The 57,671-nt window shown below is 62.9% G+C and carries 48 protein-coding genes (1 of these 48 running past the window's edge); 34 read left to right on the top strand and 14 right to left on the bottom strand.

The window, feature by feature from the left end; genetic code table 11:
* Positions 1-177, bottom strand: a 177-nt coding sequence (locus tag DMP08_RS12640) for an IS1/IS1595 family N-terminal zinc-binding domain-containing protein (RefSeq protein ID WP_420541190.1), incomplete at its 3' end; no start/stop codon positions are given.
* A 696-nt stretch (positions 178-873) separates the two neighbouring features.
* Positions 874-3,102 carry an FAD-dependent oxidoreductase gene (locus tag DMP08_RS07150; RefSeq protein ID WP_123192247.1) on the bottom strand — a complete coding sequence of 743 codons (2,229 nt, stop codon included), beginning with the start codon at positions 3,100-3,102 and terminating at the stop codon, positions 874-876.
* Positions 3,103-3,406: 304 nt separating this feature from the next.
* Between DMP08_RS07150 and DMP08_RS07155 the strand changes: the two genes are divergently transcribed.
* From DMP08_RS07155 to thrS, 3 genes are all read left to right on the top strand, one after another.
* Complete coding sequence (locus DMP08_RS07155; RefSeq protein ID WP_161555435.1) at positions 3,407-4,879, top strand: response regulator transcription factor; 1,473 nt, start codon at positions 3,407-3,409, stop codon at positions 4,877-4,879.
* A gap of 824 nt (positions 4,880-5,703) precedes the next feature.
* Complete coding sequence (locus DMP08_RS07160) at positions 5,704-6,252, top strand: zinc ribbon domain-containing protein (RefSeq protein ID WP_114566982.1); 549 nt, start codon at positions 5,704-5,706, stop codon at positions 6,250-6,252.
* A 141-nt stretch (positions 6,253-6,393) separates the two neighbouring features.
* Complete coding sequence (thrS, locus tag DMP08_RS07165) at positions 6,394-8,307, top strand: threonine--tRNA ligase (protein ID WP_123192249.1); 1,914 nt, start codon at positions 6,394-6,396, stop codon at positions 8,305-8,307.
* A gap of 343 nt (positions 8,308-8,650) precedes the next feature.
* Here the strand turns inward: thrS and DMP08_RS07170 are convergent, their stop codons facing one another.
* Positions 8,651-9,478, bottom strand: a complete 828-nt coding sequence (locus DMP08_RS07170; protein WP_244596864.1) for a hypothetical protein — start codon at positions 9,476-9,478, stop codon at positions 8,651-8,653.
* A 189-nt stretch (positions 9,479-9,667) separates the two neighbouring features.
* Here DMP08_RS07170 and DMP08_RS07175 point away from each other — a divergent pair, with 189 nt between their 5' ends.
* The 3 genes from DMP08_RS07175 to panF all read left to right on the top strand — a co-directional run bounded on the left by DMP08_RS07175 (position 9,668) and on the right by panF (position 12,409).
* Entirely contained in the window at positions 9,668-10,252 is a 585-nt protein-coding gene (locus DMP08_RS07175; RefSeq protein ID WP_123192250.1) for a helix-turn-helix transcriptional regulator, read from the top strand.
* A 380-nt stretch (positions 10,253-10,632) separates the two neighbouring features.
* Positions 10,633-10,917 carry a YhdT family protein gene (locus DMP08_RS07180; protein ID WP_123192251.1) on the top strand — a complete coding sequence of 95 codons (285 nt, stop codon included), beginning with the start codon at positions 10,633-10,635 and terminating at the stop codon, positions 10,915-10,917.
* Entirely contained in the window at positions 10,910-12,409 is a 1,500-nt protein-coding gene (gene panF / locus DMP08_RS07185) for a sodium/pantothenate symporter (protein WP_123192252.1), read from the top strand. The genes DMP08_RS07180 and panF overlap by 8 nt, the downstream gene beginning before the upstream one ends.
* A gap of 24 nt (positions 12,410-12,433) precedes the next feature.
* Here the strand turns inward: panF and DMP08_RS07190 are convergent, their stop codons facing one another.
* A complete protein-coding gene (locus tag DMP08_RS07190) occupies positions 12,434-14,164 on the bottom strand; it encodes a cation:proton antiporter (protein ID WP_123192253.1) in 1,731 nt (576 codons plus the stop codon).
* Between the two features lie 121 nt (positions 14,165-14,285).
* On the opposite strand from DMP08_RS07190, the gene DMP08_RS07195 reads away from it, so the two are divergent.
* Complete coding sequence (locus DMP08_RS07195; protein ID WP_123192254.1) at positions 14,286-14,609, top strand: heavy metal-binding domain-containing protein; 324 nt, start codon at positions 14,286-14,288, stop codon at positions 14,607-14,609.
* A gap of 26 nt (positions 14,610-14,635) precedes the next feature.
* Entirely contained in the window at positions 14,636-15,493 is an 858-nt protein-coding gene (locus DMP08_RS07200) for an ion transporter (protein WP_123192255.1), read from the top strand.
* Positions 15,494-15,502: 9 nt separating this feature from the next.
* Here the strand turns inward: DMP08_RS07200 and DMP08_RS07205 are convergent, their stop codons facing one another.
* Positions 15,503-16,480 (bottom strand): patatin-like phospholipase family protein, encoded by a 978-nt coding sequence (locus DMP08_RS07205; RefSeq protein ID WP_123192256.1) that lies wholly within the window; start codon positions 16,478-16,480, stop codon positions 15,503-15,505.
* 225 nt (positions 16,481-16,705) lie between these two features.
* On the opposite strand from DMP08_RS07205, the gene trxA reads away from it, so the two are divergent.
* Positions 16,706-17,014 (top strand): thioredoxin, encoded by a 309-nt coding sequence (gene trxA / locus DMP08_RS07210; protein WP_123192257.1) that lies wholly within the window; start codon positions 16,706-16,708, stop codon positions 17,012-17,014.
* A 417-nt stretch (positions 17,015-17,431) separates the two neighbouring features.
* On the opposite strand, the gene DMP08_RS07215 is transcribed toward trxA, so the two are convergent.
* Positions 17,432-18,190: a MerR family transcriptional regulator gene (locus DMP08_RS07215; RefSeq protein WP_123192258.1), complete on the bottom strand. Its 759-nt coding sequence runs from the start codon at positions 18,188-18,190 to the stop codon at positions 17,432-17,434.
* Between the two features lie 142 nt (positions 18,191-18,332).
* On the opposite strand from DMP08_RS07215, the gene DMP08_RS07220 reads away from it, so the two are divergent.
* Complete coding sequence (locus DMP08_RS07220) at positions 18,333-19,685, top strand: MATE family efflux transporter (protein WP_123192259.1); 1,353 nt, start codon at positions 18,333-18,335, stop codon at positions 19,683-19,685.
* A gap of 24 nt (positions 19,686-19,709) precedes the next feature.
* Here DMP08_RS07220 and msrA read toward each other — a convergent pair whose 3' ends face one another.
* On the bottom strand, positions 19,710-20,843 hold the full coding sequence (gene msrA, locus DMP08_RS07225) for a peptide-methionine (S)-S-oxide reductase MsrA (protein WP_123192260.1): 1,134 nt from the start codon (positions 20,841-20,843) through the stop codon (positions 19,710-19,712).
* Positions 20,844-21,030: 187 nt separating this feature from the next.
* Between msrA and trxB the strand changes: the two genes are divergently transcribed.
* The 5 genes from trxB to DMP08_RS07250 all read left to right on the top strand — a co-directional run bounded on the left by trxB (position 21,031) and on the right by DMP08_RS07250 (position 26,032).
* Positions 21,031-22,002 carry a thioredoxin-disulfide reductase gene (gene trxB / locus DMP08_RS07230; protein ID WP_123192261.1) on the top strand — a complete coding sequence of 324 codons (972 nt, stop codon included), beginning with the start codon at positions 21,031-21,033 and terminating at the stop codon, positions 22,000-22,002.
* Between the two features lie 140 nt (positions 22,003-22,142).
* On the top strand, positions 22,143-23,216 hold the full coding sequence (gene prfA, locus DMP08_RS07235; protein ID WP_211328409.1) for a peptide chain release factor 1: 1,074 nt from the start codon (positions 22,143-22,145) through the stop codon (positions 23,214-23,216).
* Between the two features lies 1 nt (position 23,217).
* Entirely contained in the window at positions 23,218-24,213 is a 996-nt protein-coding gene (locus DMP08_RS07240; RefSeq protein WP_123192262.1) for a N5-glutamine methyltransferase family protein, read from the top strand.
* Positions 24,214-24,298: 85 nt separating this feature from the next.
* On the top strand, positions 24,299-25,132 hold the full coding sequence (locus tag DMP08_RS07245; RefSeq protein ID WP_123192263.1) for a purine-nucleoside phosphorylase: 834 nt from the start codon (positions 24,299-24,301) through the stop codon (positions 25,130-25,132).
* Between the two features lie 93 nt (positions 25,133-25,225).
* The gene (locus tag DMP08_RS07250; RefSeq protein WP_123192264.1) at positions 25,226-26,032 is read left to right on the top strand and encodes an MBL fold metallo-hydrolase; all 807 of its coding nucleotides are present in this window, start codon (positions 25,226-25,228) and stop codon (positions 26,030-26,032) included.
* 72 nt (positions 26,033-26,104) lie between these two features.
* Here DMP08_RS07250 and cysK read toward each other — a convergent pair whose 3' ends face one another.
* The 3 genes from cysK to DMP08_RS07265 all read right to left on the bottom strand — a co-directional run bounded on the left by cysK (position 26,105) and on the right by DMP08_RS07265 (position 29,302).
* Positions 26,105-27,037: a cysteine synthase A gene (cysK, locus tag DMP08_RS07255; protein ID WP_123192265.1), complete on the bottom strand. Its 933-nt coding sequence runs from the start codon at positions 27,035-27,037 to the stop codon at positions 26,105-26,107.
* A 79-nt stretch (positions 27,038-27,116) separates the two neighbouring features.
* On the bottom strand, positions 27,117-27,671 hold the full coding sequence (locus DMP08_RS07260) for a gamma carbonic anhydrase family protein (RefSeq protein WP_123192266.1): 555 nt from the start codon (positions 27,669-27,671) through the stop codon (positions 27,117-27,119).
* Between the two features lie 713 nt (positions 27,672-28,384).
* A complete protein-coding gene (locus tag DMP08_RS07265) occupies positions 28,385-29,302 on the bottom strand; it encodes a cysteine peptidase family C39 domain-containing protein (RefSeq protein ID WP_123192267.1) in 918 nt (305 codons plus the stop codon).
* A 657-nt stretch (positions 29,303-29,959) separates the two neighbouring features.
* Here DMP08_RS07265 and ilvD point away from each other — a divergent pair.
* The 6 genes from ilvD (at position 29,960) to DMP08_RS07295 (ending at position 37,481) form a co-directional block, all read left to right on the top strand.
* Complete coding sequence (ilvD, locus tag DMP08_RS07270) at positions 29,960-31,633, top strand: dihydroxy-acid dehydratase (RefSeq protein WP_123192268.1); 1,674 nt, start codon at positions 29,960-29,962, stop codon at positions 31,631-31,633.
* The gene (ilvB, locus tag DMP08_RS07275; protein WP_123192269.1) at positions 31,630-33,537 is read left to right on the top strand and encodes a biosynthetic-type acetolactate synthase large subunit; all 1,908 of its coding nucleotides are present in this window, start codon (positions 31,630-31,632) and stop codon (positions 33,535-33,537) included. Before ilvD ends, ilvB begins: the two co-directional genes overlap by 4 nt.
* Positions 33,534-34,019 carry an acetolactate synthase small subunit gene (gene ilvN / locus DMP08_RS07280; protein ID WP_123192270.1) on the top strand — a complete coding sequence of 162 codons (486 nt, stop codon included), beginning with the start codon at positions 33,534-33,536 and terminating at the stop codon, positions 34,017-34,019. The genes ilvB and ilvN overlap by 4 nt, the downstream gene beginning before the upstream one ends.
* A gap of 63 nt (positions 34,020-34,082) precedes the next feature.
* Entirely contained in the window at positions 34,083-35,078 is a 996-nt protein-coding gene (gene ilvC, locus DMP08_RS07285) for a ketol-acid reductoisomerase (protein ID WP_123192271.1), read from the top strand.
* Positions 35,079-35,609: 531 nt separating this feature from the next.
* Positions 35,610-36,908 (top strand): hypothetical protein, encoded by a 1,299-nt coding sequence (locus tag DMP08_RS07290; RefSeq protein ID WP_123192303.1) that lies wholly within the window; start codon positions 35,610-35,612, stop codon positions 36,906-36,908.
* Between the two features lie 99 nt (positions 36,909-37,007).
* Entirely contained in the window at positions 37,008-37,481 is a 474-nt protein-coding gene (locus DMP08_RS07295) for a hypothetical protein (RefSeq protein WP_123192272.1), read from the top strand.
* Between the two features lie 163 nt (positions 37,482-37,644).
* On the opposite strand, the gene DMP08_RS07300 is transcribed toward DMP08_RS07295, so the two are convergent.
* The gene (locus DMP08_RS07300; RefSeq protein WP_114566958.1) at positions 37,645-38,430 is read right to left on the bottom strand and encodes an enoyl-CoA hydratase/isomerase family protein; all 786 of its coding nucleotides are present in this window, start codon (positions 38,428-38,430) and stop codon (positions 37,645-37,647) included.
* Between the two features lie 514 nt (positions 38,431-38,944).
* Between DMP08_RS07300 and fixA the strand changes: the two genes are divergently transcribed.
* From fixA to DMP08_RS07335, 7 genes are all read left to right on the top strand, one after another.
* A complete protein-coding gene (gene fixA / locus DMP08_RS07305; protein WP_123192273.1) occupies positions 38,945-39,703 on the top strand; it encodes a putative electron transfer flavoprotein FixA in 759 nt (252 codons plus the stop codon).
* A gap of 48 nt (positions 39,704-39,751) precedes the next feature.
* Positions 39,752-40,636, top strand: a complete 885-nt coding sequence (locus tag DMP08_RS07310; protein WP_123192274.1) for an electron transfer flavoprotein subunit alpha/FixB family protein — start codon at positions 39,752-39,754, stop codon at positions 40,634-40,636.
* Positions 40,637-40,773: 137 nt separating this feature from the next.
* Entirely contained in the window at positions 40,774-42,075 is a 1,302-nt protein-coding gene (locus DMP08_RS07315; RefSeq protein WP_123192275.1) for an FAD-dependent oxidoreductase, read from the top strand.
* Positions 42,072-42,371: a ferredoxin family protein gene (locus DMP08_RS07320; protein ID WP_123192276.1), complete on the top strand. Its 300-nt coding sequence runs from the start codon at positions 42,072-42,074 to the stop codon at positions 42,369-42,371. Before DMP08_RS07315 ends, DMP08_RS07320 begins: the two co-directional genes overlap by 4 nt.
* 256 nt (positions 42,372-42,627) lie before the next feature.
* Positions 42,628-43,116, top strand: a complete 489-nt coding sequence (locus tag DMP08_RS07325; protein ID WP_123192277.1) for a DUF1269 domain-containing protein — start codon at positions 42,628-42,630, stop codon at positions 43,114-43,116.
* Positions 43,117-43,362: 246 nt separating this feature from the next.
* Positions 43,363-43,941, top strand: a complete 579-nt coding sequence (locus DMP08_RS07330) for a helix-turn-helix domain-containing protein (RefSeq protein WP_123192278.1) — start codon at positions 43,363-43,365, stop codon at positions 43,939-43,941.
* A gap of 50 nt (positions 43,942-43,991) precedes the next feature.
* Positions 43,992-45,683, top strand: coding sequence for an AMP-binding protein (locus DMP08_RS07335; protein WP_123192279.1), 1,692 nt, complete (start codon positions 43,992-43,994; stop codon positions 45,681-45,683).
* Here DMP08_RS07335 and DMP08_RS07340 read toward each other — a convergent pair.
* Both DMP08_RS07340 and DMP08_RS07345 read right to left on the bottom strand, forming a co-directional pair.
* Positions 45,656-46,657 carry an MBL fold metallo-hydrolase gene (locus DMP08_RS07340; protein WP_123192280.1) on the bottom strand — a complete coding sequence of 334 codons (1,002 nt, stop codon included), beginning with the start codon at positions 46,655-46,657 and terminating at the stop codon, positions 45,656-45,658. The genes DMP08_RS07335 and DMP08_RS07340 overlap by 28 nt on opposite strands.
* A gap of 183 nt (positions 46,658-46,840) precedes the next feature.
* Positions 46,841-48,409, bottom strand: a complete 1,569-nt coding sequence (locus tag DMP08_RS07345; RefSeq protein WP_123192281.1) for a PucR family transcriptional regulator — start codon at positions 48,407-48,409, stop codon at positions 46,841-46,843.
* A 332-nt stretch (positions 48,410-48,741) separates the two neighbouring features.
* Here DMP08_RS07345 and DMP08_RS07350 point away from each other — a divergent pair, with 332 nt between their 5' ends.
* From DMP08_RS07350 to DMP08_RS07365, 4 genes are all read left to right on the top strand, one after another.
* Entirely contained in the window at positions 48,742-51,156 is a 2,415-nt protein-coding gene (locus DMP08_RS07350) for a molybdopterin-dependent oxidoreductase (RefSeq protein WP_123192282.1), read from the top strand.
* Between the two features lie 8 nt (positions 51,157-51,164).
* Positions 51,165-51,785 (top strand): 4Fe-4S dicluster domain-containing protein, encoded by a 621-nt coding sequence (locus DMP08_RS07355; protein ID WP_123192283.1) that lies wholly within the window; start codon positions 51,165-51,167, stop codon positions 51,783-51,785.
* Positions 51,786-51,872: 87 nt separating this feature from the next.
* Positions 51,873-53,099, top strand: coding sequence for an NrfD/PsrC family molybdoenzyme membrane anchor subunit (gene nrfD, locus DMP08_RS07360; protein WP_123192284.1), 1,227 nt, complete (start codon positions 51,873-51,875; stop codon positions 53,097-53,099).
* Positions 53,100-53,101: 2 nt separating this feature from the next.
* The gene (locus DMP08_RS07365) at positions 53,102-53,803 is read left to right on the top strand and encodes a TorD/DmsD family molecular chaperone (RefSeq protein ID WP_123192285.1); all 702 of its coding nucleotides are present in this window, start codon (positions 53,102-53,104) and stop codon (positions 53,801-53,803) included.
* Here DMP08_RS07365 and DMP08_RS07370 read toward each other — a convergent pair.
* The gene (locus tag DMP08_RS07370; protein ID WP_123192286.1) at positions 53,800-54,909 is read right to left on the bottom strand and encodes a hypothetical protein; all 1,110 of its coding nucleotides are present in this window, start codon (positions 54,907-54,909) and stop codon (positions 53,800-53,802) included. The genes DMP08_RS07365 and DMP08_RS07370 overlap by 4 nt on opposite strands.
* A gap of 31 nt (positions 54,910-54,940) precedes the next feature.
* Between DMP08_RS07370 and DMP08_RS07375 the strand changes: the two genes are divergently transcribed.
* Positions 54,941-56,794, top strand: a complete 1,854-nt coding sequence (locus DMP08_RS07375) for a sensor histidine kinase (protein ID WP_123192287.1) — start codon at positions 54,941-54,943, stop codon at positions 56,792-56,794.
* 162 nt (positions 56,795-56,956) lie between these two features.
* Positions 56,957-57,671: the 5' portion of a LytR/AlgR family response regulator transcription factor gene (locus DMP08_RS07380; RefSeq protein ID WP_161555436.1), read on the top strand. The gene runs 35 nt beyond the window's last position; only the first 715 of its 750 coding nucleotides appear in the window; the start codon lies at positions 56,957-56,959; its stop codon lies beyond the right edge, outside the window.

Below are 57,671 nucleotides of genomic sequence, written 5' to 3' on the forward strand. Positions count from 1 at the left end.
GCGCCAAAACGTCGATCTACTCATCTTCAATTCTGCAACGGCATCTTTTGAGAAGAGCCACCTGAGAAATATCTCAAGCGTTTTGGCGGTGTTGTCTATCGTGCGAATCGAAGATGCCCCACAGCTGACACAGCGCCACCTCTGGGTTTTTGCAGACGTCTTTCCATTGCGCTTCATAATGGCGCCACACAACGCGCATTTTGGATTATTCACCCCTTGCTCCTGTTCTTTGGCAACTTTTCGCTTAAAAAAGTTTGCCTGAACAGGCGTGTCAAGGTGAAATCGGACACACTTTTTGAAACACCTAGAAGTTGGTGCGAAACAACTTCTAGGGTCTATTTTCTATTGATGAACTGGTAATACAGGGTAGAAATAGACACACTTTTTGAAACTTAACCCGCAGATGACGTGCGCCCAGCGCGGATCTTTCGCGATTTCTCGCGGTTTCGGCGCGAGCCTTGCATGGATCCAGCGCAGACCTTGCGCGGGTCTAGCGAGAATCTAGCACGGATCCAGCGCGCATCCAGCGCGCTTCTCGCTCGAATCCTGCGCCCGTTCGGCTCGAATTTGGCTCGTGCCCGGCATGAATCTTTTATTGAACTGAGCTTTTGGCAATTTCTTTCTCGTGTCGAAGCCTGTGGATCATAGGGTTGAAAAAGCGATCTTTGACGCTATTTTCTCGTTGGACAGGGACGAGATTCGTCTTGAAACGTCTAAAGAATTCGTTAAGGCCGAAGCTGCGGCGTTGCGTCGAGCGCAGGAGCTTTCCTTTGGCCGCAGGATTTTGGAACGACCGGTCGTCGGCCCGGAGGGGAGGGCTGACGACCGGAGGGAAGGAGCTGTACCTGATGCGGTCTGGATGAAAGGATCCTTTTAGACGGAGCGAGCGATATCGTTGCCAGCACGGATGGCGAGCGCTATGTTGAACGGCTTCTCGCAGTCGCCGATCGCGTAGGTTTCAGAAACCGAGAGCCCGTCAAGTAGAGACGTGTTCGGTGTCATCTCAGCGCCGTCGACGATGGAGTCGCAGTCAACGGTCACTTCGGTTCCCACTTCGGTCGCGATGACAACCTTGCCGTCTTTCGCTTCTTTGATCGAGGCGCCCGGCCATACTTTTACGCCCAGAGAGTACAGAGCCGTGGTCATAAAGCGTATGGCGTGCTGGGATTGCTGCATATCGAGGTCTGCATTGGCGTGCGGGGTAACGATGGCGACGCGCTTCTTGCGGACGGTCAGCCAAAGCGCGCAGTCGAAGGCTTGGGCGTTCGAGCCGTATATCACGACGTTCTCGCCTAGATCAGCCGTCATGAACGAGTCGAAGTCAACGACGGGTACGTTTCCGGCGATGTTGGTCTTTTCGCGCGTGCCGCCTACTGCCAGGATGACGACATCGGGAGCCATGGAGGAGATGAACGCTTGATCAACCTCTTTGCCGGTCGTCACGTTTACGCCGTTGATCTCAAGTTGTCGCTTGAGGTAAGCGGCAAGATCGTCGAGATTCTCGTGGGGACCCTTTACCATGCTTGCGAACGATAGAAGGCCTCCCAGCGAGTTGCTCTTTTCGTAGAGCGAAACTTCGTGCCCACGAGCTGCGGCAATGCGCGCGGCTTCCATGCCGGCGGGTCCGCCGCCGACTACCATTATCTTTTTTGGCGAAGATGCGGGATTGAGCTCGTACGTGGCGGGGCCGTTGTCGGTCATAACACGCTGCGTAAGGGCGTTTACGCGGCAGTAGCCCATCTTGCGGTTCAGCTCGTTACTTCCGATATGGCAATGCAAACAGCGCGTGCAGGGGGCGATTTCGTCGCTGCGGCCGTCGCGGAGCTTGGCAACGTACTCGTTGTCCACGGTCAGGGGGCGGGTCATCATGAAGAAGTCGACTTTGCCGTCGGCTAGAGCCTGCTCGAAGAAGTCGGGCGCGTGCGCCGGATCCATGTAAGTGACGGCGCCGCAGGGGATGCTGACCGCTTCTTTGTATCGCGCGGCAACGTCGAGCAGCATGCCCGCACCGCTGTGGTCGGCAATGAGCGAACCTTGAAAGTGCCGGCTGAAGTCCCACTGCGTACCGTAGCCCGTCGCGCCTTCGATGCCGTACAGAATAAAGTACAGATCGCTTGCGAATTGGCAGGGGTGGTTACCCAGCGGTCCAAGGCGCAGGTGCATGGAGTCGCAGCCAGCGGCTTCGAAGAGCTTTGCAAATTCGATGCCTTCTTCGATGGAGATCACGAGGTTGCTCGGCGCGGTCAGCGTGTTGTCAAGATCCATGAGCGTTGCGTTGTTGGTGAGGTTGTCGTTCTCCTCGACGCAGTCGATGAGCATTTGCACAACGAAGTCGTTGCCGCATGTTTGCTTGATCTTCTTGATGCATTCGGTGATGAAACGGGCGCGGTCCTCAAGGCTGCCGATGCCGTACTGATCCGTGCGGGTGTTATGGAAGCGCGAGAGGAAGTGCTCTCCAATGTTGAAGCCAGCTGCATTGATCTCGAGCGCTTTGAACCCCATTCCCTGAATGGTTTTGGCCAGATCCACGGCGACATCTTCGAAGGCGAGGATCTGATCTACGGTGAGTTCGGCTACGTCGGGCCCGAACTGGGCCCACTGCAAGCCGAGCGATGCGCCGTATCGGGCGCATTCGTCGACAAGGCGCTTGCAGAATTCTTCGGCGTTGGGCGCGGCGGTTTCGCCAGTGATCAGCGACACGAGTTCGCCTTCGACCCAGATGATCTCAACGCCGCCCTTTGCGAGATTCACGTAGTACTGGAGGAACTCATCGGTGAGTCCGCCCAGATACGTGGCCGATCCGGCGGGCGACTTGATCATGCGGTGGCTTGATTCCATGGAGCCGATCTTTACGGACGAGAAGAGCGTCGAGAAGTCGGTCGTGCTCTGCCGGTAGTCGTAGTCTTGCGGGTTGAGGCACGCGGATGGGATGAGTTCGGCGCTGCTGTCGCTTGGTGCACCTGCGGCCGCACCCGCCTTGCTTGCTGCTTTTTGCTCGCTGTCTGATTTAGGCGCGCAACCGACCAGCCCAGCGCCTGCGACGGCGATGCTTGCTGCTCCGATGCTTGCGAGAAAGCTTCGCCTTGATACTCCGGTTTCCATATTCTCTCCTCCAGTTGTAGTTCGGAAAGCGCCTCGCTTGCCTTGTGCCGCATGTTCGTGCGAGCGGCGATGACGCTATCGCTCGACGGCGATAGGTACAGGCTAGGGATCGGGGCGGAAAATCGCCTCACATACGCCATGTGAAATGGGGAAAAGCGAGCGGTGATTTGCCACATGGCGCGGGCTATTTTGAAAAGAGACGCTACAATGTGGCTCCAGAAGGACGAGAGCATGCGGGGGAGGTTCTGGCGTGTGGTGGCCTGGATCGCCTGTGAAGAATATGCTAAAGAGCGGAGGTGGCAGCGTGAAGGATCGCGCAATCAGATGTCTTGGCTTGTCCTCTGTTCTCCTTGTAGGAGTACTTACCATTTGGGGCGGGCTGCCGCTTGGCGCTTTGACGCAGCTGGAACTGTCGGAGATACTGAAGTATTGGTCCATTCCCTTGTCTATCGCGCTCGGTCTTACGTTGAACGCGATTCTCCTGAAGCGAATCAAGCCCTCGATGCGGTTCCTTGTTGCAGCTCTGGTGTCGGCGGGCATGTGCGTAGGCGGTGGTTACGCGCTGCTGCTTGTTGGGTCGGGCGCGCTCGACCGCGCGCTGATTGCGGGTTTGTCTTCCGCTCTCATCGGCGTCGGATACGGTTTGTTCTTGCTCGCATGGCAGCACGTGCTTTCGCAGCTTTCGTTTGATGAAATGACCAAGACCCTTTTGCTTTCTCTGGCCATGGGCTCGGCGGAGTATTTGCTTTTGTTCGCGGTTTTCGGCGGTCGTCTCTGGACCGCGTTTCCCGTTCTTGTTGTTGGGGCGGTTGCGCTTTGCGTGCTTGCCTTGCGCACGCCGGATCTTGCATCCGGTGATGCCGTTCGACGTGACGGACGCAGGGATGGACTGCGGAGCATAGCGAAGGATGTCGGCAGCCCTTTGGTTTGCGTGTGCGCCATTGCGTTTGCGGTTGCTCTGACAAGAACCATTACGCTCGACGGGATCGACAACTCCGATGTGATCAATATCGTTTCCAGCGGGTGCATTATCGTTGCGTCGCTTGCGTTGTACGCGGCATGGTTCGTGCCGGGAAGCGAGCGTTCTTTCTTTCGGAAGCTTGGCATCCTGGGGCTGTATCGCATGTTCTTTCCCGTTATCGTGACAGCGCTGCTGGCGCTTTCGATCGTGGGGGATTCCCTTGCGCTTGCGGTGGCGACTCTGGCTTACGTGCTGTTCTCGTTCGTTGCGGTGTTCATGATGTCGACGAGCGTTACTATCGCACAGCGTCAGGGGTTGTGGTCGCCGTACGTGTATGGTGCGTTCGCGGGTGCGACTTACTTTGCGTTCGCTGGAGCAACGGCGTTGGGGGCTTGGGTATACTACCCGCGAAGCTTCGGCGCAGCAACCTTGCCCGTTATCGTGCTTGTAGTGTTTTACATCCTGGCGATGTCCTATGCAGCGATTCAGGCGCGCAAGAGGGGCAAGGACGAACGTGGCGCCTCAACGGCTCCGGAAGGCGACGTCGCGGCGGCGTCCTCCGCAGCACCCACGGTGGTCGACGAAGTCGCGCAACGCTGCTCTTTGCTGGCCGAGGCTGCGGGGCTCACAAAGCGCGAGCGCGATATCCTCTTGGTGTTGGCGAAGGGAAGAGACGTTCCCAGCATCGCGAAGCAGTTGTTCATTTCTGAAAATACCGTCAGGTCTCATAGTAAGAGCATCTATCGAAAATTGAAAATCCACTCTAAGCAAGAACTGCTCGATCTTCTCGACGGCGTCTCCCTCGATCGGATGTAGCGCGCGGGGCTTCGTGAGGCGGGAGGGCAAGGTCGAGCTTTGAGGTCTACGGTGCGCATGCCGCCGCTGCGTGTTCGGCTGCTGCGGGCCGCTCGCGGTTTCTCCGGCTCGACGTATCCTAAGGCGCGCCTTGCGAGGCGATGCCGTGGATTCTCCCGCTTAACGCTTGAACCGGCGTTCGCTTTTCGCGTATACTACGTTGCGAGCCGCAGGGAGCGCTAACTCCCTGCGGCTCTCGGATCGCTTCGGCGGTTTGGCTTTTTTGTTTACGGCTCCCTGTCCTTTCGGATTGGGAGCCGCTCCACTATTACCGCAACAAGCACGATAACGCTGGAAAGCAGCTGCAGCGCAGCCGCGAACAAAGCCAAATCGGTCATGGCATCCACCTCCTCCCGTTCTCCCTTCGTCGGGGGCATGGGTGGAAAGGGGCGTGGAGCCTCGCCGCCTGGTGATCCGTCCCTTCATGATAGCGCCTCGACCTTGCGCGCAGATGACGTGCGTCCAGCGCGGATCTTTCGCGATTTTCCGCGGTTCCAGCGCGAGCCTTGCGCGCATCCAGTGCGAACCTAGCACGGACCTTGCACGGATCGAGCGCGCATCCAGTGCGGATCCAGTTCCCAGCCCAACCCTCGACCCCTCGACCCCTCGGCTTGCGGAAATTAACTCCACAACTGCTTGATTTTTGACATCTTTGCTATAATGACTGGTCGTGTGCATGTATCGGGCGTTTCGGGTGCTTGTACCGTGCGATGGACGTGCGCTTTCCGTGGGGGAACACGCGCACGATCGCTAGCGTTAAGCTGATACAAGAAAACGAGGTTGACATGAACGAGCTGCTGTCCCAGTTGTGGACGCCCGAGCTGCAGGCCGCTTTCACCGTGGTCGTGGTGCTGCTCGTCATCCTGTACGTGCTCTCTATCGTCTGGGTGGTTCGCGATGCGTACCTGCGCGGATCGTACTGGTACGTGTGGGCCATCGTGGCGCTCATCCCTCTGCTGGGCGTTATCGCGTACTGCCTGCTCCGCCCGCCCCTGTTGCAGATCGACCGCGACGAGCAGGAGCTCGAAATCGCTCTCAAGCAGCGCGAGCTCATGAAGTACGGCGAATGCGCGAACTGCGGCTATCCGGTAGAGGCCGACTTCGTGCTGTGCCCGAACTGCCACCAGCGTCTGAAAAACCTGTGCGGCACCTGCAACCACGCCCTCGACCCCACCTGGACTGTATGCCCTTACTGCGCCACGCCGGTGTCCGGCGGCCCGCGCGCTCGTCGCGCTCCGCAGCAGCGCCCTGCGCGAACGCAGCAGCCGCAGCAGGCGGCGCCCCAACAGTCGAGGCAGGCACGTCCCGCTCATCCCGAGCAGGGCATGCAGTAACATTCTTCGCGTTCATCGAAGCCGCCTCGAATCCGGGGCGGCTTCGTTGTTTCGTCCCAACGGCAGGGCGCGAAAGGCGTGCCCGCCGGGAACCGATCGTGCAGGTGCTTTGTGCGCACCCGGCACAGGAAAGGAACTGCTATGAACATCGTACTACCTGACGGCTCCGTTAAAGAGTTGGCCGAAGGCGCTACCGTCGCCGATGTGGCGGCGTCCATCGGCGCTGGCCTGGCGAAAGCCGCGCTCGGCGGCGTCGTCGACGGCAAGGCCGTCGATCTGAGCGCTCCCGTCGCCGATGGCGCGCAGGTGTCCATCGTGACCGCCAGAAGCCCCGAGGCCCTGGAGCTTCTGCGCCACTCGACCGCGCACGTCATGGCCGCCGCGCTCGTCGACCTGTACGGCGACGTGCAGTTCGGCGTAGGCCCGGCCATCGAAGACGGCTTCTACTACGACATCAAGCTCGACCGCGCGCTGTCGCCCGACGACTTCGCCGCCATCGAGGCGCGCATGGCCGAGATCGTGAAGGCCGATGAACCCTTCGAGCGCCGCGAGGTCGCGCGTGCCGAAGCCGAGGAGCTGTTCGCCGGCCAGGCGTTCAAGTTGGAACTCATCGCCGAGCTGCCCGAGGACGAGACCATCACCACCTACACCATCGGCAGCTTCACCGATCTATGTCGCGGCCCGCACCTGCCTTCCACGGGCAAGGTGGGAGCGTTCAAGCTGACCAAGCTGGCCGGCGCCTACTGGCGCGGCGACGCCGAGCGCGAAATGCTCACGCGTGTCTACGGCACCGCGTTCTTCAAGAAGGCCGAGCTTGAAGAGCATCTGCATAACCTGGAGGAAGCCGAGAAGCGCGACCATCGCAAACTGGGTCGCGAGCTGGGCATCTACACCATGGATTCCCTGGCGGGCGTGGGCTTGCCCATGTACCTGCCCAAGGGCGCGCGCGTTATCCGTACCATGCAGGAATGGCTGCGCCGCGATCTGTACGACCGCGGCTACGAAGAGGTCATCACCCCGCACGTGTACAACGCCGACGTGTGGAAGACCAGCGGCCATTACGGCTTCTACAAAGAGAACATGTACTTCTTCAACATCAACGAGGGAACCGAGGAAGACCCGCGTTTGACCGAGTACGCCGTGAAGCCCATGAACTGCCCGGGCCACGTCATGCTGTACAAAAACGAGCTTCATTCCTACCGCGACCTGCCCCTGCGCTACTTCGAGTTCGGCACCGTGTACCGGCACGAGATGAGCGGCGTGGTGCACGGCCTTCTGCGCGCCCGCGGCTTCACCCAGGACGACGCGCACGTGTTCTGCACGCGCGACCAGGTGGTGGACGAGGTGGTGGCCATCCTCGACATCGTGGACCACATCATGTCCACGTTCGGGTTCGCCTACGAGGCCGAGATCTCCACGCGTCCCGAAAAGAGCATCGGCACCGACGACATGTGGGAGCATGCCACCAATGCGCTTAAGGAAGCGTGCGCGCGCCATGGTTTGGCGTACGACATCAACGAGGGCGATGGCGCGTTCTACGGTCCCAAGATCGACATCAAGGTGAAAGACGCCATCGGCCGTACCTGGCAGTGCTCCACTGTGCAGGTGGACTTCAACATGCCCGAGCGCTTCGGCCTGACCTATCGCACCGAGGACAACACCGAAGAGCGTCCTTGGATGCTTCATCGTGCCATTTTCGGCTCCATCGAGCGCTTCCTGGGCATCCTGATCGAGCATTACGCCGGCGCGCTGCCGTTGTGGCTGGCGCCCGTGCAGGTGGTCGTGCTGCCCATCGCCGACCGTCATAAGGAGGCTGCGACCGATCTGGCCAAGAAGCTCAAGGCCGCAGGCGGCCGCGTGGAGGTGTACGACCAGAACGAGCCCATGCGCGTGAAGATCGCCAAGGCGCAAAGCCAGAAGATCCCGTACATGGTGGTCATGGGCGATAAGGAGGTCGAGGAGGGCACCGTGTCGGTCCGCGACCGTCACGAGGGCGACCTGGGCTCCTGGCCGGTCGAGCAGCTGGTCGAGAAGATTCGCGAAGCTGCGCTGTAAAGCTGCGTTGCACAGTAAGCTCGATGACGACCCCGGCCGACGACGCTGGGGTCGTTTTTTGTCGTTGCATGTTTAGTGTCGGACGCCCTGCGGTGAACCGGTGGGAAAAGAGGCATCGGTTGCTGGATCCCGGCCGCGATGTGGCGAAGGCGGACTTGTACGGGTGAGTGAGCTAGTGAGACACGGCAGGGAGGTTGGGGGCAGCCGTCGTGAAGCGGGCGATGCGGCGCTTGTTCTCGGAAAGGGGCGTTTTGTGTACCCGGGGATGACGCGGCGATGCCGACGACAAGCTTTCCCGTATCATCTCCATCGACTCGTTCGTCTTGTGCATGCTCGCCTGTAGCTACCCTAACCATAGGCGATAGATGGTGGGCGGGTCGTAGTCGGACAGCGCGAGGCAGAAGCGGGACGGGTTGATGTCGTCGTAGGCCGACCGATCGCAAAACGTGTTCGCGTACACGAGGTACGGTAGCGTGATGGCGCGCGTCTCGCCGGATTGAAGGACGTTCCAATCATCGGGGAGGGTGTTTTGGACGAGCCCGCGTTCTGAGGGGACGCCGTACAGCTCGCCGAGTAGGTAACCGCCCGAATCGCCGCCTCCGCCGTTGTCGAGCATGTCGTTCGCCCCGTTGAAGTCTTCGCTCCACAGCTGCATTACGGGAAGGCTTTGCTCGTGCTCCATGGTGTTCGTCAGAGTCAGGTCGATGAGCACGATCTTGCACTCGTGTTCGCGAGCCTGCGCGTATCCGGTTGTCTGAGCGTAGTGGGGATACCATTCGGCGAACGCGTCCAAGGTTACGGCCTTCATGCTTACGGGGACGATTTCGATGCCGTCCGAATCGTAGATGTAATTGAATTCGCTCAGGTAGCGCTCGCGCTCCTCATCAGACCACGAATTTCGCTCTTCCTCGCTCGCGTCGAACAATTTCCCTCGGGTCAGGTTCTCGGTTCGGAAGGTTTGTCCGAAGGACACGTCCACGATGCACTCGGCCTCGTAGCTGTTTGCACCGACGGTGCTGATCGACGCAGGGCGGAGTTCTCGATCCGTCGTTTGTGCTCGCGGCTCGGCGGGGATGAATTGGAGGGCCATCCAGACAAGCACGGCGGTGGCTGTCGCGATGCAGGCGGCGCCGAGGGCCGTCCGTACGATCCTGCTTCGTCCTGCGCTCATGGGACGCTCCTTCTCCGTAGTCCGTAGTCCGTAGTCCGTAGTCCGTAGTCCGACGCATCCAACCTAGCACGATCCGGCGTGAAGCGGCAATGATGAAGTTTTTCATCACTCGTTCTGCCTGGGCGCGCTGGGAGCTTGCGCTATGCTGGGGATATCCAAACGGCAGACCGGCAAGAAGGAGGGCGGCGCATGGTCTCGTGGTCGACGGTAGCGGTGCTTGCGTTGGTGTGCGTCGTATACGGCGCGTTCTGCACGGCGATGGCGCGGGCGTTCTTCCGCGCGCGGGCCGATCGGGCGGCGTACCGGACGGCGGGCGCGTGGGCGGCCTGCTTCGGCGCGACCGTCATCGGATCGCTCATGGCGCGCGATGCGCAGGGCGTCGAAGCGGCCGCTGCGTTCGCGGCCTGCGCGTGTCTCGCGTCCTTTCCGCTGTGCCTGGCGCTCGAGCGCCGCTGGCGCAACCGCGACATGGCCGCAGCCGTGGCCTACCTGCAGCTTCATCGGCCGGCTCTTCGGCCCGCGGAGCCGGCCGCCGTGTCGGGGTCGGAATGGGGCGCCGGTCTCGACGCCACCTGCGCGCGTCTCGCGCGCACCTACGACTTGACCCGCCGCGAGGAGGACGTGCTGCGCCTGCTCGCGGAGGGCCGCACGTTCGCTGAAACGGCCGACGAACTGGTGGTGTCGCTCAACACAGTAAAGAGCCATGCGCGGCGTATCTACGCGAAGATGGGAGTTGGTGGCAAAGCCGATCTTCTGGAGAAGGTGTCGTGCTGAGCGGGGGTGTTAAGATGGGCATAAAGGCGCCGACTGGTGTGGGGTTCGTATCTGTCGTTTGTCGTGCCTTGGTGTGGCTAGCGGGCGAGTGCGCTTCGGGTTCCTCTGTGCGACGTTTGTTTTGATGAAATCCTCCTGCGGGGAGGCTCCATCTTCGGCGCGCAAATTCCTTCCTGCGCTTGAATGCGGTGCGTTTCCTTCTTCTTATGGTTTTAAGCGTTGGGAATAGATCCCTCCTACTTTCAGTATCGTGTCCGTCCTGTTCGCTCGACGGGGCGGGCGATCGCATGCATGTGCCGTCTCCGGTTGGTGTACCATGCTATCAGCAAAATATCAGCAAAACGTTGCGGTGCGACGGACGCAACGAGGAAGGAGCGTGCATGGCGCAGACGCCGCTGAAGAGTTATCGCGACAAGATGAGGCAGGCCAATCGTGAGGCGAAAGCTACGCTGGCGGCCTTCGTGTTCATTGTGGCGGTATGGCTGGTCTGCGGATTCGGTCTATCTGGGAGCGACATAGAGGTGTTTCATACGCCGATTTGGATAATCGGAGGAACCTTGGGAACGTGGGTGGCGGCCATCGTCGCAGCCGTGGTGCTGGGCGGGCGCGTGTTCGTCGATTTCGACCTGGACGACGAAGGGGAAGGGGCGTCCGATCGTGGGTAGTTTGATCGCGCTTGCGCCCTTGGTGCTGTTTTTGCTGTTCGCGCTGGGCGCGAGCCTGCTCGTGCGCCGACGCGCGCAAGCCGCATCGACGGGCGGCGGTTTCGTGAAGGAGTACTTCATCGGCAACCGCGGCCTGGGCGGATTCGTGCTGGCGATGACCACCATCGCCACCTACGGGTCCGTAAGCTCGTTCGTAGGCGGTCCCGGTCAGGCGTGGTCCATCGGGTTCGGCTGGGTGTACATGGCCGTGGTGCAGGTGACGGCGCTCGTGCTTTTGTACGGGATCATGGGCAAGAAGATGGCGCTCGTCTCGCGCAAGCTGGACGCCGTCACCGTTGTCGACGTGATCCGCGCGCGGTACGGGTCCGACCTGCTCGCCAACCTGTCGGCGCTCATCATCGTGGTGTTCTTCGTCGCCACGATGGTCGCGCAGTTCGTGGGAGGGGCCAAGCTGTTCGAGGCGGTGACGGGCTATTCGTACACGACGGGCTTGTTCCTGTTCGGCGCGGCGGTCATTCTGTTCACCACGATCGGCGGGTTTCGCGGCGTAGCCGTGACCGATGCGCTGTGCGGCATCGCCATGCTGGTGGGCATGGGCGTGCTGGCGGTGGGAATCCTCGAGGCAGGCGGCGGCTACGAAGCCATCATGGTCTCCATTGCCGCAAACCATCCGGCCATGTTGGAGCCGTTTTCCGGCGGCAACATGCCGGCAGGGTTGTATCTGACCCAGTGGCTGCTCGTGGGCGTGTTCACGTTCGTGCTGCCGCAGTCGGTGGTTCGCACCATGGGCTACAAGGATACGAAGTCGTTGCATCGGGCCATGATCATGGGAACCGTCATCATCGGCGCCATGATGATCGGGGTCACATCGCTGGGCGTGCTGGCGGCCGGCGTTCTCACGGACGATCTTGTCGCGTACGGCGGCAGCGTGGACAACATCATCCCGCTGTCCATCGTGGGCACGTTGCCGCCCGTTTTGGCCGGCGTGGCCATCATCGGGCCTATCGCCGCATCGATCTCGACGGTTTCGTCGCTTTTGATCTCGTCCTCCTCGGCCATCGTGAAAGACGTGTATCTGCGGCATTGCGAGAAAACGGGAAAGCGCCCTGCAGACAGGCGCGTGGCGGTTTCGAGTCAAGCGGTGACGCTAGGCGTTGGCGTGCTCGCTTTCGCCTTGGCCGTCACGCCGCCCGATCTGATTTGGAAGATCAACATGTTCGCGTTCGGCGGTCTGGAAACGGCGTTTTTCTGGGTGCTCGTCTGCGGCCTGTTCTGGAAGCGCGCCAATAAGACGGGAGCGCTTCTGTCCATGGCGGGTGGGACGCTGGCGTACTGCACCTCGATGGCTTTGGGCTTCAAGGTTGCCGACCTGCATCAGATTGTCATCGGCATCGCGGTTGCGGGGGCATGCATGATCGTGGGCACCCTGGCAGCGCGACATGCGAAGTCCAGCAAGCTTGCGGTGTTCTTCCCGGACGAAGATGCCGACTAGCTGGTTGATAGGCGGGCCGGTCGGCTAGTGCTCGCGGCTTGCGGGCCGTCCCGCATCCTCGTCTTCGCGGCGCTCCAGATCCTCGATGATGCGAAGGGCTTCTTCCGGCGAGGCGCCCATGCGCTCGGCCGCGCGCCCGATCTCGTCAAGGCGGCGATGGTACTCGCGCACGGCACGCTGCGCCAGGCGTCTGCGACGCTCTTCGCGGCGACGGGCGCGGTAGTCTTCGGCTGTAAGGTTTTCGCCCTCGCGCGTTGCGGCGGGGGAGGGCGCGGGCTTCTCGGCTGCAACGGCGGCGGGAAGCTCCTCGCTGCTTGCCGCCGCGCGCTTCGCGGCGATCTCCTGGGCGGCAAGGTCGAGCGCTTCGTCGAGCAGGCGCTTTCTAGCCGAAGAGCGCTGCAGACGGAAGGCGAGGTCTTCCCAGCGCGCATCCTGTCCCTCGAGGCGGCGCTGCTTCGAGGCAAGACGCGCGGCGGCTTCTTGGCGCGCCAGCAAGCGTTCCAACTCCACATGCTCGCGCAGGATGCTGCCGATGTCGCGCGGGTTCTCGCGGATCTCCTTGACGGCTTCCAGGGGGCGCGCGTCGGCTACGCGGTACGTGATGGAGGCGAGCAGCGGCATGAGGAACACCGTTACGGCTCCTGCAGCCACCAGCACGCTGGCCGTCTCCTGCGTCATGGCCTGCGCGCTTACGGCCACCGACGTGACCGCGACGATGATGGGCAGCGCCGTGGTACAGTACAGCGCCACGGTCAGGCGGTTGTGAGAGGACACGTCGCGCGTGTCTTTGCCGGTGGATAGCGCAACGAATATGGGAACCGCGCGGATCAGCAGCAGCATGGCGATGAACCCGATTAGGAGCATCGGCTGCGCGAATACGGCCATCAGATCGATCTTGGCGCCGGAAACCACGAAGAACACGGGAATGAGGAATCCGTAGGCAACGCCGTCGAGCTTCGTTTCCAGGCTGTGGTCGCCCTCCGGAATGACGTAGCGAAGCACGAATCCCGCCGCGAACGCTCCCAGCACGATGTCCAGGTGAAACACCGCCGAAAGCGTGATGAGGCCGACCAACAGCAGCACGGTCACGCGCATCATGGTTTGCGAGGTGGTGTCGGCGTTGGCGGTCAGGAATCGAAACAGCCGATGCCCGGTTTTCTTCGCCTTCGCGGGAACCACGGCCACCGCTACGCACAGCGCGACGAAGCCGGCAAGGATCAGCACGGTTTTCCATTCGGCGCGCGACGAGAGAAGAAGCGCCATTGCCAGCACGGGGCACAGCTCTCCCCAGGTGCCGTACGTCAGGATGGACTCGCCTACGCGCGTGCCCGTCAGCTCGCGCTCTTTCAGGATGGGCATGAGCGTGCCCAACGCGGTCGTGGTCAGGGCGATGGCCATGGCAATAACCTCGAAGCGATTGCCGGAGAATCCGGGGATGAATCGCATGACCAAAAACGCGACGCCGAACGATACGAACCAGGTGATCAGCCCTCGCTTGCCTTGCGAACCCGTCAGGCTTTTGGGGTTGATCTCGTAGCCTGCCAACAGGAATAGAAACGCCAGCCCCAGATCGGCCAGCAGATCGACGGAGTCGGACAGCTGAACCACGCCCGCCATGTAGGGGCCCAGCAGCGCTCCGGCAATGAGCAGGAACACCGTTTCAGGGATCAGTTTGTTGGGGATGAGCTTGGCGGCGATGGGGCACGCCGCCGCGACGAGCGCGATGATGGACAAGGATATGAGATCGGTCGGCATGAGGACCCTTCCACGTTGTTCTCGTCAGTCCTGATGAAGTGCCATTGTATCGCAATGAGGCATCGGCAGACATGGTATGCTTCGAAGGCACACGTACTGCAGTTACGAGAAGGAGCGTTTCATGATCGTTACCACCACGCCCTCTGTCGATGGGTACCGCATCTCCGGTTATTACGGCGTCGTTTTCGGAGAGGTTATCACCGGCATCAACTTTCTGCGCGACTTCGGCGCGGGGATTCGCAATATCGTAGGCGGGCGCAGCGAAGGCTACGAGCAGGAGCTTACCCAGGCGCGCACCGAAGCGCTCCAGGAACTTGAGCAGCGCGCCGCGGTAATGGGCGCTCATGCGGTGGTCGGCGTCGATGTCGACTACGAGGTGCTCGGTCAGGGCAACATGCTGATGGTTACCGCTTCGGGCACCGCCGTCACGCTCGAGCAGGCGTAGCGTTTCTCTCGGACGAAACGGGGCGGATGGCGATGACGGGAGAAGAGAGGGCGCGGTTCGATCGCGCGTCGCGCTTCAAGCAGCAGGTTTACCTGGCGCTCGAGGACTTGTCGCGCGCGCACGGACTCGCGCGCGTCGTGGGCGCGGGACTCTTCGTCCTGATCGTGCTGAACGCGTTGCTGGTGTTCGTCGACTCGAACCCGGGGGTTCCCTATGCGCTCTCCCGGGTTTTCCTGGTGTTCGGCCTGGCATCGAGCGTATGTTTCGGCGTGGAGTACCTTGCGCGGCTATGGGTGGCCGACCTTGTGCACGCCGAGCTGCCGCCGCTGCGCGCCCGCGCCCGCTATGCGCTCTCGCCCATGGGCGTTATCGATTTGCTGGCGTTTCTGCCCGGTTTGCTGGTGTTTCTTGTTCCGGTATCGCCTTCGGCGCTTAACGCCGCGCGCATCGTGCGCTTGATCCGCCTCATAAAACTGTCCCGTTACATGAGGGGACTGCGTTCCATCGTGCGCGTTTTCCGCAAACGCCGATCGGAGATCGTCGCCTCGTTCATGGTGCTGGGCTTGCTCACCGTTACGGCAAGCGTGCTCATGTACCAAGTGGAGAACCCGGTGCAGCCCGACAAGTTCGACAGCGTGCTCACGGGCATGTACTGGGCCATGACCACCATTACGTCGACCGGGTACGGAGACCTGGTGCCCGTTACGGCGTTGGGACGCTTCGTCGGGTTTGCCACCATGGTGCTGTCCATTGGCGTGGTGGCCATTCCGGCGGGCATATTCTCGGCGGGGTTCGTTTCTGAGTTTCGGGCGCAGGATACCCGCAGCCACGATGCTGGCGAACGTCCGGAAAACCCCGATGATCGCGATGGCCGCGAAGGCTAACGGTGCGCGCTATCGTTCCAGATACGCTTGAAGCGCGGGCCAGCGCTTGGCCGCCTCGCCGTAACCTTGTTCGTACAAGGCCAACAGCTTTTCCGGATCTTTTTCCATGTTTCCTATGGTCACCGGCTCGGGAGGTTGTATGAGAAACAGTTTTCCCTCGTCTTGCAAGCGGGGGAGCGCGCGGTACATGCGATTGTAGTCGTAATGGCGATGCTGCAGGCGTTCGAGGAAGTACGGGTACAGCGCGTAGCGCTGGCGAAGGATAGCCATGAGCTTGTTCGGCGTTTTGACGAAGTCCGCGGCTTGCGTCAGGACCACGATGTGCTTTTTCGCGCCCGTGAGCATGGAGTACACGATGGGCACGCTGTCGCAGGTTCCGCCGTCGAGCAGCAGCTTTCCGTCGATGTCGACGATCTGGCTGACCAAGGGCATGGACGATGACGCGATAAGGTAGGGAAGGTCGGCTGCCGAGTCGGTGAACTCGTGGTAGTCTGCTTCGCCCGTCCTCAAGTTGCTGGAAACCGCCACCAACTGCATGGGCGATTGGTCGAAGGCAGGGTAGTTGAACGGTTCGAGCACGTTGGGAATCTCGTCGAACGTGAACGCGCGGCCGCAGGCGTTGCCGGTGCGCACGAAGCTTTTCATGGACAGGTAGCGCCAATCATCGCAGTACTTCATGTTGAGATAGCATGCCCGCCCGTTTTGGCCAGCCACGTAGTTGTACCCGCACAGCGCTCCCGCCGACACGCCGATCACGCGTTCGCAGAACAGCTTCTGGTCCATGAAGAAGTCCAGGACGCCGGCGGTGAACTGTCCGCGCATCGCGCCGCCTTCCAGCACGAGGTTGACTGGCGATGCCGCATGTCCGTCCCAAGCGGGAGGGTACAGGGACGAAGGTACGGTATCCGGGTTGGTCCCGGGCTCTTTGGACTTTGCTCGGGCGGCGTGCTGAACGAAGGGTTCGCGTGCGGAGGATTGGATGCTCATGCGGGTCCTTTCTCTGATCCGCATTATTATAGCGGGTTCGTTTCAAGGTTGCTGCGGCTCGATATGTCGGGTTTCTCTAGATTTATCCCCTATTTGGTAACATTTGATGCAGCGCGTGCGGCTTCCGGTTAAAATACACGCAAATGAACGAAGAGCCGATGCGTAAGCTCGGTTCGAGCGGCGTGGCTTCCTCGAAGGAGGCGTCGCCAAGTAAAGGAGGTTGTTATGAGCGAGGTTATCTCTTCTGCTGATTTCCAGTCCAAGGTGCTCGACGCGCAGGGGCCGGTGCTCGTGGACTTTTTCGCCACGTGGTGCGGACCGTGCAAGATGCTCGCCCCCACGCTCGACGAGGTGTCCGGCGAAGTGGCCGGCAAGGCGGCCGTTTACAAGGTGGACATCGACCAGAGCCCGGATGTGGCGCAGCGTTACGGCGTTATGAGCGTCCCGACGCTTGTCGTGTTCGAAAACGGCCAGGTCAAGCAGCAAGCTGTGGGCGTGCAGCCGAAGCAGAACATCCTGGCGATGCTGGGCTAAACCAGCATCCTAATGTGCTATCGCAAAGGGAGCCGCAGCATGCGGCTCCCTTTTTCGCGACGCGACGGGGTCGTTCCTCCGTGCACGATTCTTTCCCCAATGTTGCGCGCGAGTGCATGTTGAGGCCCGTCCGCCGGCGGCGAATGATCGCGACCAGGCAAAACGCGCGGTCTCGTCGATGCCCGCCTCTTCGTACGCCTCTCAGACGCAACATTGGGAAAAGAATCGTGCACAAACCAGGGCATCTGACGCTGCCGCGTGCAGACGTCCCCTTCCGCCTTCCGAAACGCCAGCGAGGCTTTTACGGTCTTGGAATGGGGAGCTGCACCGATGGCGGCTTGACGGCGCATCGGGCTACGGCGAGTTCGGCTCGACGGTTCGCCGTCGGCCGGCTTTGCCGCCTGCCCGCTTGTCGGGCTACGTCACGATCCAAGATCGGTAGTAATCCCAACGGGATCCGTCTTCGGGTTCGGTTGCGGTCACCAGGTACGTGCCCACCAAAGCGCGAGGACGCAGGCCGGAACGGGTCGCGGCGTCGAACAGCTCGGCTGCGTTGTTGCCGTCAAGCTCCGGCGTGGTTTTGAGCAGGCATTCCCGACAGGTGCGTTCGTTGTCGGAAGGCGTACGCACCCAAAGCGGGGAAGCGCTCCCTGCTTCGTCGGCCACGGCTTCATGCACGACGGAGGGGTCTTCGGCTCGTATCAGCACCGCGTAGCACCACGGCTCGTCTATGAGCGCGTTCCACGGTACGGACGTGTTGTAATCGATGCTGGTCAGACGTTCGATGGCGGGCGTTGCCGGGCGCATCCCGGAAACCCTCAACTCCTCGGCCACGGCGTTGAGCGAGCGTTGGCGGGCGAGGCGCGTCCGCATGGTCTCAAGTTCCGCGATGCGCTGCTCGATGCTGTCTTCAGTGCGTCCGAGCGCATCGTCAAGCGCGCTGATGGACATGGCCCGATAGCTTGCCAGGTCGCGCACCGGCACGCCCAGCTGGCGGTAAAAGGCGATCTCGCCTGCTTCGAGCACGTCGTGCAGCGCGTATCGCCGGTAGTCGTTGCGCTCGTCGCGGCTTGCGCGGACAAGTCCCTGGCTTTCCCAATAGCGCAGCGTGGAAGGGGCAACGCCCAGACAGCGCGCTGCGTCCTTGATGTCGTAGTAGCTCGGCGTTGCGTTCACGGTGCTTCTCCCATCCTGACCTGGCCCCTGTTTGTTTGGAGATTCCGAGAATCCTGCTCGGGCGGGTTTACCTTCAAGCAGCTTTAAGGTTTAGAGTACCATCCGGAACATTTCAGGGCAAGATCCGCAGCGGAGAGTGAACATGATTAAGAGAAGTATGGTGCGCGAGTACCTCAAGTACATTGTGCCCACGATGCTTACGTTCACGTTGGCAGGCGTGTACGGCATCGTTGACGGCATCTTCGTGGGCCATGCCGTGGGCGATGCCGGGTTGGCCGGCATCAACGTGGCGTTTCCCGTGGTCGCGTTCATCATGGCGGTGGGCACGGGCGTGGGCATGGGCGGCGGCGTCATTTCGTCCATCGCGCGCGGCGCGGGCGACGAGTCGAAGTCTCGCCGTGCGGTGGGAACGACGTTTCTCATGCTGGTGCTTGCCTCCGTGCCCATTATGGCGCTCCTGTTCGCGTTTTCCGGACCCCTTTGCGAACTGCTGGGCGGTCGTGGCGAAACCCTGAACCAGGCCATCGCCTACATCAACGTCATCGCTTGGGGCGTGCCCTTCCAGATCTTGGTAACGGGCTGCACGCCGCTTATCCGCAACCAGGGCAAAGTGGCTTTTGCCATGGTGGTGCAAGTGCTGGCCGGTCTTATGAACGTGGCGCTGGACTACGTGTTCGTCATTGCCTTGGGCATGGGGACGGCGGGCGCCGCCGAGGCCACGGTTTTGTCCCAAGTTGCCGCGTTCGTGCTGGTTGCTGGCTTCTTCCTGCGCAAAGAGAACCGCATAAGCCGCGCCGATCTGCGCATTGACGGCAGGATAGCCGCGCATGCCCTCAAGCTGGGATTGGCTCCGTTCGGCCTTACGCTTTTGCCCGAAGCCACGGTTGTGGCCATCAACGTGAACCTGGCAACCTACGGCGGCGAGACGGCGCTGGCGGCGTACGCGGTGGTGTCGTACACGGCTTGCGTGATCCAGATGCTCATCCAGGGCGTGGGCGACGGTTCGCAGCCGCTCATCTCGCGCTACTACGGGTCGGGCGACGCCGACGCCGTTCGGCGCTTTCGCAATACCAACTACCTCATTACCATCAGCTTGGGCGTGATCGGCTTGGCTGCCATGTACCTGCTGCGCCATCAGGTGCCGCTGCTGTTCGGCGCCTCGCCCGAAACCACGGGGCTCATTGCCTGGGCGCTGCCCGTGTTCTCGACGGCGTACGTGTTCTACGGATTCACGCATGCGTCCACGTCCTACTTCTATGCGGTGGACGATGCCAAAGCATCGAACGCTATCGTGTACGGTGAAGCCGCCCTTGTCGTTGCCGTGGTGTTCGGCATGGCGTGGGCGTTCGGGCTGGACGGTATCTGGATCTCGGTCACCATCGTGCAGATGATCCTGTCGGTTGCCGCCGGCGCGCTTTTGCGCTTTCGTCACCGCAGCCGCGAACGCGAGCGCAGCTGCAGCTTGGACGGGGATCCCAGCTGCAGTTCTTGCTAGCGCGCTTGGTCGAGGCCGGCGGTTTTAGACCAGCGGCCTGAGGTAGCCGTAGCCTTCCGCGTCCATGCGGTCGTAGGGGACGAAGCGAAGGGCTGCGCCGTTGATGCAGTAGCGAAGCCCGCCGCTTTGCGCGGGGCCGTCCGAGAACACGTGCCCAAGATGGGCGTCTCCGGCGTTGCTGCGCACCTCGGTGCGCAGGGTGCCCAGGCTGTGGTCAAGACGCTCGGTTACCACGCTGCGGGCGATAGGGCGCGAAAACGCCGGCCAACCGCAACCGGAGTCGAACTTGTCGGCAGACGAGAACAGCGGCTCGCCGCTGGTTACATCCACGTAGATTCCGCGTTTGAACAGACGGTCGTATGGGTGGGAGAACGGCCGTTCGGTGGCGTTGTGTCGGACGACGCGGTACTGGGATTCGTCGAGCGTTTGCTTGAGCAGGCCATCGTCGGGGGCGGCGTAGCCTTGCGCGCGGATGAGCTGTGCCGCCGTTTCGGGATCGTCCGGGTCGGCGCAGGGTGCGTCTTGCGGGTCGCAGCCGGTCGATGCGCTCAGGTCGTGGTCGAGCTTGCGCACGCCCAGGGTGTCCACGGCTTCGCACAGCCCGTCGTGCTCGATGCAGGGGCGCCCTTCCTGCAGACCGGTTCGCCGCGCGAACTCGTCGGCCGCTCCCAAGCGGATGTGGCAGTAGCCTCCAGGGTTCTTGGCCAGGTAGTCTTGATGGTAGTCTTCGGCAGGGTAGAAGCCGTCGAGCGGTTCCACTTCGGTGACGATCGGCTCAACGTGGGAGGCCCGTTGGCGCAGAACGGCGGCCTCTATGGCGGGCAGGTCGGCTTCGTCTTGCCAGTAGATGCCGCTTCGGTACTGAGTACCCCGGTCGTTGCCCTGCCGGTCGAGGATTGTGGGGTCTATTGCCTCGAAGAAGGCGTCCAGGAGCAGGTCGGTGGGCAGTATCGTGCGATCGTAGGTGACGGAAACGGCTTCCGCATGCCCGGTGTTCCATAGGCATACGTCGCGGTAGCTGGGGTTTTCGGTCGATCCGTTCGCGTAGCCCGCAACCGTGCGCCGCACGCCGGGCAGGCGCTTCAGGTAGGCCTCCAATCCCCAGAAACAGCCTCCGGCAAGGTAGAGAGTGTGCAGGTCTTCGCGTTGCTTGTCCATAGTGTGGCTCCTATCGCGCCGCCGTGCGCTCTTTGTCGCGCCCCATCCTAGCGCATCGTTGCCGTTGCGGCTGTTTTCCACGAACGCACAACGAAACCGTAACGCTGCCGTTGAGGAACGCCCTCGTAACGCACGTCGCTTCTACCGTATACTGATCGTTGAAAAAGACGATGTTTGGAGGCTTGATATGAACGAAGAGCGCCCCTTGAACGAAACCTCGCAGGAGTGCAAGGGCTCCCATCTTGAAGCTATGGACGTTGCCGTGATCGGAGCGGGGCCCGCCGGGCTGACCGCCGGTCTGTACGCGGCTCGCGCAGGACTTGACGTTGTGGTGTTCGAGCGCATTTCGCCGGGCGGGCAGCTTGCCCAAACCGAGCACATGGAAAACTATCCGGGATTTCCCGAGGGAGCGGACGGCTTCGAGCTGGCGTTTTCCATGAAGCAGCAGGCGGATCGCTTCGGCGTTCGCCATGTGGGCGAAGAGGTCGTGTCGGTCGACTTCGCGCAGGAGCCCAAGGTTCTGACCACCGCGTTCGGCGAATACCGCGCGAAGAGCGTCATCGTGGCCACCGGAGCCCGTCCGCGCAAGCTGGGGCTGGAGCTTGAAGACGAGCTGCAGGGTCGCGGCGTGTCGTATTGCGCCACGTGCGACGGCAACTTCTTCCGCGACAAGGAGGTCATGGTGGTGGGCGGCGGCAACACGGCCGTGGGCGACGCCATCTACCTGTCGCGCATCTGCAAGAAGGTGTACCTGGTGCATAGGCGGGACAAGCTGCGCGCTACGGCCATCTACCATAAGCGCTTGGAGGATCTGGAGAATCTGGAGTTCGTCTGGAGCGCCGCGCCGCGCAAGCTGATGGCCGACGAAGGCGCGCTTGCGGGCGTGCGCGTGGAGATGCTCAAGACGGGGGAGATTCGCGACATCCCCGTGAGCGGCCTGTTCGTGGCGGTGGGCACCGAACCCAACACGGAGTTCTTGAAGGGGGCCTTGCAGCTGGACGAAACCGGGTACGTGGTGGCCGACGAATCGGGCGCCACCGACGTGCCGGGCGTGTACGTAGCCGGCGACGTGCGCACGAAGTTTCTCCGTCAGGTGGTCACCGCCGTCGCCGACGGCGCGGTGTGCGCCGAAGAAGCTTCGGAGTACTTGGCGATCTAGTGCTGGTTGCTGCGAAGCGCTTTTCGATCTGCTATCATAAACCAGTTACGCAGTGGTGCCCGCTCCTGCACGGGGGCGGGCACTCGTCGCGCGCGGCGCGTGCGATCAGGTGAACCACGTTACGAAGGACAGCACACACCATGCAGGATACCGATATGCGCGAGAAGCTGGTCAAGATCATCGAGGCCTACGAGGACGTCCAGGTCAAGATGGGCGATCCGGCCGTTCTTGCTGATCAGAAGGAATACAACCGCCTGGCCAAGGAATACGCGAACCAGGGTCCCCTTGCAAAGAAGGCGCGCGAGTACGTGCAGGCGTCCGACGACTTGGCCGCAGCCAAGGAGATGCTTTCGGACCCCGACATGAAGGAGTTCGCGCAGGAGGAGATCGCCGAGATCGAAGCCAAGCTCCCTGCTCTTGAAGAGGACATCAAGTTCATGCTCATTCCGGCCGATCCGGCGGACGACAAGGACATCATCGTCGAGATCCGCGCGGCCGCGGGCGGCGACGAGGCCGCTATTTTCGCGGGCGACCTCTACAAGATGTACGAGCGCTTCGCGGCTGCGCAGGGCTGGAAGACCGAAACCATGGACGTGTCGGCTTCGGAGGCCGGCGGCTTCAAGGAGATCCAGTTCAAGGTCAAGGGCGACAAGGTGTACTCGGTCATGAAATTCGAGTCCGGCGTGCATCGCGTGCAGCGCGTTCCCAAGACCGAGAGCCAGGGTCGCATCCATACGTCCACGGCTACCGTGGCCGTTCTGCCCGAGGCCGACGAGGTCGAGGTCGACATCAACGAGAACGATCTTCGCATCGACGTGTATCGCGCCGGCGGCCCGGGCGGCCAGTGCGTGAACACCACCGACTCGGCCGTGCGCATCACGCACCTGCCGTCGGGCTTGGTGGTGCAGTCGCAGGATCAGAAGTCGCAGCTGCAGAACAAGATCGCCGCAATGGCCGTGCTGCGCGCGCGCCTGTACGAGAAGATGCTGGCCGAGCAGCAGGCCGCCGAAGGTGCCGAGCGCTTGGCTCAAATCGGCTCGGGCGATCGTTCCGAGAAGATCCGCACCTACAACGGGCCGCAGGACCGCGTGACCGATCACCGCATCGGCTTCAACGGCACGTACAACGGCGTGCTGCTCGGCGACGGCCTGGGCGACGTGATCACCGCGTTGCAGGCTGCCGATCGCGCGCAGAAGCTGGAAGCCGCGGTTTAGATTGAGCGACGTTTGGACCATCAAGGCCGCCCTTGATTGGACGGTCGGCTATCTGGAGCGCAAAGGCGACGAGAATCCGCGCATCTCCGCGCAATGGCTGCTGTCCGAGGCCACGGGTCTGAGCCGCATCGAGCTGTACGCGAACTTCGACCAGCCCTTGTCCCTGGACGAGCGCGACGTGCTGCGCGGTTTCGTGGCGCGTCGCGGCGCCGGAGAGCCCTTGCAGTACATCACCGGCGAGGTGGGGTTTCGCCATATCACCGTGCAGGTGCGCCCCGGGGTGCTCATCCCGCGTCCCGAAACCGAGGTGCTGGTGAGCGAGGCGCTGTCGCTCCTGCCGCCGGCGCCGAAGCGCGTCGCGGCCGATGCCTGGGCGGAAGAAGCGCTTGAAGGGGGCGCCGCCGTTCCGGATCCTGCCGACGATACTGCTTCCGAAGATGCGCCCGATGCGCAGGTTCCTGCTCCCGAGTTGCTGGTGGCCGATTTGTGCACGGGGTCGGGCTGCATCGCGTGCTCCATCGCGTTCGAGCATCCGCTTGCGCACGTGGTTGCCACGGACATCGTGCCTGAAGCCGTTGCGCTTGCCAGCGACAACGCGCGAGCGCTCGGTTTGGACGATCGGGTGGAGGTGCTTGCGGGCGATTTGGGGGAATGCGTTCCTTCTTGCATGATAGGCGCGCTTGACCTGGTGGTTTCCAATCCACCGTACGTGCCCACGGCGGTGTTGGCCGACATTCCGCGCGAGGTGGCCGACTTCGAGCCGGAGCTTGCCCTTGACGGCGGATCGGACGGCTTGGACGTGCTGCGCCGGCTGTTGCCGTGGTGCGGCGCTGCGCTCAAGCCTGGCGGCGCGTTCGCCTTCGAGCTGCACGAGGGACATTTGGACGAAGCGGCGGCTCTGGCGCGCGAAGCGGGCTTTCAGGATGTGCGCATCGTGCACGACCTGGCGCAACGTCCCCGCGTTTTAACCGCGCGCAAGGCGGATGCTTGCAGCTAGCTTACGGCGGCATGGTGGAACGCGGCGTGCGCATGCGGGGCGGCTGCTTCGCTATAATGGTGCGAAACCAAGGGAAGGGGTCGCCATGCTGGAGCGAAACGTTTTGGACGATAACCTTACGCTTTCGGCGTACACCATGCGAAAGCGCCTAGGCGATCGGCGTCCGCGCATCGGTTTGATTCTGGGTTCGGGCCTGAATCCGCTGGCCAACGAGATCGCCGATGCGGAGTTGATTCCCTACGTCGAGGTTCCGCGTATGAACACGAGCACGGCGGAAGGGCACATGGGCCGGTTCGTGTGCGGGACGCTGGGCGGGAAGTGCGTGCTGGCCATGCAGGGTCGGCTGCACGGCTACGAGGGGAATTCTTCGCAGGAAGTGGCGTATCCGGTATGGCTCATGCAGCGTCTGGGCGTCGATACGCTCATCATCACCAATGCCGTCGGCGCGCTCAACGTGAACTACCAGGTGGGCGATTTCTGCATCATGGCCGACCAGATCAACTTCACGGGGCGCAACCCCATTGCCGCGCCCGATCCTGCCAACCTGTCCGATAGGTTCTTCTCCATGTTCAACGCGTTCGATCCGCAGTTGCGCTCCATCGCCCATGATGTGGCGGCTGAACGGGGGATACGCGTGCAGGAAGGCGTGTATTTGGGCTTGCTCGGCCCAAGCTTCGAAACCCCGGCCGAGATTCGCATGTTCCGATCATGGGGGGCCGACACGGTTGCTATGAGCGTGTGCGAAGAGGTCATAGCCGCGCGGCATGTGGGCATGCGCGTATTGGGCGTGTCGCTTGTTTCGAACATGGGATGCGGCATCGGAGGCGCAAGCCCCACTGGCGTCGAGGTGCTCGATGTGGCGAAGACGCGCGAAGCCGATTTCGCGCGTCTGATCACGGGCGTGATCGAACAGTTGTAATAACAGCGAATCCGCGTGCGCCAAGTGCTTTGAAAGCTCGGCGGGGATCCCGTCGGGCAAGCGTTTGGCACGCCTATCGTTTGAAAGGAATCCATGGACTATCGGTTGAAGCTGCATGTGCTGGCAAGCGGCAGCTACGGAAACGCTGCCGTGATCGAGGACGCCGCTACGGGTGCGGGCGTGCTGGTTGATTGCGGCATCTGCAAGCGCGATTTCTTTGCGCGCGTCGACGAGGCGGGATTCGACCCGGCGAACCTTGCGGCCGTACTGATCACGCATGACCACGGCGATCATACGAAAGGTCTGGGGGTGGTGCTGCGCGGTTTGGCGAAGCAGGGCATTGCTCCTGCCGTGTACGTGAACAACGCCGTGCGCCTTGCGAGCAAGGAGATTCGCGCGCTCGAAGGAGCATGCGACCTGCGTGCTTTGGCGAACGGCGATGCGCTCTCGCTTGCGGGGATGAGCGTGCACGCGTTCGCCACCTCGCACGATGCAGCTGCGTCGTGCGGGTTTCGCTTCGAAAGCTCGGACGGCGATGCGCTGGGTTTTGCGACCGATACCGGTATCGTGACGGGCGAGGCGCACGAGGGCCTGTCCAACGTGCGCATTCTGGCGCTGGAAAGCAACCATGACGTGCGGATGCTGCAAGAGGGGCCGTACCCGTATCCGGTCAAGCGTCGCATCGGGTCCGACGTGGGTCACCTGTCGAACGTTCAGGCGGCCGACGAGCTGGACACGTTGCTGTGTGCACGGTTGGAGCAGGTGATCGCCATGCATATTTCGCAGAACAACAACACGTACCGTCTGCCCGAGGAGTCTTTGGCTTCGGTGGTGTCGCGCGCGTCTCACGGCGCGACCGTGCGGGCGGCGTACCAAGGGATGCTCGTGAGCGTAGGGTAGGCGGGTTCGTTCGCCGCAGCCGCCTTGCACCGGTGGGCGCGCGGCGGCTGCGGTTCGATTGCTTCGCGCGGCTTACTCGCCGTCGAACAGTTCGGTGGAGAAGTAGCGCTCGCCCGTGTCGGGAAGAAGCGTGACCACGGTCTTGCCGGCACCGAGCTTGCGGGCAAGACGGCGCGCAGCAGCTACGTTCGTGCCCGACGATACGCCGCAGAGCAGACCTTCCTTGCGGGCAAGGGCGCGAGCGGTGTCGAGGGCTTCTTCGTCCGAGATGATGCAGATGTCGTCGTAGATCTCCTGATCGAGAATGGCGGGGATCAAGCCGTCGCCGATGCCCATCTGCAGGTGCGTGCCGATGCCGCCTCCGGAAAGAATAGCGGCGTTTTCGGGTTCGACCGCCCATATTTCCACGTCAGGGTACAGACGCTTGAGGATCTGCCCGACGCCGGAGATGGTTCCGCCCGTGCCGATGCCGGAGCAAAAGCCGTGAATGGGGCCTTCGACGTCCTCGACGATCTCGAGCGCGGTGTGGTACTTGTGGGCGAACAGATTGTCCTCGTTCTCGAACTGCTGGGGAACGTAGACGCGCGGGTCCTCTGCCGCCATGCGCTCGGCGGTTGCGATGCATTCGGCAATGCATTTGCCGATGTCCCCGTCGTCGTGCACGATGATCACGTCGGCTCCGTAGTGGCGTACGAGCTTGCGGCGCTCGACGGACACGGAGTCGGGCATGATGATGCGGGCGGCGTACCCCTTGACGGCGCACACGAGCGCAAGCCCGATGCCCTGGTTGCCGCTCGTGGGCTCCACGATGATGCTGTCGGGTTTCAGCTGACCGCGCTTTTCGGCCTGGTCGATCATCTGCCAGGCAGTGCGGGTCTTGACCGAGCCTCCTACGTTCACGCCCTCGTACTTTGCGAGGATCTGAGCGGATCCTTCTTCGGAAAGGCTGTTCAAGCGAATAAGGGGCGTGCGCCCCATGGCGTCAAGCACGTTGTCGTAGATCACGATGGTTCCTCGATCATGGTTCGGGTTCGTATGCGGTAAGCGTCCATTGTACCATTGCGCGTTTGCGCGCATACGGAATCTACTTGACGGCGATGGCCATGATATCGCGAGGAAGGTTCGCTCCCTCGTAGATGATGCCGTTTTCCACGAGGTCTTTGCCGATGGCGACGTAGCCTTCAGCGTCGACGCGGTTTTGCGCGATTTCGTCGTCGGTGAGGGGGCGCCGCACTTTTGCGGGCGATCCCATGACCAGCATGCCGTCGGGAATCTGAGTTCCGCTGGTGACGAGGGAACCGGCGCCTACGATGCAGTTCGATCCGACGTTCGCTCCGTCCATGATGATGGAACCCATGCCGACCAACGTGTTGTCGCCGATGGTGCAGCCGTGCACGATGGCTCCGTGGCCGACGGTCACGCCGGAGCCGATGACGCAGTCGCTTGCGGCGCCTAGGTGCACGCAGCAGTTTTCCTGGACGCTGGTTCCCTCGCCGATGACGATCTTCGATCCGTAGTCGCCGCGCAGCGTGGCGTTGAACAGGATGACGGCGTCTTTGTCGACGGATACGTTGCCGATGAGGGTGGCGTTGGGCGCGATGCGCGCTTCGGGATGAATCTCGAGTTGACGGTAGTCCATGCGGGCCTCCTTGTGACGGGCCGTTCGCGCGGTGGGCGCTCGACCTCGCTGCTTCGTGTTCGCAGTTTATTATAGGAAGGGGATTGCTGCGTTTCGAGGGGGATCGCGGTTGAATGCGGCGGGCGGGACCCTCAAACCAGAGGAAGTGTGAGAAGGCGGGCGCGAGAGCTCGCGTGGGGAGCGGGCGCCTCGACGCTCGGTTGCGTGTGGGTGCGAGGCGGGGCGCGGAAGCTTCCGGGCGCTCGGTTGCATGCGGGCGTGTGGGAGGATGCGGAAGCCCCTGGCGTGCGGTCTTGCGCGGGGGATTGCGCGCGGGCGCGTCCGAACGTGCGATTGGACGCGGGCGCGGAGCGTAGAACCCTCGTGCTGTCAAAACTAACGAGTTTTGCGGCGGTTTTCGCTCTACGGAAGAGGTTTCGCGAGACTACGATTTCTATTTGACCAGGTCATAAGGCTGTGCTCTCCCTTTATCCTGGTTTGAGGACCAGCAAAACTCTTCCGTTTTGACAGGAATGCCCCGATGAGCCGATATTCGCGCGCCGACGGCCGGCAGCGCACATGCCCGACGGCCGGACTCGCACATACGCTGACGGACGGACTCGCGCATACGCCGACGGCTGGACGTGCGCATACGCCGTCGCGCGCGGTCAGGTACATGCCCTAGGCACGCGCCCTGTCGTCGGTCGTCCTGCTGCGCCGCGACGCCCGTCCGCCTACGACGATGCGGGCTTGGAGGCGGGCGCAGCCTGGTAGGACCAGAGCGCGTTCGCTCGGCGCACCACGTCGTTGAAGGATCGACTGTGGACGGCGCGGTCGCGGCGCTTCGGGTCGTTCACCACCAGCATGCCGTGCCGATCGATGTCGACCAGCACGACGTAGGACGGCTTGCTGGCGGAGGAATCGCTGTCGAGCGATGCGATCACGGGGCGCCCCGCGGTGACTTCTTTCCTGATGGCAAGCTCGCTCGGCTCCACCGAGTTTACCTGCAGCCCCAGTTGACGCGCGCCTTCCGTAAGCAGGCCGTCGGGGTTTTCGACGTAGCCGTTGCTGCGCGCGAAAGCCGCCACGACGGACGGTCCCATGTCGGTGTCTCCCGTGATGCCGATGCGCGCCATGGCCAAGCACAGGGGCGCGCCGCCTGACGAGCCGATGGTGCCCGATCCGTAAGGATCGGATGACCAGGCGGGATCGTTCTGGAAGAGCGCGGGGGCAGAGGCTTTCTTCCAAGCAGGCGCGGTGCTGTTTCCGGCAGCGTCGACGCTTTGGTTGGGCGTGGATTGGACAGCTGGGATGCCGTCGGTCTCAGGCGATGCGGCGATTCCGCGGGAAACGAGCGTGCCTCCGATCGTGCCCACGGCCCCTACTGCGACAATCGCGAAGATGGCCGAGAGTATCCGCATCGAGGCCGTTCCCGCAGATGCCGGGCGATTGCCGCGGTGCAGGTCGGGCGCGGCGGGACGCACGGCGGCGAAGGGGTCGCGCGTCTCGTCGATGGAAGGCCGTTGCGGCGAGACGTCGAAGCGGATGCCGTGCGTTCGGTTGGGGAGGTGTCGCTCGCTTTGCGGCAAGCCGACGTGGGGCTGCGGCCCAGTGCCCTGAAGCGGAATGCCGGGTAGGTTTCGGTTCGTCACAACGTCTCCTCCTTTCGCGGCCAGACGATCCATGGCGGGCGTGCGGCGCGCCCCGCATTGGCTTCGGAATGCTTGCGTAAAAGGCAAGTGTACGGTTTTGGCGCTTTTCGCTGCGTTTGCCGGCAAAACCGTTGCCCGGTTCTGACTGACTGGTTGACGGATTGTCATCTTGGGCATGCATGGTGCGTTCTGGCGCTGAAGCGAAACACGACTGTTTTCGGCGTTGACTCTCGGTCCTGTCCGTCTCATTTCCGAGTTGCCCCGTGTGAATTTCCTGCGTGGGCCGCGCACCTGTCGAAGTTTCGCTTGTGCGCGCGGCAAGCTGGGGTATACTGGCCTGCAACAACTTCATAGAACGAAATGCGTTGACGAGGACAGTAGGGACGAACCCATCTTCAGAGAGCCGGCGGATGCTGCGAGCCGGTGGTGGGCGGCCTGAACGCCACCTCCGAGCAGTTCGGTTCGAACGTTGCGCGGGCCACCCGGACGATCTTCGGGAACCCGCGGGCAAGTAGGCTGAACCGGCGACTCCGTTATCAGTCCGATTGAGATAGGCCGCGCGTCTTCGTCGCGTCGTATCCGTTTTCCTTCTGAGGTCCTGGTGCAGCTTACGTGCAACAGGATTTTTTTATGGTCGGACTCGAAGGAAGGAGCCAGATGCAGCTGAGAAGCGAAGCCGTCACCGCCGGCGTTGCCCGCGCGCCGCACCGCAGCCTGCTCAAGGCGGACGGCATCACCGACGAGGAGCTGAAACGCCCGCTCGTTGCGGTGTTCAACTCCCGAAACGACATCATCCCCGGACACAACAACCTGGACAAGATCGCCGAGGCCGTCAAAGCCGGCATCTACATGGCGGGCGGCGTGCCGTTCGAGCTCTCGACCATCGGCGTGTGCGACGGCATCGCCATGAACCACGACGGCATGCATTACTCGCTCGTGTCGCGCGAGGTTATCGCCGACAGCTTGGAATGCGCCGTGCAGGGCCACGCCTTCGATGCGCTCGTATGCATCCCCAACTGCGACAAGATCGTGCCGGGCATGCTGCTGGGCGCCCTGCGCGTGAACATCCCCACGGTGTTCGTGTCCGGCGGCCCCATGCTGGCCGGAAAGCGACCCGGCGGCTGCGGTCCCTCCACCGACCTCAACACGCTGTTCGACGGCGCGGCCGCCGTTCAACAGGGATCCATGACGGCAGAAGAACTCAAGCGCTACGAGGATACGGCGTGCCCTACGTGCGGCAGCTGCTCAGGTTTGTTCACGGCGAACTCCATGAACTGCCTGTGCGAAGCCCTTGGCATCGCTTTGCCGGGCAACGGTACGGTGCCGGCGGTCTATTCCGAGCGCATTCGCCTGGCAAAGCACGCCGGTATGAAGGTGATGGAGTTGCTGGAGCAGGGCGTATGCATGCGCGACATCGTGAACGCCGCCGCCGTGCACAACGCTATGGAGTGCGATATGGCGTTCGGCGGCTCTACGAACACGGTGCTGCATCTGACGGCCGTCGCGCGCGAGGCGGGGTGCCCTATCACGATGGACGACTGGGATGCCGCAAGCGCGCGCACGCCGCATCTGGTGAAGCTGCAGCCTTCGGGCCCGCGCCCGCTCAGCGACCTGTACGAGGTGGGCGGCGTGCCGGTGGTCATGCACGAACTGGCGAAGCTCGGGCTGCTCGATCACACGGCTGTGACGTGCATGGGGCCGATGGACGACTATCTGGCGTCGTGCACGAAGCCGGCCGATGGCGAGGTGTGCCGCGCGCACGACAACCCGTTCTCGCCGGTGGGCGCGCTTCGGGTGCTGCATGGCAACATCGCGCCCGACGGGGCCGTTGTCAAGAAGTCGGCGGTCGATCCGTCCATGATGAAGCATACGGGTCCGGCGCGCTGCTTCGACAGCGAGGAGGCGGCCTGCGCGGCAATCTACGCGGGCGAGATCGTTTCGGGCGACGTCGTGGTCATTCGCTACGAGGGCCCCAAGGGCGGCCCGGGCATGCGCGAGATGCTCACGCCTACGTCGGCCATATCGGGGATGGGCTTGTCCACAAGCGTTGCGCTCATCACCGACGGACGCTTCTCGGGCGCAACGAAGGGCCCGGCCGTCGGACACGTGAGCCCCGAGGCGGCCGCGGGCGGGCCCATCGCGCTCGTCGAGGAAGGCGATCGGGTGACGGTGGACATCGAAGGAGGCGCGCTCACCCTGCACGTGAGCGACGACGAGCTCTCCCGGCGTCGCGAGGCGTTTCGCCTTCCCGCGCCGAAACACGATCATGGCGTGCTCGCGAAATACGCGAAGCTCGTTTCATCTGCAGACAAGGGGGCGTACGTCTCATGAGCGAACGAATTGAAGAACGAGATGCGGGCGAGCCTGCCGCGTGCGGCGCGGCGGGTCGGCAGAAAGCGTCGGCGCCGCGGGCGGCCAGCGCGGCTGCGGTGGGCGCTCCGCGCGGGCTGGGAAGCGGCACCGCCAAGCAAGGATCCACGATGATCGCGGCGGAAGCGGTGATCGCCTCCCTTGAGGCCGAGGGCGTGGACGTGGTGTTCGGCTATCCGGGCGGTCAGGCCATCAAGATGTACGATGCGCTGTACGATTCCCAGCAGATCACGCACGTGCTGTCCCGGCACGAACAGGGCGCGGTGCACGAGGCGGACGGGTACGCCCGCGCCACGGGAAACGTGGGCGTGGTCATCGTGACCAGCGGACCGGGCGCCACCAACACGGTCACGGGCATTGCGACGGCCTACATGGACAGCGTGCCGCTCGTGGTCATCACGGGCCAGGTGCCGCGCGGCGTGATCGGCACGGACTCGTTCCAGGAATCGGACATCGTGGGCATTTCCATGCCGGTGGTCAAGCACAGCTACCTGCTGCAATCGACCGACGAGCTGACCCGGACGTTTCGCGAGGCATTCCATATCGCCAAGACCGGCCGCCCCGGCCCGGTTCTCATCGACGTGCCGAGCGACCTTGCGTCCGAGAGCATGGTGTTCGCGTATCCCGATGACGTGAACCTGCCGTCTTACAAGCCCACGTATCGCGGCAACGCCAAGCAGATCAAGCAAGCCGTGGCCCGCATCAAGCAGGCCGAGCGCCCCGTGCTGTACGTGGGCGGCGGCATCGTGTCGTCCGGCGCTGCCGACGAGCTGATCCGCTTGGCCGAGCTCATGCAGATCCCCGCGGTCACCACGCTCATGGGCAAAGGGGCGTTTCCCGCCTCGCACGAGCTCAACCTGGGGCCGGTGGGCATGCACGGCTCCAAGTACGCGAACCTGGCCATGACGGAGAGCGACCTGATCATCGCCGCGGGGGCTCGCTTCTCGGACCGTGTGACGGGCAAACTGGACGAGTTCGCGCCCCACGCCGACGTGATCCATATCGACATCGACCCCGCCGAGATCGGCAAGGTCCGCGAGGTGCAGATCCCCATCGTGGGCGACCTCAAGGGCGTTTTGGGCGGCATCGTGGCGGCGCTTGAGAAGGAGAACGCGCAGCCTGCGACAAGCGATTGGGTCGAGAGGATATCGGCGTGGCGCTCGCGTTACCCGTTCTACCATCCTGACCTGGGGGACAGTCCCGAGGAGATCGTGCCCGAGGTGGTCATGCGAAAGCTGTCGGGCCTGCTTGATCCGCAGAACAGCATCGTGGTCACCGAAGTGGGCCAGCATCAGATGTGGGCGGCTCAGAGCATCGATCGCGAAGCGCCGCGCACGTTCTTGTCGTCGGGCGGTTTGGGCACGATGGGATTCGGTTTCCCGGCGGCCATCGGCGCGGCCATCGGTTGTCCTGAAAAGCGCGTGGTGTGCGTGGCCGGCGACGGGTCGTTCCAGATGAACAGCCAGGAAATGGCCACGGCCGCCGTGCATGGCACGCCGGTGAAGGTGCTCATCATGGACAATCGCTGCCTGGGCATGGTGCACCAGTGGCAGCGGCTGTTCTACGAGGGCCGCTACTCCGCTACGCTGCTGGACGCCACGCCCGATTTCGTGAAGCTGGCCGACGCCTACGGTTGGCAGGGCGAGCGCGTGGAGCATCCCGATCAGCTGGACGCAGCGCTTGCGCGCATGCTGGAGGCGCCGGGCCCCTATTTGCTTGACGTGGCTATTTCGCGCGATCAGAACGTGTACCCCATGGTAGCGCCGGGCCGCGCGCTCGACGAGGTCATGGGGGCGATCGACGTGGCGGTGGGCGCCGTGCGCATCGACGTGCCCGCAGCCGGGCAGAAAGGGGAGGGACGATGAGGCATATCCTATCCGTTCTGGTGGAGAACAAGCCCGGCGTGCTCTCGCGCGTGACGGGGCTCATCTCGCGGCGCGGCTTCAACATCGAGTCGCTGTCCGTCGGTCCCACCGAAGATCCCACCATGTCGCGCGTGACGGCCATCGTCAAGGCCGACGAGGTTGCGTTCGAGCAGATCACCAAGCAGCTTCATAAGCTGATCAGCGTGCATAAGATCACTGACCTCACCAACGACGCCGCCATCGAGCGCGAGCTGGTGATGTTCAAGGTGAACGCATCGCCCGAACGGCGCAGCGAGATCATCGAGATAGCCAACGTCTTCCGCGCGAAGATCGTCGATGTGGGAAAAAGCTCGCTTACCATCGAGGCTACCGGCGACGAGAACAAGCTCAAGGGCATGGAAGACCTTTTCCGCGCCTACGGCATCAAGGAGATCATCCGCACCGGCAAGATAGCCATGTCCCGAAACAGCAAGGACGTGTAGCTTCCCGCGGCTTTTCCGAAAGTCCAAGCAAGGTACCATCAGCCAATAGAAAGGAAAACGAACATGGCTGTTACGATCTATCACGAGAACGACGCGAACCCGCAGCTCATCCAGGACAAGAAGATCGCCATCATCGGCTATGGAAGCCAGGGTCACGCCCATGCGCTGAACCTGGTCGATTCCGGATGCGACGTGCGCATCGGGTTGCGCGAGGATTCTCGTTCGCGCGGAAAGGCCGTCGCGGCGGGCTTGCAGGTGATGAGCGTGGCCGAGGCGGCCGAAGAGGCCGATCTCATCATGATCCTCACGCCCGACGAGACCCAGGCGGCTACGTACGAGGCCGAGATCGCACCGCATCTCAAGGCGGGGGACACCCTGGCGTTCGCGCACGGCTTCAACGTGCATTACGGCTACATCACGCCGCCCCAGGACGTCGACGTGATCATGATCGCGCCGAAGGGCCCGGGCCATATGGTGCGCCGCGTGTTCACCGAAGGGGCGGGCGTGCCGTGCCTCATCTGCGTGCACCAGGATGCGTCGGGGCGCGCCAAGGACGTGGCGCTGTCGTATGCGTGGGGCATCGGCGGAGCGCGCGCCGGCGTGGTGGAGACGACGTTCAAGAACGAGACGGAGACCGATCTGTTCGGCGAGCAGGCCGTGCTTTGCGGCGGCGTGACGGCGCTCATCAACGCCGGCTTCGAAACGCTCGTGGAGGCGGGCTATCCGCCCGAGATGGCGTACTTCGAATGCTTCCATGAGATGAAGCTCATCGTGGACCTCATGTACGAAGGCGGCATGTCCAACATGCGCTACTCCATCTCGAACACGGCCGAGTACGGCGATTACTATGCCGGGCCGCAGGTCATCGGCGACGAGGCGAAGGCCGCGATGAAGGACATCCTCGCGCGCATCCAGGACGGCAGCTTCGCGCACGAGTTCATGGAAGACTCCAAGAACGGTCAGAAGTGGCTGCAGGAGCAGCGCATGGAGCATGGCAACGCTCCGATCGAGGAAGTGGGCGTGGGCATTCGCTCGATGTTCAGATTCGCCCGCCACTAACCGGGGCGCTACGCGTGCCAGGGAGGGCGTAGCTTTTCATGTGAGGACGCGAAACGCGGGCGGTGCAGGCGCGAGCTTGCGCCGCCCGCCTGCGTTTGGCGGCGTGCGCTCTTGCGGAGCGGGCGCGTCTGGTCGGGCATCGTCGGGTAAGTTCCCCGATTTGCGATCAGGCGCGCAGGCGGATCTCCGTTGCCTGCGTGCGATTTCTCGCGATCGGCGGCGTGCGTTCGCACGCGGCGCCGCATGCCCTCAACCGGTCGCGCCTGGGCGAATTGCGCCCGATGGGTCCTGTTCGCTCGGCGGTTCTCGATTGCGCAGCGAACAGGGCGTTCGCTGGCTGATTTTCCCTTTGGGGTTGTTGGGCGAGCCTCCGTGTGCGCACATGGGCAGCCTGTATCGTATCATCCCCGTTCAGAGCTTTGTTCTGATGCGATGAACGTCGAAATGCGCTCTTGCGTGTCGCATGGCCGGCCTTTCGTCGTTTCCGTGGCGTTGCTTGTTCGCCCTTGTGCTCGATCGTACACTGCTGATATGAATTCGGCTATCGAAGATATCGAGCGCGTTGCGATGACGTGCATGCGGCGCATGCGCGTCTGGGTTGCCCGTCCGTTCGACAGTTGGTATCGGTGGGGGATTCCCGTGCTTCTGTTCGCAGCGTTTTGCGCCGCGCTGCCCGCCTGGGTCGGCCTGATCTTGTTCCTGCCGCTTGCGGTTGCGTTTTCGCTGAAGACGGCATGCGCTATGCGGCGCATTCATAACTTGGAACTTGTCGACGTCGTGGAGCGCAACGGGGTGGACGAGCTTGACACCGACCGCGATCGCGTGCAGCGAGCGTTGGTCCTCAGTTGCGGCTCCATCGTAGCGGCGGCGGTATTCGCGCTGGTCGTTCGCGCGGTGCTCTCGCTTTTCCCGGATGTGGCGATTCCTTCCACGCTTGCCACGTACCTGGCGTTCGCCGCGGTGCTCATGGGCGGGTTCTTGCTGCTCTACTTTCTTGCGCTGCGTTTCGACGGAGCCTTTTTGCGCGGTATGGCCAGCGTGTCCGTCACGTTGCCGGCGTTCTTCATCATCGTGGCCGTTGCCAGCATGCTGCTTTCCTGGGTCATGTCCGTTGTGCAGGATTGGGGCCTGTCCGCCGAAACCATGCTGGCAGGCGGGTTTTCCTGGCTGTACCAGGTTCAAAGCGTTCTGAAGGTGGCTACCGACTACTTCTTGCAGCAGGATCCGCTGATCGTGGGCGCATCGATCGTGTTCGCGGCGTTTTTGCTGCTGCTGTACACCTATACGGTTCCCCAATACTGGATGGGCAGCGTTCGCTGGTGGCTCAAGGGAATGGGGCTGGCGGCGGCGGTGCTCTCGGGCGCGGCCATCGTGTTTGCGGGGGTGTGGGTGTCCGACGTGCAGCAATGGGTTGCCTCGAGCGAAGGCCGCGCGCTGGACGCGAGTCTTTTGGGAAGCCAGGCTGCGGCGCTCTCAAGCTATCGGCGCGAGGACATGATCGCGCTCGTTCGGGCGCTGGTGCTGCCCTATACGGTGGGCGTGTTCGTGGCGAACGCGGTGCTCGCGTGGCGAAGGGCCGTGGCGAAAGAAAGAAGCGACGCGATCCTCGATGGGCTCGCCGAATCGGGGTCCTTCGACGAGCAGGAGATTCCCCAGATAAGAAAACGCTACCTGTACTATTGCGGCAGTCGAGTGCTGTGGGACATCGCGATGCGATCCATCGGCCGCGACGTGCCTTTGCCCCATCCGTTCGCCCCGCGCAAGCTGACGCTCAAAGAGCGTCTCACGGGCGAGCTTGACGATGTCGCCGGACGCGGAACGGCCTCGTAGCAGCCTTCTTGCGAACGAAATGCTTCGCTCGCTTGATTTCGGTCGCAGCCGTTGAAGCTCGGTGTTACCATAGGTCGCATTGAGATAAAGGGGGCTGCTATGAAGGAGAAAACGTTCGGGAAGCTGTGCGCGTGCGCGTGCGCAACGGCGCTCGCCGTTTCGGTGATGGCCGGATGCACGGGCGCGCAGGAAGCTTCGCAGGAGCCGCCGTCGCTGGTCAACGGCGTGACCGACCAGCAGGAGATCGTGTACTGCCTGTACTTCGGGCTGTATGACAAGGATGCTGGCAAGCAGGTGCTTACGATGGACGAGGCGAAGGACATTCTCATCCCGCTGTTCGTCGAAGCAGGGTCGGGCTACACGGTGTACGAGGCCGAAGGCGGCTACGCCGCTGAAGACGGCGCCATCATCCAAAACGATACGCTCGTGTTCGATAGCGTGCACGGAAGCGACCAAGCGGTGATCGGCCTTATCGAAAAGGCAAAAGCGGCCCTGAACGTCGAGAGCGTTTACTGCGAATCGAAGGCCGTCGGGTACAAGATGTACGGCGGCGTGATGTCTGCCGTGGAGTAAGCTGACGGCGTGGAGCGACGCGGCAAGGGTGGGGCGGAGAAGCGTCTTCCTTGCCGCGTCGGTGTTCCGTTCTCCAACGAAGCGTGCCCGGGCTGCGCAGCCCGGGCACGTGGCGGATGGCCGCGCGAATGCCCGCGCGGACCGAGTGGGATTGAAAAAAGAGTTACTTGCCCTGCCAAACCGGCGTGCGCTTCTCGACGAACGCGGCCGGCCCTTCGATGCCGTCGGCGGTCTTCTCCAGGAAGCGGTACGCTGCGTCGGAGTAGCGCATGGCATCCTCTTCGGACATCTGGTCGGCGGCGTGCACGATGTTCTTGGTCCACTTGAGGGCGAGAGGGGCGTTCTTCAGGCACTCTTCGGCCAGCGCGATAGCGCGGTCCATGACCTCTTCGGCCGGCACGACGTAGTTGATCAGGCCGAGAGCCTTGGCCTCGGGAGCCTTGATCTTCTTGCCGGTCAGCAGAAGCTCCATGCAATCCTTGCGGTTGATATCGCGTGCCAGGCGCACGATGCCGCCCGTGGAGGCGATGATGCCCAAGCCGACCTCGGTGCAGCCGAACTTGGCGTTCTCGGCGGCAACCACCATGTCGCAGGACAGGGCGATTTCCATGCCGCCGCCAGCTGCGGAGCCGTTGCATGCGGCGATGACGGGCTTGGAGCACAGGCGCGCGGTCAGGCCGCCGAAGCCGTGCTCGGTCACGGTCTGGCACTCGCCGCCTTCGCTCAGCTCGGAAAGGTCCTCGCCCGCGCAGAACACCTTGCCCGTGCCGGTGACGATGATCGCGCGCACGGCGGGATCGGTCTCGGCGTTGTTCATGATGTTCTCCATGGCCTTGGAGGTGACGCCGTTAAGGGCGTTCGCCACGTCGGGGCGGTTGATGCGGATGATCAGCAGACCGTCCTCGCGAAGTTCGGATACGACGGTGTCGGTACCATAGTAATCTGCCATTGCTCCTCCTTGACTGGTTGCGATTTCGCGCGAAGCCGCGCGTGGCGCCGAGCGATGTTCCGCACGTGATTCGGCTCGATTGCAGCGTGCCGCCGTCGTGTTTTGCTCGCTCGAACAACTGCCCTGAATACTAGCGATCGCAGCTATGCCGTTGCATCGCAAGGCGCATGGTAATTCGGCGATACTTAAAAATCGGTGCATCGCAAAAAAAGTAGTAGGGATACGTAATGATGCCATTGATCAGGGGCTATGAAACGCGTTTGCGCAGTGCTTCCCGCGGCGGGGGCGCGGTGTTGCGCCGTGGCGCCGCGCGGGCGATGGAGCCTGCGCGGACGGGCGCGCAGGCATAGTCAAATTGTAAGTAATGATGCTTTCACGGCGATCTTGCGATGACGCCGCGCGGCGAGCGGTGCAAACTGCTCTCAACGCGCCGAATCCGCCGCATGTTCCCCTCGAAGGCGGCGGATCGCGTCCGAACGCTTTACAAAGGCAAACGAGAAGGGAAAGGTACAGGATGAAAATCGTTGCTGCTTTCAAGGTGGTTCCCGACGATCAGGACATCCAGGTGTCCGCGGACGGCTCCCTGGATTATTCCAAGGCCAAGGGCATCGTGTCCACGTACGATCTGAACGCCCTCGAGGCGGCCGCCCAGCTGGCTGCGGCCAACGACGGTTCCACGGTGGTCGCGATGACGGCGGGCCCCGCTTCCATCGACGACTCCAAGCTGAAGAAGAACGTGCTGGCTCGCGGCGTGGACGAGCTGTTCATGGCCGCCGACGACGCGTACGCGAACATGGACGCCCGCGCAACGGCGGAGGCGCTGGCCGCACTGGTCGGCAAGGTGGGCGCGTTCGACCTCATCCTGTGCGGCGACGGCTCCGCTGACAACTATGCGCAGCAGGTTGACGTGCAGTTGGCCGCGAAGCTGGGCCTTCCCGTGGTGAACGGCGCCACGAAGATCGAGGCGCAGGGCTTGTCGCTCATCGTCGAGCGCACGCTCGAGGACGTCGTCGAAACCGTCGAGGTGCCCCTGCCCGTCGTTGTGTCCGTGTCGCCCGATATCGCGCTGCCCCGCATTCCCGGCATGAAGGACATCCTGGCCGCCGGCAAGAAGCCGATGAACGTGGCCGGTGCCGAGGCGGCTGTCGACGGCGCTATCGACGTTGTCTCCTGCAAGGCTCCCGATCAGGCCGACCGCAAGCTCGAGATCCTCGACGCTTCGGCTGATGGCGCGATCGAGCAGTTCGCTGCAGCCCTCAAGGCCGCCCTGTAGGTTCCGTCTTCCGATAATCCGCTGTCTGAGAGAAAGGCTAGCATACCCATGAAAGCACTTGTTATTGCCGAGCGCGCCGACGCTGCCCGCGAGCTTGCCGCCGGAGCCCGCACCATGGCCGATGAGGTCGTCCTCGTTTCCTTTGGCGATGCGCCCGCTGCCGTTGCCGACAAAGTGGCGAAGGTGTCCGTACCCGAAGGCTCCGTTTTGGACGACGCCGCCGATACCGTGATCGCCGTGCTCGACGCCGAGCAGCCGAGCGTCGTGCTGGTCGAGCCCACGCGTCACATGAAGACGATCGCTGGCCGCCTGGCCGCGCATGCGGGCGCCGCCGTTATCACCGACGTCATGGAATTCGCCGCTGACGGCGCGAAGAGCCTGTACTTCGGCGGCGTGGCCGAGCGCGTGCAGAAGGCTGCGGGCGACGTGGCCATCTACACGGTTTCCGCTGGCGCGTTCGAAGGCGCCGAGGCAAGCGGCGCGAACGCGGTCGAGGACGTGGCCTGGGTTGCCCCGGCCAATCCGGTGAAGCTCGTGTCCTCCAAGCCCATCGAAAAGAGCGGCGTTGACCTGGGCAAGGCTGACGTGGTCGTGGCTGCGGGCCGTGGCTTCGCGGAGGAGTCCGAGCTTGACTTGGCTCGCGCGCTGTGCGAAAAGCTGGGCGCCGGCCTGGGTTGCTCGCGTCCGCTGACCGAGGGCGTGGACTGGCTTCCCACCGAGACCTACGTTGGCGTGTCCGGCCTCATGCTGTCGCCGAAGGTCTACGTGGCTTGTGGCATTTCCGGCCAGATGCAGCACATGGTGGGCTGCAATCGCGCCGGCACGATGTTCGCCATCAACAAGGACAAGAACGCGCCGGTCTTCAAGCAGTGCGACTTCGGCCTGGTGGGCGACATCAAGGATGTGCTGCCGGCTTTGACGGCAGTGCTGTAGAAAGCTTCGATCTGCGGGAGGGCTCATGGAGGCCTCCCGCTTCAAGAAGCTCGAACCTTGCTGGTCAGGCGAGCGAGCGGGCTTTTGCGGTGAAGCTGGTGTGTTGTTGATTTTCATAAGACGAGAAAGGATGAAAGGTGTCTGAGACCGATTTCGACATCATCGTCGTGGGGTCCGGGTGCGCCGGGGCCGTGGCCGCTTACGTGGCCGCGTCCGCCGGCAAGAGCGTCCTCGTGGTCGAGCGCGGCAACTTCGCCGGCGCCAAGAACATGACGGGCGGGCGGATCTACTCGCATTCGCTCAAGGAGGTCTTCCCGGACTTCGAGCAGGAGGCGCCCCTCGAGCGCAAGATCACCCACGAGCGCATCGCGCTTCTGGACGCGCGCTCGAGCATGGCCGTCGACTTCACGAGCGACGAACTGGCGGAGGAAGGCAAGGACTCCTACGCCGTCCTGCGCGCGCCGTTCGACCAGTGGCTCGCCTCGAAGGCCGAGGACGCGGGCGCCGAGTACATCTGCGGCATCGCCGTGGAGGAGCTCATCAAGGACGAGGCGGGCCGCGTGGTGGGCGTGCGCGCGGGCGAGGACGAGATCACCGCGCAGGTGGTCATCCTGGCCGAGGGCGTGAACCCGCTTTTGTCCGAGAAGTGCCTGGGCAACCCGCGCCCGAAGGCGAACGAGATGGCCGTGGGCATCAAGCAGGTGTTCGAGCTGCCGGCCTCCCAGATCGAGGACCGCTTCCTGTGCCCGGAGGGCGAGGGCGCGGCGATGCTGTTCGTGGGCGACTGCACGCACGGAAACGTGGGCGGCGGCTTCCTGTACACCAACAAGGACTCGATCAGCCTGGGCCTCGTGGCCACCATCTCCACGGCGGCCGACGCGTCGAACCCGTACCCGGTGTACCAGATGCTCGAGGACTTCAAGAACCATCCGGCCGTGGCGCCCATCATCCGCGGCGCGAAGCTGGTGGAGCACTCCGGCCACATGGTGCCCGAGGGCGGCTACAACATGATCCCGAAGTACGTCTTCGACGGCTGCCTGGTGGCCGGCGAGACGGCGGGCCTGTGCATGAACATGGGCTACCAGGTGCGCGGCATGGACTTCGCCGTGGCCAGCGGGCGCATGGCGGCCGAGGCCGCGGTCGAGGCCATCGATAAGGGCGACGTCTCCGAGGCGGGGCTGTCCTCCTACAAGGCCAAGATGGAGGACTCGTTCGTCATCAAGGACCTGCGCACCTTCAGCAAGTGGCCCCACGTCATGGAGCACTGGGACTCGATGTTCACCGACTACCCCGTCATGGTGAAGGAGATCTTCAACGCCATGTTCAGCGTGGACGGCGCGCCGCAGAAGCCGCTCGTGAAGCGCATGATGCCCATCGTGAAGAAGCGCGGGCTGTTCAAGCTCGCTCGCGAAGTGAGAGGAGCGACGAAGGCCCTATGAGTGCTATTGCTGACATCACCGTCAACGTCGACGAGTTCCTGGCGTTGGACAAGTACGAGGTGGACGAGGAGAACGCCCACATCGAGCTGGCGGACGACCCTGACACCGAGGAGTTCCTCAAGCTGGTGCGCGTGTGCCCGGCGGCCCTCTACAAGATCGACGAGTCGGGCGCGAAGTCGTTCGACTACGCCGGCTGCCTGGAGTGCGGCACCTGCCGCATAGCCTGCGGGTCGACCATCGTCAAGAAGTGGGAGAACCCCCAGCCCACCATGGGCGTGGAGTACCGCTTCGGCTAGGATCGGAAAGCCCTGTTTCGATCCCCGTATCGTTTCGCCTGACCGGGCCGCAGCATCGCGCTGCGGCCCGGTTGCTTTTCGGCCTCGCGCGGTGCAAGCGCGGTAGGGAGGGGAAGGACGATCGCAGGCGCGCAGCTGGTTTCGGCGACGTTTCGCAACGGTTCCGAACGGGTGCCAAAGCCGGATCTTCCGGTGCCGTGCCGCTGCGTGCGCGTACAGTGGGCCTCGATGAAAGCCAGTGAAAGGAGCAAAGAACATGAGTACGCTCGTTGTGCTCGGGTACCCGAGCGAGATGGAAGCGAAATCCGCTTACCAGAAGATTCTCGACCTTGACAAGAACCTTATCGTAAGCCTGCAATCGGTTGCGGTCGTTGCCCGTCGTGCCGATGGCAAATACGACGTGGTGACGCCTGATTCCAAGATAGGCACGTCTGCGGTATGGGGCCTGTTCTGGGGCGTTTTGTTCGGGGTGCTCTTCTTCGTGCCGATATTCGGCGCGGCTATCGGGGCCGGCATCGGCGCTTTGACCGGCGCCATCGTCAAGCACGGCGTAGACAAGGATTTCCAGGATCGCGTGCGCAACCTGCTTTCCGTCGACGATAGCGCCGCCGTGTTCATGGTGGTCGACGGCATGACCACCGACAAGTTCGTCGAGGCCGTCAAGCCCTTCGGCGGCGACGTGCTGCAAACGTCGCTGTCCATTAAAGACGAGGAAGAGCTCAAGCACGCCTTGTTCAAGAACTAGGCCCCGCCCCGTTTCCGCGCGTGTCGAAGCCGCCCTTTCCAGGGGCGGCTTTTTCACGATGCGCTGCTTGGGGGCCATGCGCTTCGCAAGCTCTCTGCGGCATGGTGGGCGCGAAGGGGGACCCGTGACGATTTCCCAAGCCGTTCCGAACGCCTGTTTTGCCGTAAAACCTATTTCGTGGCTGTGCAAGGGCAAATCATGGGATACCATTGCATTGGGAAACGATCATGAAGAGAGGAGAGTCGCATGATGGACGAGAACAAGCTGGGCAATAAGATCACGACGCTGCGCGAGGCGCATCACCTATCCGTGCAGGATCTGGCCGATCGCTGCAGCTGCGACGTCGAGGTTGTGGAAGGCCTGGAGGCCGGGAAGCTGCCGCCCTCGCTTGCTCCGCTCATCAAGATCACCCGCGCGCTCGGTGTTCGCCTGGGCACGCTCATGGACGACGACGAGAACCTGGGGCCGGCCTACATCGATCGCGAGCAGATGATCGAGGTCGAGCGCGTGAAGTCGCTGCAAACGGCCAGCGATGCGGGCGACTTGAGCTACTTCAGTTTGGCGGCGGGGCGCCCGTCGCGCCACATGGATCCTTTCATCATCACCGTCACGCCCTCCGGCGAGACCGATCATGAGCTGGTCGGCCATGAAGGGGAGGAATGGCTGTTCGGCATGGAGGGCTGCATCGAGATCGAGTACGGCAAGGAAGTCTACGTGCTGCATCCCGGCGAGAGCATCTACTACGACTCCATCGTGCCCCACCAGGTGCGCGCCCACGACGGGCAGAACGCCAAGTTCCTCGCCGTCGTGTACACGCCGCTGTAGGCTCGCGCCTTCGCCGACCGCACTCGATCTACAACAAGGAAGTGACCCGCATGCCTGAACCTACTGCATCCGAGGCCCTCGCCGGCTCACCGGATTATCCCTTGCATTCCGAAAAGACCATCGGCCGCTATTTTCGCGACCAAGTGGCCGTCGATCCCGATCATGAGTTCGTCGTGTACCCGGATCGCTCCCTGCGCTGGACCTACAAGGATTTCGACGAGCGCACGGACAACCTGGCGCGCGGCCTGCTGGCCATCGGCATGGAGCCGGGCGACCATCTGGGCGTTTGGGCGCGCAACATTCCCGACTGGCTCACGTTCATGTACGCCACGGCCAAGATCGGCGTGGTCATGGTCACGGTGAACCCCGTGTACAAAAGCCATGAGCTGGACTACGTGCTGAAGCAGTCCGACATGAAGGCGCTGTGCGTGATCGATGCGTACCGCGACGTCGACTACCTCAAGATCATCCGCGACCTGGTGCCCGAAACGCTTGCGCAGCAGCGCGGTCATTTGGAGACCGAGAACTATCCGCGCCTCAAGAACATCATTTACATGGGGCCGGAGAAGCATCGCGGCTGCTACAGCGTGCCCGAGCTCATCTTGTTGGGGCAGCACGTGCCCGAAAGCGCGCTCGAAGAGGCTGAGACGCGTTTCGACAACAACGACGTGGTCATGATGCAGTACACTTCCGGCACGACGGGCTTTCCCAAGGGCGTCATGCTCACGCACCGCAACATTCTGAACAACGGCTTCTATATCGGCGAAGGCCAGAAGCTCGGGTCTGCGGACCGCGTGACGCTGCCCGTGCCGTTCTTCCATTGCTTCGGCTGCGTGCTGGGCGTGATGGCCAACCTCACGCACCGCTCCACCATGATCATCGTGGAGGAGTTCGACGCGGGGCTGGTGCTGCAGGCCGTCCACAAGGAGCGCGCCACCGCGCTGTACGGCGTGCCCACCATGTTCATCGCCGAGCTGAACCACCCCGATTTCGATTCCTTCGACCTGAGCAGCTTGCGCACCGGCATCATGGCCGGCAGCCCGTGCCCGCCCGAGACTATGCGCGAGGTCATGGATCGCATGTTCATGAAGGAGATCACCATCTGCTACGGCCTGACCGAGACGAGTCCCGTGTTCACGCAGACGAGCGCCGACGACGATATCGAGCACAAGTGCGAGACGGTGGGCCGCAAGCATCCCCCCGTGCTGGTGAAGATCGTCGATCCCGAGACCGGCGAGGAGTGCGGCATCGGGGAGCCGGGCGAGCTGTGCTGCAAGGGCTACAACGTCATGAAGGGCTATTACAAGATGCCCGAGGAGACGGCGCGCGCCATCGACGAGGACGGCTACCTTCATTCGGGCGACTTGGGCACGCTTGACGAGGACGGCTACTACCGCGTCACCGGGCGCGTCAAGGACATGATCATTCGCGGCGGCGAGAACGTCTATCCGCTTGAGGTGGAGAACTTCCTGCTCACCATGCCCGGCGTGCTCGATGCGCAGGTGGTGGGCATTCCCGACAAGAAGCTCGGCGAGCTGGTGGGCGCGTTCATCCGCGTGCGGCCCGGCTACGAGAACATGACCGAGGAGGACGTGCGCGCGTTCGCCATTCCGCGCATCGCGCGCTACAAGGTTCCCAAGCACGTGTTCTTCGTGGAGGACTTCCCTATGACGCCGTCCATGAAGGTGCAGAAGTTCAAGTTGCGCGAGATGGCTCAGGAGCTGGTCGCGACAGGGAAGTAGACGTTGCGGGCATCGCCGTCCTTTGCGCGCTTCACGCGCCCGGTCGCCGTAAGGTGGTCGAGGATGGCGATGCCTTCCATGAGGATGCACCAGCGCTGCATGAGCGAGATCTCGCTCCAGATTCTGCTCGGCACGTTCCAATGGATGCGCCGCACGACGTCCTCGCCGGTCAAGCCCGGTTCGCGTTCCACGATGCCCACGGTTTCATCCAGCCGCTCTATATGGTGGCGCTTCAGCCAATCGATGCGCTCGCGGAAATCGGGGCGGTTTTCGCCATGCGACACCAACAGCGCATCGATCTCCATGTTCCGCACGCGGTCCAGGCTGTTCAGATAGGCTTGCAGGCTGTCCGATCCGTCGGGGAACACGGTGATGCCGGGGGATATGACGAACAGCACATGATCGCCGCCGAACAGGGTTTTGCTGCCGGGCTCGTACAGCGACAGGTGATCGGGCGTATGGCCGGGCGTTGCCACCACCTGAAGGCGGTAGCTTCCAACGTCGACGACGTCCCCGTCGCCCACGACAACCGGCGCGCACCGATCGATGTCGATGACGCGCGGGCCCGTTACCGAGCGCACGAGCGCGTCGGCTTCGGTTCGGGGGACGCCCTCTTCCGCAAGGCGCCGGAAATCTTCATGCAGCTCCGCCGTCCCCCCGTCGCGAGCCATGCCCAAGCCCTCGGCGCTCAGGTAGACGGTCGCTCCTGCGGAAGCGATGCGATCCATAAGGCCCACGTGGTCGTAGTGCAGGTGCGTCAGGAAGTACGATGCTTTCGACGGATCCGCGCCTAGCTCTTCAAGGGCGTCGCGCAGGATCGCGTACCCGTCTTCGGTGGGGGCTCCCGTATCCACGATGAGCGCGTCTGCGCCGTCTTTCACCACGTAGCAGTTGGTATCGCTCGTGCTCACGTTGTTGAACGGCACTTTGATTTCGTATATGTCGGGGTTGGTGCGGATGCGCGTGCTGTGCATGGAGGTTCCTTGCCGGATCGGTATCGTTTCAGGTGCACGATACCACGAAATACGGGCCGCCACGGTATCGCCACGTTTCGCGTCTTTTGGGTAGGCGCGCGTCTTTTGCGCATGTGGACGCGTCATCGGAGGCGAGCTTGCCGAAGGCTGCAGCGCGCAGTGCGCGCTCTCGGGCTGCGCGTCTTATTGGGAGACGATCCTGCACGAGAGAAGAATCCTGAGCAGATCCGCGCTGGCGGCCGAGGGGTCCTCCAGGTCCATCCCGCTGAGGGCCCGTATCCTTTTCAGCCGGTATGAAAGCGTGTTTCTATGGATGAACAGGGTTTCTGCGGCATGCGTGGCGCTGCATCCGCTTTCGAGGTAAGCCCGAACGGTTTCCACGTACCGGGTGTCTTCGCGCGCATCGATGCGCGCGAGCCGCACCACGCGATCGTCGAGCAGCCAACGGGCTTCTCCGGTTAGATTCAGGCGGTCGGATAGATCGTCGAACCAGCAATCGTCGTAGAACCGGGCGATCGTACGGAGTTTTCGCCCGGAAGACGAGCCGTTCTCAAGGTGCTTCAGGGCGAAACCCGCTTGCTGCGCGGCGGTGCGCAGGAAGTGGAAGTCGGAGAACACCGACGAGAATCCCGCCAAAAACCGTACCGGCAATTCGTCGTCGGCCGCCGGTTCCTCCAGACGCTCGCGTATTTCGTCAAGCGGATAGTCCTTTTCTCGGGCAACCATGAGGTAGGCATCGTCTTCGGCCTCAAGGAACCGAGCACGCGGGTACCGCCGTTCGATCCGTCTTAGCGTTTGGCGGTGAGGGCCCTCCCAGTGCTCGCTTTGCGCCGACCCGCTGAAGCGGCAGACGTAGTACGGATCGTCGAGGGACCAGCCGAGCTTCGAGAGCTCGTAGGCCAGCACGCGCCCGCGCACGGCATTCCCGGCAAGCAGCTCGTCGATCGGGTTTTTCGAAGACTTGTCCAGCTGGGGGTAGATCTGCCGGGGAAGAATCAGCACGAGCAGCCGTCCCAGGTGGTCCGCGAGCACCAGATCGCTTTGGGTGAAGGCCGCGTTCGCATCGACCAGTTCGAAGCATCCGTGGTACGCGCCGTTGTGCAGCAGGTTGCGAACCAGGTAGGAATGCCCGGTTCGGGACGCGCTTTTGACAAAATAGGCTCGATCGCAGCGGAAAGCGTTTTCGGAACTGCTCATCCAAAGGTCGAAGTAGAGCTCAGTCGGGCACACGCCCGTTTCGATAGCGGTCGTCCATAGCTCGTCATGGAAGTCGTCCGGCAGGTGTCCGGCGCACAGCACGTAGTACAGCGCGGAGTCGGATACCATGAGGGGATTGCGAAACGCGGTGGCAGCTACGTCCATGACCTCTTGCAGCGACGCATCGCGCGCCATGGCCTCCAAAAGCGACTCCGACCAGGAATCAAGCCTCATGCGAAACTCAAGCAGCCGCGCCAGTAGCGCGCTTGCCTGAAGCGTTCGGGACGGGTCGGGCACCAGCACGGCGGGCAGCGGCAGCGCGTCGGCGTCCGGCAGGTCCGGACCCAAGATCAAAAGCGCCCCTTCGTCGAACGCATCGATGTCGATGCGTTCGAGCGTTTCCGCCTCTGCGATGAATAGGCTTCCCGCTCGAGGCTTGCTGGTGTTTTCGAGCAGTTCTATCCGGTCGAGGTCAAGGTGCGTCGAATGCTCGAACAGTGCAACGGGCGAAAGGTCGGCCAGTACGTCGTACACAAGATCAAGGTTGAAGCGCATGGTGCCTCCTTCGCGCCGAAGCGCCGTCAGACGACCGGTCGTCCTTGTCCTTCGAACGGGGCGCAAGGTTTCGGATTATTCGGTGAAACGCGATGTGAATCGTTGCATGCTCTCTGCTATAGCATCTTTTCACCTGGGATGATACTCCCGTTTGTTCAATATGCACAAAGCTTGGGCCACGTATTTCGGCGGATGGAATAAAGACGCGTTCTCGCAGGTTTCCTACACTGCGGCCTGATGCGGGTTGCGTGACGGACGAGGGCCAGGGGGACGGCACGGCGTGCGAAGGGCTTGGCGCGACCCGAATGCAAGCAAGACGATAGGAGAAATACATGGAGTTGACGAGGCGCGGTTTCCTCGCGGGGTCCCTCGCCGCTTGCGGCTTGGCCGCAGCGGGGGCCGACATGTTCACGCCCGATAGTTGGCTGTCGCCTGCTGTGGCGTATGCGGGTATCGGCCCTTCGGGTGCCGAGCGCGCGGCATCGGGCGAAGAGCATACGGCTTGCACGTACCATCAGGAGCATTGCGGCGGCATGTGCCCGCTCAAATGCACGGTGCGCGATGGCCGTCTGGTGAAGGTGGAGCCGAATACGTGCGTGGAGGATCGTTACGAAACGATTTGCTTGAAGGGCATTTCCGAAGTGCAGCATATATACGGGGCAGGGCGCGTGCAGGCGCCTCTCAAGCGAGTAGGCGAGCGGGGATCGAACGAATTCGTGCAAGTAAGCTGGGACGAGGCGCTCGATAGCATCGTTTCGCGCATCAAGGAGATCCAGCGTGATCACGGCAAGCAGGCGGTTATGGTCACCTCGTCGAGCGAAGCGAACATGCCGTTTCTGGCGTCGCTGCTGGGCGCGCAGACCGGCGGCAATGCCGGTATCGACGTGGGAATGGGCAACGGCCTGGATCCCGCCATCGGCTATGGAGGCGGTTTCGCCATGGCTACGGGCGAGGCGCGCGATTGGGTGAACTCCCGCATGGTGCTTATGGTGGGATGCAACTTCTGCGAGTCCAGCCTGCCTCAGGTTCGTCTGTTCTTCGAGGCGAAGGAAGCCGGCGCGCGCATCGTGTCGGTAGACCCTCATTTCTCGACCACGGCCGGCAAAGCCGACGAATGGGTTCCCATCGAGCCGGGTACCGACGCGGCCCTGTTCCTTGCCATGACGTCGGTGATTCTTGACGAGGGGCTGGCGGATCGAGCGTTCATGGCCGCCCATACGTCGCTGCCCTTCCTGATCGATGTTTCGACAGGACGGCTTGTGCGCCAGCATGCGGAAGATCCGCAGGCTGAAAAGCCCCAGACGGGCGCTGAGAACCCGTTCTTCGTTGTCGATTCGGCTACGGGCCAGCCCGTTCCTTACAATCAGTCGGGCGTTTCGGCGGCTCTTTCCGGCGAAGTCGTCGTTGACGGAGCGCGCGCCCGAACAGCGTACGATGTCCTGGTCGAAGGCCAAAAGGAGTTCACGGCGGCATGGGCTGAAGGCATCACGGGCATTCCCGCTGCAAAGATCGAGTCGCTTGCGCGCGCGTACGCCAAAGGACCGTCGTCGCTTGCGCTGGGGTGGGGCGGCAACGACAAGATGGGCAACGCCGACATCGCAGGCCATGCTGCAGCCGTGCTGGCTGGCGTGACTGGTAACATCTGCAAGCCCGGCGCGAACGTCGGCGTGTTCGTAGGCGGATGCTGGAACGGCCATTCCACAACGTTGGGGTCGTGGAAGCTGCCCGATGCTCTGGTTCCCTCCAAGGACGAGATGGCGGCTTACGACATGCGCACGAAGCCTAACAGCGTGAAAGCTTACATCTGCTGCGGCGACCTTGTTGCCCAGCATTTCGCCAATATGTCCAAAACCGAGGACTGGGTGCGCACGCTCGATCTGATCGTGTCCATCGACCCGTACTTCACCGAAGGCGCCAAGTGGGCCGACTACGTACTGCCCGCTACGACGCGCTTCGAGCTTGATGCCGAAGTGGGCGCCGTGAAAGTGGGGTACAACCAGATCGTACTGCAGAACAAGGTGATCGATCCGCTCTTTGAGGCGCGTACCGATTTCTGGATCCAAAAGGAGTTCGCGAAGCGGCTCGGCTGCGAAGACGCGCTGCCGAAAGACTCGGCCGAGCTGGCGTCGGCGATTCTTTCAGGAGCCGAAGACCCGCAGATCGCTTCTCTTACCATCGAGCAGATCAACGAGCACCACGGCACGTGGCCCCTGCCCGGCATCGAGAAGCCGCGTCAGGAGTACGCCGACTTCGCGTTCGATACGGTTTCGGGAAGGTTGGATCTGTATTATCAGAACCTCGTGCCTTTTGGGCAGGAGCTTCCCCAATGGGAGCCGACGCTCGAGGCGAACGCGCAGAACCCTTTGCGCAGCGAATTTCCATTGCAGCTGGCCAACGTCCGCACGCGTTTCCACATTCATAACCAGTTCAACGATGCGAAGTGGATCCAGCAGTACTTCGAGCCCACGCTGGACGCGAACCCCGCCGATCTTTCCGCGCGTGGCTTGGCTACGGGAGACACGGTGGAAGTGTTCAACGACCGCGGCGGCTTCGAAGTGCGCGTTCATGGCAATCCCTCCATTCGCCCGGGATCGATTCGTCTGGTAGAGGGCGCTACGGCCGATTATCTAGCGCGAGGCAACATGCAGTCCGTTACCAACGATGCCGCGGTGGAGCGCGGCGACGAGCTGCTGTGCGGCCCGGTTATCCCGTTCTCCGACACGCTCGTCGAGATTAGAAAGGCGTAGGGGCAATCATGACGAAACTGGCTATCGCCATCAACCTGAACCGTTGCGTAGGCTGCCATACCTGCGCGAACGCTTGCAAGATGCAGAACAACGTGCCTATGGGGATGCTGTGGAACCGTATCCTGACCAAGGACTGCGACGTCATCGACGGCGCATTGGGCGAGTATCCCAACTTGACGCGCGTCTACCTGCCCGTGCAGTGCCAGCATTGCGAGAACGCCGCCTGCCAAAAGGTGTGGCCCACGGGCGCAACCTACAAGGACGCTTCGGGGCGCGTGGAGATCGACTACGACAAGTGCATCGGCTGCCGCATGTGCATGGCGGCCTGCCCGTTCAACGCTCGCGTGTTCAACTGGGACGAGCCGGTGCGCGAGCCTGCCTTCAACTACGGTGACGCGCGCGTTCCCGTACGCGTCAAGGGCGTGATGGAAAAATGCACGCTGTGCAAGGAGCGTACCGACGACGGGGACATTCCCATGTGCGTGCGCGTGTGTCCGGCGCGCGCCCGCACGTTCGGCGATCTTGACGATCCCGACAGCGACCTCTCGAAGTTGGCGTGTTCGCCCGAAGCCCATCATCTGCTCGAAGAGAAGGGCACGCGTCCGCAGCTTTTCTATATCGGACTTTAGATCGTATCGCTTGGTCGGGCGGCGTGACGTCGTGGCGTCGCGCCGCCCGATCGGCTGAGCAGATCCGTGCGTTAAGGAGAAACCTACATGCAGTTAACAAGAACCTATAAAATCGCCTTCGCCGTGTTGGCCGCCCTTGCGGCTGTCGGCGTGGGCGCGTATGCGTGCCAGTTCGTCGGCGGGTTGGGCGTCACGGGCATGTCGAACGGCACGTCGTGGGGCCTGTACATCGCCTGCTTCATGTTTTTCGTGGGGCTGTCCGCGGGCGGCCTTATCGTGGCTTCGTCGGCATCGATCTTTCACGTGGCGGAGTACAAGAAGGTGGCCCTTCCCGCCATCTTGGTGTCGCTCGTGTGCATCTGCATCGCGGGCTCGTTCGTTTTGATCGACCTGGGCGGCATCGTGCGCCTGCTCAACTTGCTGGTAACGCCCAACTTCGTTTCGCCGCTTCTATGGGATATATGCGTGATCAGCACGTATTTGGTTATCAACCTGGTCTACCTGTACTTCATGACGTCGCGCAAGCCCGGCGCAAAGGACAAGGTCGCCGTCGTGTCGCGTTTCGCGCTGCCGGTGGCTATCCTGGTGCACTCGGTGACGGCGTGGATCTTCGGCTTGCAGATTGCGCGCGAAGGCTGGTACTCCACCATCATGGCTCCGCTGTTCGTGGCGTCGGCCATGGATTCGGGCTTAGCGCTTTTGCTGCTGTCGCTTCTGTGGATGAACCGGCAGCGCGTGTTCGCTACGTCGCGCAAGCTTATCGCGAACCTGGCGGGCCTTCTTGCCGCGTGCGTCGCGGTGGACGGCTATATGGTGGGATGCGAGGTGCTGACCATGGCTTATCCCGGCACCGAGCACGGCATGGAGGTGTTCGGCCAGATGGTGTGGGGCGCAACCGCTCCCTTCTTCTGGATCGAGGTTATCGTGGGCGTGATCATTCCGTTTTGCATCCTCGTGTTCGCGCGTAATCGCCGGCGCCCCTGCTTGGTCGCGTTGGCGGCGGCAGGCGTTGTGGTCGGCGTGTTTTGCAAGCGCATCTGGCTTTTGTTCACCAGCTTCATATTCCCGAACGTGTCGGGCGCTCCGGGTCTGGTGAGCGGGTCCAGCTCGTCAAGGGGCCTGTACGGCATGGACGGTTGGGCAGTGACCAGCTCGTATGCTCCTACGCTGCCCGAGATCCTGATCGTCGTGGGCATGGTGGCTGTGGGCGTCATGGCGTTTTTGCTGCTGGCGAAAGTGTTTTTGCGCTACGACCCCGCTCCCGCCGAGGCTGACGACAAGGCTTGGGAGCGTAGTCGAGGAGCGGAGGAGTAGCTATGATGGAATGCGCCGAGTGGTCGGCATCGGTGCTTGCGGCAACCTCGACCTGGCGGGACGTATGGCGTAGCCGGGCGGAAACGTTCGCGTTTCTTGGCAACAGCTTGCTGCGGCCCATGACCGCCGAAACGTCGATCGGACTGCACGAATCGTTCTGGGATGCGTTTTCCCAGCAGCTGGGCAGCGCTTTTCGCTGTCATGATCGGGCTGCTTTGGGGGTCGATCGGCTGAAGCGCTATGCGCGCGGCGCCTCCTCGTGCCGCGATGCCGCCGTCGAGCGCGTGGACGTGGAGTACGCGCGGTTGTTCATCGGCCCGCCCAAGCCTGCGGCGCCGCCTTGGGAAACCATGTACGCCGTGCGCGGGCGCGTAGGGGAGGCGGGCTTCGGCGATGCGGCCTTCGAGATGCGCGCTTTGCTGCGCGACGCGGGCCTTGCCGTGCGCGGGCCGAGCAACCAGTACCCCGACCACCTTGGCCTGGAGTTGCTCTACTTGGCTGCGGCTTGCGGGGATATGGCGACGGGCCAGCGCCCCGCGGGCGACGGGCGCCGTTTGGCGCGTTTCGCAAGCGAGCATCCGGCTTCTTGGGCGGCGGCGCTGCGCGAGGCGGTGGAGGGCGCCGCCCCCGAAGGCTACTACCTTGGTATCGTGGAGGTTGCCGAGGGCGCGTGCTGCGCGTTCGCGGAGGGCGTCGGCGTTTAGCGACGCTTGGCGCGCATGACGGCGATCGCGCCGCCGGCTATGCCCACGACCCCGGCCGTCAGGCCCAAGGCCCAGGCGAATCCGGGCAAGCCGGCGGGCTCGTCCGCGACCTCGCTTGCGGCGGCCTCGGGCTCTGCGGCTGGCTTTTGGGTTGCGGCGGCGCCAGGCTCGACGGTTGGTTCCTGAGCGGCGTAGGCTTTTTCGGGTGCCGGGGCGACCGACGGTTGCGCAGGCTCGGACGCGGCGCGCTCCTGGGGCGCGTCGCTCGCGCGAACGCCGCCTGCGCCCGTCGGCTCAGATGCCTCCTGCGCGGCAGACCCGTTGCTCTCCGGCGCTTTGGGCCCGCCTTCGGGATGGACGCGATCGCTTTCGCCCTGTCCTACGCCTCCAATGTTTCCGCCCGAGCCTCCCGAATCGGTTTCGGGAGGATTGACCACCGAAGGCGGCGGCGTAAGGTCGTTCTCGTCGTCGGAGGGACGCGAGCCTTCGGGATAGGCGATCAGCGCGGGCTCGAAGGTCGTCTCCACGGTTTCGCCGTCTTGGAGCACGACGGCTGTGGCGCGAAGATAGAAGTCGCGGTAGTCGACGGTTTCAGAGAAGCGAAAGACCGCGCAATGTCGAATGGACGGATTGGCGAAGTCGTCGTCGTATACGGCCCTGATGCCATCCCCTTCAGGCGTTTCGTACATCAGGTGGTCTTCGTTCCACGTGTAGGCGCCCCAGCGTTCCCAGGAGTCTGCAGGGTCGTCGGCGTAGCGGCGGTCCAGGTACAGAACCTGCAAGTCGGGATGCTGTACCTGCCCCCATCCGGGATCGATGGGGAGCGCCGGCAGAAACAAGATGGTCGTCATGCCCTTTCCCGGTATGATCCTGACGATTTGGCCGTACGGCTGCTCGACGGTCGGGGACGCGCTGCCGCTTCCCGGATTTCCGCCGCCGAGAACGCCGCCGCCTCCCAATGCCTCTTGTGGTGATGCGGCGCTTTCGTGTGCCCAGGCCGATGGCGCGCTCGGGCATGCGCACCCCATGGCAAGCGCCGCGCATGCGGCAAGGACGCAACAGTTGAACGCCGTTGCCTTCGATTCGTTTCTGGTATGATGCGACACGAGGATCCTATCGTTTCGGGGGAGGGGCACTATGTCGGTTCGCGCTATCGCCCGTGCAATTGCTCCTGCTGCAGTGGTGTTTCTTGCGGTTGGCTGCCTGCTTTCGTTCGCCTACTTCCATGATAACAAATACGCTGCGCCTCCGCCGTACGGGGACGACGGCTCGATCGTGCTTTCGGACGACGATGCGAATCGGCCGGTCCCGCTTGTGGACGGCTGGCTCGTTTCCGTTGACGGGTCCGCCCCGATCGAGACGTTCATCGGGCAGTACTCGAACTTCTCGTACCTGCCGAACGGCACGTCGGCGTTCGGTAGTGCGACGTACCGTTTGGACGTGCGCTACGAAGGGTCGCGCGCCGAGCGCGCGCTTGTCGTTTTGCTGCCCGAAGTGTTTACCGAGTACACGCTGTACGCCGACGGGCTTCCGGTGGCGTCTGACAAGATGGGCCCGGAAGCGGCTCTGATCGTAGGCGATCGCACCGAGCTCGTGTTGGAGGTTCGCAATCAATCCCATTACTACAGCGGCCTTGTGTACCCGCCCTTGATTGGGTCGGCGCAGGCCATCGCACGGGTAGAGCTGGCGAATTCCCTGTCGACGGGCGTGCTCGCGTTGCTTCCGCTTGCGTTGGCGCTGTTCGCGTTCGCGGTGTACGGGCGTCGCGGGGAAGATCCGGTCGTGCGGGATTTCGGCCTGCTGTGCTTGGCTTTGTCCATTGCGGGTTGCCGGGGAATTGCTTGGCGCCTGGGTTTGGGAGAGCCGTGGGTCTATGCCCTGGAAGATGCGGCATGGACGGCGGTGTTCGTTTGCGCGGCGTCGGTGGCGATGCGCTCGACCGGCGTGTTCGATCGGTCGTGGGCGCGCATTGCTCGTTGGATTATGCTCGGCTTTCCGCTGGTCACGTTTGTATGGGTAGCTTTGGTCATTCCGTTTTGGCCGGTCACCGTCGAAGCGTACGGCGCGTACCAAACCTTGCTCAGGCTGGGCTGCTGGGTCATGCTGACGGCCTGCGCGGTGATCGGCTTGGGGTCGCGCAGCCCCGAGGCGCGCTACGTCTTGTGCGCGTGCGCTGCCTTGGGTGCCTCTTTGGGCGCGAACCTGCTGGACAACAACGCGTACGAGCCGCTGTACGGCCTTTGGCAGCAGGAGTACGCGGCATTGGCCATGGTCGCCGTGTTCGCATGCATGCTGGTCGTTCGCGTAAGGAGGATGAGCGTCGCGCAGGAGCAGGTGCGGGAGCTGTCCGTGCGGGTTCGCGCCGCGAAGGACAGCTTGCTGCACATGCGCCGCGCCGAAGAGGCCACCCGGATGGCGCGCCATGATCTGCGCCATCACGTGGAAACGTTGCGGGGCCTGCTTAAAGAGGGCGCTTTCGATCGATGCCGATCCTACCTGGACGAGCTTGCTTCCGGCCATGATGCTACGGCTCCGGTTCGCTATTCTGACAACCTGGTGGTGAACGCGGCTCTGACGGGGTATTTGGCGCCCGCCCAGGAACGGGGCGTTGAAGTGCGGTGCGACGTGCACGTTCCCGAGGAGCTGCCGTTGCGCGACACCGAGCTTGCGGTGCTGTTGTCCAATATGCTGTCGAACGCGTTGGAGGCGTGCGACCGTGCGCGCCTTGCGGGGCGTCGGCGCCCTTACGTGGACTTCGCGATGCGCGTCGAAGGCGACCGGCTGGTTGCACGGTGCGAGAACGCCATGCCCGCCGATACGTCGTTCGATGCTACGAGCAAGTCCGACGGGGGCGATCACGGATGGGGCCTGCCCGCCATGCGCCAGATCGTCGAGGCGCACGACGGCGCGCTGGTTATCGATTCGGACGAGGGCGCAATCGTCGTGCGCCTTGTGCTGAAGCTTGGGAACGGGGCGGCAGCGCGGAGTTGACGAGGCTCTTCGGCGTCGCGCCGTTGTTTTCCGCGTGCTCTATCGCGGCAAATTCGTTGCCGATAGCCGCATGTCAATAGTGGTGCGCTGTTGAATTGCGAGTAAACTGTTTAAAGTAAGAATCAGAAGGTTGCGTCTTTGCGAGGAAGGCAGGAAGGCGAGTTGAGGATAGCGATCTGCGATGACGAGGACGTCCGCCGCACCGAGTTGCGTACGGTTCTCGATCGCGTTTTGCAGGCGCGCGGCATCCACGCCAGCTGCGAAGAGTACGCCGCAGGCCAGAAGCTGATCGCTGATTCCGCGGAAGAGCCTTTCGATCTCGCGTTCTTGGACGTGTACCTAGAGCGAGAGAGCGGCCTGTCCGTTGCGCGCGCCTTGCGCAGCGCCGACGCGAACATGCATATCGTGTTTTTGACCGTATCGCGCGAACACGCCGTGGACAGCTACGAGGTGCGCGCAACCGATTACCTGATCAAGCCCGTAAGCGAGCAGGGGATCGAACGCGTGCTCGACCGAGTGCTGCCGTCTTCTGTGCCCCGCTTGGCGTTTCGCGTGGGAACCGGGCGACGCTACATTCCCTACGGCGACATCCTGTATTTGGAAAGCCGCGACCATGCGGTCTTGCTGCATACCGTGGACGGCGCTTGCTATCGTGGTTTCGCCAAGCTTGGCGACGTGCAGGACCAGCTTGACGACGACCGCTTCTTGCGCTGCCATCGCAGTTGCCTGGTCAATATGGACTACATCGCCGACGTGCGGGACGACTTCGTTTTGAACGACGGCACCTGCGTTCCCGTACGCGTGAAGGAACGCCGCAAGATGCACGAGGCGTATCACCGATACTTCGTGGATGCGACCTGCGGGGAGGGGGGCCGGG

Source organism: Paraeggerthella hongkongensis (genome assembly GCF_003726035.1).
Taxonomy (GTDB): Bacteria; Actinomycetota; Coriobacteriia; order Coriobacteriales; family Eggerthellaceae; genus Paraeggerthella; species Paraeggerthella hongkongensis.

Bases quoted from the DNA above. Each gene is read 5' to 3' on its own strand.
- DMP08_RS07150 (WP_123192247.1), bottom strand. From the start codon at position 3,102: ATGGAAACCGGAGTATCAAGGCGAAGCTTTCTCGCAAGCATCGGAGCA.
- DMP08_RS07160 (WP_114566982.1), top strand. From the start codon at position 5,704: ATGAACGAGCTGCTGTCCCAGTTGTGGACGCCCGAGCTGCAGGCCGCT.
- thrS (WP_123192249.1), top strand. From the start codon at position 6,394: ATGAACATCGTACTACCTGACGGCTCCGTTAAAGAGTTGGCCGAAGGC.
- DMP08_RS07170 (WP_244596864.1), bottom strand. From the start codon at position 9,478: ATGAGCGCAGGACGAAGCAGGATCGTACGGACGGCCCTCGGCGCCGCC.
- DMP08_RS07175 (WP_123192250.1), top strand. From the start codon at position 9,668: ATGGTCTCGTGGTCGACGGTAGCGGTGCTTGCGTTGGTGTGCGTCGTA.
- DMP08_RS07180 (WP_123192251.1), top strand. From the start codon at position 10,633: ATGGCGCAGACGCCGCTGAAGAGTTATCGCGACAAGATGAGGCAGGCC.
- DMP08_RS07190 (WP_123192253.1), bottom strand. From the start codon at position 14,164: ATGCCGACCGATCTCATATCCTTGTCCATCATCGCGCTCGTCGCGGCG.
- DMP08_RS07195 (WP_123192254.1), top strand. From the start codon at position 14,286: ATGATCGTTACCACCACGCCCTCTGTCGATGGGTACCGCATCTCCGGT.
- DMP08_RS07200 (WP_123192255.1), top strand. From the start codon at position 14,636: ATGGCGATGACGGGAGAAGAGAGGGCGCGGTTCGATCGCGCGTCGCGC.
- DMP08_RS07205 (WP_123192256.1), bottom strand. From the start codon at position 16,480: ATGAGCATCCAATCCTCCGCACGCGAACCCTTCGTTCAGCACGCCGCC.
- trxA (WP_123192257.1), top strand. From the start codon at position 16,706: ATGAGCGAGGTTATCTCTTCTGCTGATTTCCAGTCCAAGGTGCTCGAC.
- DMP08_RS07220 (WP_123192259.1), top strand. From the start codon at position 18,333: ATGATTAAGAGAAGTATGGTGCGCGAGTACCTCAAGTACATTGTGCCC.
- msrA (WP_123192260.1), bottom strand. From the start codon at position 20,843: ATGGACAAGCAACGCGAAGACCTGCACACTCTCTACCTTGCCGGAGGC.
- trxB (WP_123192261.1), top strand. From the start codon at position 21,031: ATGAACGAAGAGCGCCCCTTGAACGAAACCTCGCAGGAGTGCAAGGGC.
- prfA (WP_211328409.1), top strand. From the start codon at position 22,143: ATGCAGGATACCGATATGCGCGAGAAGCTGGTCAAGATCATCGAGGCC.
- DMP08_RS07245 (WP_123192263.1), top strand. From the start codon at position 24,299: ATGCTGGAGCGAAACGTTTTGGACGATAACCTTACGCTTTCGGCGTAC.
- DMP08_RS07250 (WP_123192264.1), top strand. From the start codon at position 25,226: ATGGACTATCGGTTGAAGCTGCATGTGCTGGCAAGCGGCAGCTACGGA.
- DMP08_RS07260 (WP_123192266.1), bottom strand. From the start codon at position 27,671: ATGGACTACCGTCAACTCGAGATTCATCCCGAAGCGCGCATCGCGCCC.
- ilvD (WP_123192268.1), top strand. From the start codon at position 29,960: ATGCAGCTGAGAAGCGAAGCCGTCACCGCCGGCGTTGCCCGCGCGCCG.
- ilvB (WP_123192269.1), top strand. From the start codon at position 31,630: ATGAGCGAACGAATTGAAGAACGAGATGCGGGCGAGCCTGCCGCGTGC.
- ilvN (WP_123192270.1), top strand. From the start codon at position 33,534: ATGAGGCATATCCTATCCGTTCTGGTGGAGAACAAGCCCGGCGTGCTC.
- ilvC (WP_123192271.1), top strand. From the start codon at position 34,083: ATGGCTGTTACGATCTATCACGAGAACGACGCGAACCCGCAGCTCATC.
- DMP08_RS07290 (WP_123192303.1), top strand. From the start codon at position 35,610: ATGAATTCGGCTATCGAAGATATCGAGCGCGTTGCGATGACGTGCATG.
- DMP08_RS07295 (WP_123192272.1), top strand. From the start codon at position 37,008: ATGAAGGAGAAAACGTTCGGGAAGCTGTGCGCGTGCGCGTGCGCAACG.
- DMP08_RS07300 (WP_114566958.1), bottom strand. From the start codon at position 38,430: ATGGCAGATTACTATGGTACCGACACCGTCGTATCCGAACTTCGCGAG.
- fixA (WP_123192273.1), top strand. From the start codon at position 38,945: ATGAAAATCGTTGCTGCTTTCAAGGTGGTTCCCGACGATCAGGACATC.
- DMP08_RS07310 (WP_123192274.1), top strand. From the start codon at position 39,752: ATGAAAGCACTTGTTATTGCCGAGCGCGCCGACGCTGCCCGCGAGCTT.
- DMP08_RS07320 (WP_123192276.1), top strand. From the start codon at position 42,072: ATGAGTGCTATTGCTGACATCACCGTCAACGTCGACGAGTTCCTGGCG.
- DMP08_RS07325 (WP_123192277.1), top strand. From the start codon at position 42,628: ATGAGTACGCTCGTTGTGCTCGGGTACCCGAGCGAGATGGAAGCGAAA.
- DMP08_RS07330 (WP_123192278.1), top strand. From the start codon at position 43,363: ATGATGGACGAGAACAAGCTGGGCAATAAGATCACGACGCTGCGCGAG.
- DMP08_RS07335 (WP_123192279.1), top strand. From the start codon at position 43,992: ATGCCTGAACCTACTGCATCCGAGGCCCTCGCCGGCTCACCGGATTAT.
- DMP08_RS07340 (WP_123192280.1), bottom strand. From the start codon at position 46,657: ATGCACAGCACGCGCATCCGCACCAACCCCGACATATACGAAATCAAA.
- DMP08_RS07345 (WP_123192281.1), bottom strand. From the start codon at position 48,409: ATGCGCTTCAACCTTGATCTTGTGTACGACGTACTGGCCGACCTTTCG.
- DMP08_RS07350 (WP_123192282.1), top strand. From the start codon at position 48,742: ATGGAGTTGACGAGGCGCGGTTTCCTCGCGGGGTCCCTCGCCGCTTGC.
- DMP08_RS07355 (WP_123192283.1), top strand. From the start codon at position 51,165: ATGACGAAACTGGCTATCGCCATCAACCTGAACCGTTGCGTAGGCTGC.
- nrfD (WP_123192284.1), top strand. From the start codon at position 51,873: ATGCAGTTAACAAGAACCTATAAAATCGCCTTCGCCGTGTTGGCCGCC.
- DMP08_RS07365 (WP_123192285.1), top strand. From the start codon at position 53,102: ATGATGGAATGCGCCGAGTGGTCGGCATCGGTGCTTGCGGCAACCTCG.
- DMP08_RS07375 (WP_123192287.1), top strand. From the start codon at position 54,941: ATGTCGGTTCGCGCTATCGCCCGTGCAATTGCTCCTGCTGCAGTGGTG.